The organism is Variovorax sp. OK212 (assembly GCF_900112425.1).
In the GTDB taxonomy this organism is placed as follows: Bacteria; Pseudomonadota; Gammaproteobacteria; order Burkholderiales; family Burkholderiaceae_C; genus Variovorax.
In genome coordinates, this window is record NZ_FOLP01000006.1 from 336,659 (window position 1) to 392,178 (window position 55,520).

51 protein-coding genes and 1 tRNA gene (2 of these 52 running past the window's edge) are annotated in these 55,520 nt (G+C 69.5%); 38 read left to right on the top strand and 14 right to left on the bottom strand.

Annotation, left to right across the window (positions count from 1 at the left end; all coding sequences use genetic code 11):
• The 17 genes in view from BM004_RS20450 to BM004_RS20530 are tightly spaced (at most 53 nt apart) and all read left to right on the top strand, a layout consistent with a single transcriptional unit that may run on beyond the window.
• Window positions 1–1,316, top strand: partial view of a TonB-dependent receptor domain-containing protein gene (locus BM004_RS20450; RefSeq protein WP_093216195.1) — the 3' portion only. 610 nt of this gene lie to the left of the window's left edge; 1,316 of the gene's 1,926 nt are visible here — the last part of the coding sequence; its start codon lies off the left edge, out of view; the stop codon is at window positions 1,314–1,316.
• The gene (locus BM004_RS20455; protein WP_093216198.1) at window positions 1,301–2,734 is read left to right on the top strand and encodes a cobyrinic acid a,c-diamide synthase CobB; all 1,434 of its coding nucleotides are present in this window, start codon (window positions 1,301–1,303) and stop codon (window positions 2,732–2,734) included. The genes BM004_RS20450 and BM004_RS20455 overlap by 16 nt, the downstream gene beginning before the upstream one ends.
• Window positions 2,718–3,332 (top strand): bifunctional adenosylcobinamide kinase/adenosylcobinamide-phosphate guanylyltransferase, encoded by a 615-nt coding sequence (locus tag BM004_RS20460; protein WP_093216200.1) that lies wholly within the window; start codon window positions 2,718–2,720, stop codon window positions 3,330–3,332. Before BM004_RS20455 ends, BM004_RS20460 begins: the two co-directional genes overlap by 17 nt.
• Complete coding sequence (locus tag BM004_RS20465) at window positions 3,329–4,225, top strand: ABC transporter substrate-binding protein (protein ID WP_177206547.1); 897 nt, start codon at window positions 3,329–3,331, stop codon at window positions 4,223–4,225. The genes BM004_RS20460 and BM004_RS20465 overlap by 4 nt, the downstream gene beginning before the upstream one ends.
• Entirely contained in the window at window positions 4,222–5,247 is a 1,026-nt protein-coding gene (locus tag BM004_RS20470; RefSeq protein ID WP_093216203.1) for a FecCD family ABC transporter permease, read from the top strand. The genes BM004_RS20465 and BM004_RS20470 overlap by 4 nt, the downstream gene beginning before the upstream one ends.
• Window positions 5,244–6,050 carry an ABC transporter ATP-binding protein gene (locus tag BM004_RS20475; protein WP_093216205.1) on the top strand — a complete coding sequence of 269 codons (807 nt, stop codon included), beginning with the start codon at window positions 5,244–5,246 and terminating at the stop codon, window positions 6,048–6,050. The genes BM004_RS20470 and BM004_RS20475 overlap by 4 nt, the downstream gene beginning before the upstream one ends.
• 30 nt (window positions 6,051–6,080) lie before the next feature.
• Window positions 6,081–6,650, top strand: coding sequence for a cob(I)yrinic acid a,c-diamide adenosyltransferase (gene cobO, locus BM004_RS20480; protein ID WP_093216208.1), 570 nt, complete (start codon window positions 6,081–6,083; stop codon window positions 6,648–6,650).
• Between the two features lie 5 nt (window positions 6,651–6,655).
• Window positions 6,656–7,339 (top strand): 5,6-dimethylbenzimidazole synthase, encoded by a 684-nt coding sequence (bluB, locus tag BM004_RS20485; protein WP_093216210.1) that lies wholly within the window; start codon window positions 6,656–6,658, stop codon window positions 7,337–7,339.
• On the top strand, window positions 7,339–7,812 hold the full coding sequence (locus tag BM004_RS20490) for a MotA/TolQ/ExbB proton channel family protein (RefSeq protein ID WP_093129846.1): 474 nt from the start codon (window positions 7,339–7,341) through the stop codon (window positions 7,810–7,812). The genes bluB and BM004_RS20490 overlap by 1 nt, the downstream gene beginning before the upstream one ends.
• 22 nt (window positions 7,813–7,834) lie before the next feature.
• The gene (locus BM004_RS20495) at window positions 7,835–8,218 is read left to right on the top strand and encodes a DUF2149 domain-containing protein (RefSeq protein WP_093216213.1); all 384 of its coding nucleotides are present in this window, start codon (window positions 7,835–7,837) and stop codon (window positions 8,216–8,218) included.
• Window positions 8,215–12,258 carry a cobaltochelatase subunit CobN gene (gene cobN / locus BM004_RS20500; RefSeq protein WP_256219965.1) on the top strand — a complete coding sequence of 1,348 codons (4,044 nt, stop codon included), beginning with the start codon at window positions 8,215–8,217 and terminating at the stop codon, window positions 12,256–12,258. The genes BM004_RS20495 and cobN overlap by 4 nt, the downstream gene beginning before the upstream one ends.
• 21 nt (window positions 12,259–12,279) lie before the next feature.
• Complete coding sequence (gene cbiB, locus BM004_RS20505) at window positions 12,280–13,254, top strand: adenosylcobinamide-phosphate synthase CbiB (RefSeq protein ID WP_093216215.1); 975 nt, start codon at window positions 12,280–12,282, stop codon at window positions 13,252–13,254.
• Window positions 13,251–14,252: an aminotransferase class I/II-fold pyridoxal phosphate-dependent enzyme gene (locus BM004_RS20510; protein ID WP_093216372.1), complete on the top strand. Its 1,002-nt coding sequence runs from the start codon at window positions 13,251–13,253 to the stop codon at window positions 14,250–14,252. The genes cbiB and BM004_RS20510 overlap by 4 nt, the downstream gene beginning before the upstream one ends.
• A gap of 19 nt (window positions 14,253–14,271) precedes the next feature.
• The gene (locus BM004_RS20515; protein ID WP_093129851.1) at window positions 14,272–14,625 is read left to right on the top strand and encodes a CidA/LrgA family protein; all 354 of its coding nucleotides are present in this window, start codon (window positions 14,272–14,274) and stop codon (window positions 14,623–14,625) included.
• On the top strand, window positions 14,622–15,350 hold the full coding sequence (locus BM004_RS20520; protein ID WP_093129852.1) for an LrgB family protein: 729 nt from the start codon (window positions 14,622–14,624) through the stop codon (window positions 15,348–15,350). The genes BM004_RS20515 and BM004_RS20520 overlap by 4 nt, the downstream gene beginning before the upstream one ends.
• A gap of 35 nt (window positions 15,351–15,385) precedes the next feature.
• Window positions 15,386–15,937 (top strand): GNAT family N-acetyltransferase, encoded by a 552-nt coding sequence (locus tag BM004_RS20525; RefSeq protein WP_093129853.1) that lies wholly within the window; start codon window positions 15,386–15,388, stop codon window positions 15,935–15,937.
• A 53-nt stretch (window positions 15,938–15,990) separates the two neighbouring features.
• A complete protein-coding gene (locus BM004_RS20530) occupies window positions 15,991–16,461 on the top strand; it encodes an OsmC family protein (RefSeq protein WP_093129854.1) in 471 nt (156 codons plus the stop codon).
• 30 nt (window positions 16,462–16,491) lie between these two features.
• On the opposite strand, the gene BM004_RS20535 is transcribed toward BM004_RS20530, so the two are convergent.
• Both BM004_RS20535 and BM004_RS20540 read right to left on the bottom strand, forming a co-directional pair.
• A complete protein-coding gene (locus BM004_RS20535; protein WP_093129855.1) occupies window positions 16,492–17,265 on the bottom strand; it encodes a flagellar brake protein in 774 nt (257 codons plus the stop codon).
• A gap of 233 nt (window positions 17,266–17,498) precedes the next feature.
• Window positions 17,499–18,413, bottom strand: coding sequence for a LysR family transcriptional regulator (locus BM004_RS20540; RefSeq protein ID WP_093129856.1), 915 nt, complete (start codon window positions 18,411–18,413; stop codon window positions 17,499–17,501).
• Between the two features lie 182 nt (window positions 18,414–18,595).
• On the opposite strand from BM004_RS20540, the gene BM004_RS20545 reads away from it, so the two are divergent.
• The 4 genes from BM004_RS20545 to BM004_RS20560 all read left to right on the top strand — a co-directional run bounded on the left by BM004_RS20545 (window position 18,596) and on the right by BM004_RS20560 (window position 25,708).
• Window positions 18,596–19,480: an alpha/beta hydrolase gene (locus BM004_RS20545; RefSeq protein ID WP_093129857.1), complete on the top strand. Its 885-nt coding sequence runs from the start codon at window positions 18,596–18,598 to the stop codon at window positions 19,478–19,480.
• A gap of 146 nt (window positions 19,481–19,626) precedes the next feature.
• Window positions 19,627–20,877, top strand: a complete 1,251-nt coding sequence (locus BM004_RS20550) for an efflux RND transporter periplasmic adaptor subunit (RefSeq protein ID WP_093216218.1) — start codon at window positions 19,627–19,629, stop codon at window positions 20,875–20,877.
• A gap of 40 nt (window positions 20,878–20,917) precedes the next feature.
• A complete protein-coding gene (locus BM004_RS20555) occupies window positions 20,918–24,190 on the top strand; it encodes an efflux RND transporter permease subunit (protein WP_093216220.1) in 3,273 nt (1,090 codons plus the stop codon).
• 18 nt (window positions 24,191–24,208) lie between these two features.
• Window positions 24,209–25,708 carry an efflux transporter outer membrane subunit gene (locus BM004_RS20560; protein WP_093216223.1) on the top strand — a complete coding sequence of 500 codons (1,500 nt, stop codon included), beginning with the start codon at window positions 24,209–24,211 and terminating at the stop codon, window positions 25,706–25,708.
• 100 nt (window positions 25,709–25,808) lie between these two features.
• Here the strand turns inward: BM004_RS20560 and BM004_RS20565 are convergent, their stop codons facing one another.
• Window positions 25,809–26,036: a hypothetical protein gene (locus tag BM004_RS20565; protein ID WP_093129861.1), complete on the bottom strand. Its 228-nt coding sequence runs from the start codon at window positions 26,034–26,036 to the stop codon at window positions 25,809–25,811.
• Between the two features lie 161 nt (window positions 26,037–26,197).
• Between BM004_RS20565 and BM004_RS20570 the strand changes: the two genes are divergently transcribed.
• The 4 genes from BM004_RS20570 to BM004_RS20585 are packed head-to-tail and all read left to right on the top strand — an operon-like array spanning window position 26,198 to window position 30,099.
• The gene (locus BM004_RS20570) at window positions 26,198–27,658 is read left to right on the top strand and encodes a cobyric acid synthase (protein ID WP_093216225.1); all 1,461 of its coding nucleotides are present in this window, start codon (window positions 26,198–26,200) and stop codon (window positions 27,656–27,658) included.
• A complete protein-coding gene (gene cobT / locus BM004_RS20575) occupies window positions 27,655–28,704 on the top strand; it encodes a nicotinate-nucleotide--dimethylbenzimidazole phosphoribosyltransferase (protein ID WP_093216228.1) in 1,050 nt (349 codons plus the stop codon). The genes BM004_RS20570 and cobT overlap by 4 nt, the downstream gene beginning before the upstream one ends.
• Before the next feature lie 34 nt (window positions 28,705–28,738).
• On the top strand, window positions 28,739–29,533 hold the full coding sequence (gene cobS, locus BM004_RS20580; RefSeq protein ID WP_093216230.1) for an adenosylcobinamide-GDP ribazoletransferase: 795 nt from the start codon (window positions 28,739–28,741) through the stop codon (window positions 29,531–29,533).
• A complete protein-coding gene (locus tag BM004_RS20585) occupies window positions 29,530–30,099 on the top strand; it encodes a histidine phosphatase family protein (protein ID WP_093216233.1) in 570 nt (189 codons plus the stop codon). The genes cobS and BM004_RS20585 overlap by 4 nt, the downstream gene beginning before the upstream one ends.
• Before the next feature lie 53 nt (window positions 30,100–30,152).
• Here the strand turns inward: BM004_RS20585 and BM004_RS20590 are convergent, their stop codons facing one another.
• Window positions 30,153–32,888, bottom strand: coding sequence for a LuxR C-terminal-related transcriptional regulator (locus BM004_RS20590; RefSeq protein ID WP_177206548.1), 2,736 nt, complete (start codon window positions 32,886–32,888; stop codon window positions 30,153–30,155).
• A 132-nt stretch (window positions 32,889–33,020) separates the two neighbouring features.
• Here BM004_RS20590 and BM004_RS20595 point away from each other — a divergent pair, with 132 nt between their 5' ends.
• Window positions 33,021–34,583, top strand: coding sequence for a methyl-accepting chemotaxis protein (locus BM004_RS20595; RefSeq protein WP_093216237.1), 1,563 nt, complete (start codon window positions 33,021–33,023; stop codon window positions 34,581–34,583).
• A gap of 46 nt (window positions 34,584–34,629) precedes the next feature.
• On the opposite strand, the gene BM004_RS20600 is transcribed toward BM004_RS20595, so the two are convergent.
• The 3 genes from BM004_RS20600 to BM004_RS20610 all read right to left on the bottom strand — a co-directional run bounded on the left by BM004_RS20600 (window position 34,630) and on the right by BM004_RS20610 (window position 36,526).
• Entirely contained in the window at window positions 34,630–35,496 is an 867-nt protein-coding gene (locus BM004_RS20600) for an Ivy family c-type lysozyme inhibitor (protein ID WP_093216239.1), read from the bottom strand.
• A gap of 18 nt (window positions 35,497–35,514) precedes the next feature.
• A complete protein-coding gene (nth, locus tag BM004_RS20605; RefSeq protein ID WP_093129869.1) occupies window positions 35,515–36,162 on the bottom strand; it encodes an endonuclease III in 648 nt (215 codons plus the stop codon).
• A 61-nt stretch (window positions 36,163–36,223) separates the two neighbouring features.
• Window positions 36,224–36,526 carry a helix-turn-helix domain-containing protein gene (locus BM004_RS20610; RefSeq protein WP_093129870.1) on the bottom strand — a complete coding sequence of 101 codons (303 nt, stop codon included), beginning with the start codon at window positions 36,524–36,526 and terminating at the stop codon, window positions 36,224–36,226.
• Between the two features lie 139 nt (window positions 36,527–36,665).
• Here BM004_RS20610 and BM004_RS20615 point away from each other — a divergent pair, with 139 nt between their 5' ends.
• Window positions 36,666–37,853, top strand: a complete 1,188-nt coding sequence (locus tag BM004_RS20615) for an aminotransferase-like domain-containing protein (protein WP_093129871.1) — start codon at window positions 36,666–36,668, stop codon at window positions 37,851–37,853.
• Window positions 37,854–37,880: 27 nt separating this feature from the next.
• Here BM004_RS20615 and BM004_RS20620 read toward each other — a convergent pair whose 3' ends face one another.
• On the bottom strand, window positions 37,881–38,108 hold the full coding sequence (locus tag BM004_RS20620; RefSeq protein WP_093129872.1) for a hypothetical protein: 228 nt from the start codon (window positions 38,106–38,108) through the stop codon (window positions 37,881–37,883).
• Between the two features lie 57 nt (window positions 38,109–38,165).
• Between BM004_RS20620 and BM004_RS20625 the strand changes: the two genes are divergently transcribed.
• Window positions 38,166–38,507, top strand: a complete 342-nt coding sequence (locus BM004_RS20625; RefSeq protein ID WP_093216242.1) for a DUF6172 family protein — start codon at window positions 38,166–38,168, stop codon at window positions 38,505–38,507.
• Between the two features lie 7 nt (window positions 38,508–38,514).
• On the opposite strand, the gene BM004_RS20630 is transcribed toward BM004_RS20625, so the two are convergent.
• From BM004_RS20630 to mfd, 3 genes are read right to left on the bottom strand one after another with little or no spacing between them, the layout of a single operon-like run.
• On the bottom strand, window positions 38,515–39,579 hold the full coding sequence (locus BM004_RS20630; protein ID WP_093216244.1) for an Ldh family oxidoreductase: 1,065 nt from the start codon (window positions 39,577–39,579) through the stop codon (window positions 38,515–38,517).
• Window positions 39,576–40,286: a phosphoserine phosphatase SerB gene (gene serB, locus BM004_RS20635; RefSeq protein ID WP_093216246.1), complete on the bottom strand. Its 711-nt coding sequence runs from the start codon at window positions 40,284–40,286 to the stop codon at window positions 39,576–39,578. Before serB ends, BM004_RS20630 begins: the two co-directional genes overlap by 4 nt.
• Window positions 40,283–43,801 (bottom strand): transcription-repair coupling factor, encoded by a 3,519-nt coding sequence (mfd, locus tag BM004_RS20640; protein ID WP_093216249.1) that lies wholly within the window; start codon window positions 43,799–43,801, stop codon window positions 40,283–40,285. Before mfd ends, serB begins: the two co-directional genes overlap by 4 nt.
• Window positions 43,802–43,918: 117 nt before the next feature.
• On the opposite strand from mfd, the gene ispD reads away from it, so the two are divergent.
• Together ispD and ispF are read left to right on the top strand one after the other, a co-directional pair.
• Complete coding sequence (gene ispD, locus BM004_RS20645; protein ID WP_093129964.1) at window positions 43,919–44,641, top strand: 2-C-methyl-D-erythritol 4-phosphate cytidylyltransferase; 723 nt, start codon at window positions 43,919–43,921, stop codon at window positions 44,639–44,641.
• Window positions 44,638–45,126: a 2-C-methyl-D-erythritol 2,4-cyclodiphosphate synthase gene (ispF, locus tag BM004_RS20650; protein WP_093216252.1), complete on the top strand. Its 489-nt coding sequence runs from the start codon at window positions 44,638–44,640 to the stop codon at window positions 45,124–45,126. Before ispD ends, ispF begins: the two co-directional genes overlap by 4 nt.
• Before the next feature lie 33 nt (window positions 45,127–45,159).
• On the opposite strand, the gene BM004_RS20655 is transcribed toward ispF, so the two are convergent.
• Together BM004_RS20655 and ompR are read right to left on the bottom strand one after the other, a co-directional pair.
• Complete coding sequence (locus BM004_RS20655; protein WP_093216375.1) at window positions 45,160–46,575, bottom strand: sensor histidine kinase; 1,416 nt, start codon at window positions 46,573–46,575, stop codon at window positions 45,160–45,162.
• 74 nt (window positions 46,576–46,649) lie between these two features.
• Window positions 46,650–47,381, bottom strand: a complete 732-nt coding sequence (gene ompR, locus BM004_RS20660; protein ID WP_007837017.1) for an osmolarity response regulator transcription factor OmpR — start codon at window positions 47,379–47,381, stop codon at window positions 46,650–46,652.
• 95 nt (window positions 47,382–47,476) lie between these two features.
• Between ompR and BM004_RS20665 the strand changes: the two genes are divergently transcribed.
• Both BM004_RS20665 and BM004_RS20670 read left to right on the top strand, forming a co-directional pair.
• Entirely contained in the window at window positions 47,477–47,911 is a 435-nt protein-coding gene (locus BM004_RS20665; RefSeq protein WP_256219966.1) for a hypothetical protein, read from the top strand.
• Between the two features lie 121 nt (window positions 47,912–48,032).
• Window positions 48,033–48,737: an SIMPL domain-containing protein gene (locus tag BM004_RS20670; protein ID WP_093129879.1), complete on the top strand. Its 705-nt coding sequence runs from the start codon at window positions 48,033–48,035 to the stop codon at window positions 48,735–48,737.
• Between the two features lie 107 nt (window positions 48,738–48,844).
• Here the strand turns inward: BM004_RS20670 and BM004_RS20675 are convergent, their stop codons facing one another.
• Window positions 48,845–49,615, bottom strand: coding sequence for a 3-hydroxybutyrate dehydrogenase (locus BM004_RS20675; protein WP_093129966.1), 771 nt, complete (start codon window positions 49,613–49,615; stop codon window positions 48,845–48,847).
• Between the two features lie 68 nt (window positions 49,616–49,683).
• Here BM004_RS20675 and BM004_RS20680 point away from each other — a divergent pair, with 68 nt between their 5' ends.
• The 6 genes from BM004_RS20680 to rimO all read left to right on the top strand — a co-directional run.
• Complete coding sequence (locus BM004_RS20680; RefSeq protein ID WP_371270077.1) at window positions 49,684–50,634, top strand: alpha/beta fold hydrolase; 951 nt, start codon at window positions 49,684–49,686, stop codon at window positions 50,632–50,634.
• Window positions 50,635–50,700: 66 nt separating this feature from the next.
• Window positions 50,701–52,890: a RelA/SpoT family protein gene (locus BM004_RS20685; protein WP_256219974.1), complete on the top strand. Its 2,190-nt coding sequence runs from the start codon at window positions 50,701–50,703 to the stop codon at window positions 52,888–52,890.
• 48 nt (window positions 52,891–52,938) lie between these two features.
• Window positions 52,939–53,015, top strand: a tRNA-Val gene (locus tag BM004_RS20690).
• Between the two features lie 62 nt (window positions 53,016–53,077).
• Window positions 53,078–53,557 (top strand): hypothetical protein, encoded by a 480-nt coding sequence (locus tag BM004_RS20695; RefSeq protein ID WP_256219967.1) that lies wholly within the window; start codon window positions 53,078–53,080, stop codon window positions 53,555–53,557.
• Window positions 53,558–53,634: 77 nt separating this feature from the next.
• A complete protein-coding gene (phaR, locus tag BM004_RS20700; RefSeq protein ID WP_093129883.1) occupies window positions 53,635–54,195 on the top strand; it encodes a polyhydroxyalkanoate synthesis repressor PhaR in 561 nt (186 codons plus the stop codon).
• 116 nt (window positions 54,196–54,311) lie between these two features.
• On the top strand, window positions 54,312–55,520 hold the 5' portion of the coding sequence (gene rimO, locus BM004_RS20705) for a 30S ribosomal protein S12 methylthiotransferase RimO (RefSeq protein WP_093129884.1). Its footprint extends 198 nt past the window's final position; 1,209 of the gene's 1,407 nt are visible here — the first part of the coding sequence; the start codon lies at window positions 54,312–54,314; its stop codon lies beyond the right edge, outside the window.

The following is a 55,520-nucleotide window of genomic DNA, read 5'->3' on the forward strand; positions in this document are numbered from 1 at the left end:
TCGATTACTCGTTCGGCGTGGCGCACGAGGAAAGCAAGGGCTACAACCTGCAGCCGGTGGAAAAGCGCAACGTGGTGAAAGACGGCTTCACCAACCCCGACCGCGACGGCTACCACAGCACCTCGGGCAACGTGAAGCTGGGCCTGCAGATCACGCCCGACCAGCGCATCGAGGCCACGCTGCTCACCAGCGACACCACGGCCGCCTACGACCCCTCGGTGGCCTACAAGACCAAGCTGCCGATCCTGTTCCGCGAGGACGAGTCGAACAACACGCTGCGCACCGCCGGCCTGACCTGGTCGGCCAGGTGGAACGACATCTACAGCACGCGCGTGCAGGTGACCGATTCGCAGTCGGTCTACAAGACGCAGCCTTCGTTCTACCGCACCGAAACCAACCTGCGCGGCTACCTGTTCCAGAACGAGTTCCGCTTCGGCCCGCACCTGGTCTCGGCCACCTTCGAGCGCCGCGAAGACGCGCTCGAGAACGCGCCCACCACCTCGGCCAAGCTGCTCTCGCGCGACCGTTCGCAGGACGCCATCTCGCTGGGCTACGGCTTCGTGCAGGGCCCGCACTCGCTGCAGCTGCACGTGCGCCACGACAAGGACAGCGAGTTCGGCGGCAAGACCACCGGCAGCGCGGCCTACGGCTACGCCATCACGCCGGCGCTGCGCTTCACGGCGTCGGCCGGCACCGCCTTCCGCGTGCCCACGCTGTACCAGCGCTTCAGCGAGTACGGCCTGCCCACGCTCAAGCCCGAGTCGAGCCGCAACGCCGAGCTGGGCCTGCAATACACCGACGGCGGCACGCAGGCGGGCATCGTGGTCTACAAGAACCGCGTGCGCAACCTGATCGTGTTCGACGGCTCGGCCACCGGCTGCGCCTCGTCGTTCGGCTGCTACTCGAGCACCGCGCGCGCCCGCTACCAGGGCGCGACGCTGTCGGGCAGCCAGCGCCTGGGCGACGTCACGCTGCGCGGCTCGGTCGACTTCCAGGACCCGCGCGACGAGGCCACGCACAACCTGCTGGCGCGCCGCGCGCAGCGCCACGCCACCCTCGGTGCCGACTGGCGCGTGGCCGGCTGGACGCTGGGCGCCGAGGTGCAGACCTCGGGCCGTCGCTACGACGACGCGGCCAACGCGGTCAGGCTCGGCGGCTACACGCTGCTGAACCTGTCGGCCAGCACCAGGATCACGCGCGACCTGAACCTGGTGGCGCGCGTCGACAATGTGGGCAACAAGGACTACCAGTTCGCGCGGCTGTATGCCAATGCAGGCCGCACCGCGTACGTCGGTCTCAAGTGGACGCCTCAATAAACCAACCCTCGCAACGACCCGGTGCCGCCGGGCAGCCCGCGTGCGCCGCGGTGCTGGTGGCTGCCCCGGCCTCGGGCCAGGGCAAGACCACCGTCGCCGCGGCGCTCGCGCGCCTGCACGCACGGCAGGGCCGCCGCGTGCGCGCCTTCAAGTGCGGGCCCGACTTCCTGGACCCGCACTGGCTGGCGCTGGCCACCGGTGCGCCCGTGCACTCGCTCGATTTGTGGATGACCGGCGAGGCCGACTGCCGCGCGCGCCTGCGCGAGGCGGCCGCCGGCTGCGACCTGCTGATCGTCGAGGGCGTGATGGGCCTGTTCGACGGCACGCCGAGCGCGGCCGACCTGGCCGAGCGCTTCGGCCTGCCGGTGCTGGCCGTGATCGACGCGCACGCCATGGCCGGCACCTTCGGTGCGCTGGCCTATGGGCTGCAGAACTTCCGGCCCGGCCTGCCGTGGGCCGGCGTGCTGGCCAACCGCGTCGGCAGCGAGCGGCATGCGGGCATGCTGAAAGACGCGCTGCGCGAACCCTCGCAATGGCTGGGCGCCTTGCCGCGCGACGCCAGCTTCACGCTGCCCGAGCGGCACCTGGGCCTGGTGCTGGCCAACGAACTGGGCGACGCGATGGCGCGGCTCGACGCCGTGGCCGACGTGCTGGCCGCCACGCCGCTGGGCCAGATGGCGCTGGCGCAATTGCCGCAGGTGCGCTTCGAGGCGCGCGAACCCGAGCCCGAACCCGAACCCGCGCCTGAAGCCGCTCAGGCCGTGCCGCCCTTGCTGGCCGGGCGCACCATCGCCATCGCACGCGACGCGGCCTTCTCGTTCATCTACCCCGCCAACCTCGACGTGCTCGCGTCGCTGGGCGCGGCGCTTTCCTTTTTCTCGCCGCTCGCGGGCGACACCTTGCCGGCCTGCGATGCGGTCTGGCTGCCGGGCGGTTACCCCGAGCTGCACGCCGAGGCGCTGTCCGCCTGCACGCCGCTGCGCGACGCGCTGGCCGCGCATGCCGCATCGGGCAAGCCCATCTGGGCCGAGTGCGGCGGCATGATGGCGCTGTTCGACGAGCTCGCCACGCAAGACGCCGCGCAGGTTCACCGCCTCTGGGGCCTGCTGCCCGGCCGCGTGACCATGCAGAAGCGCCTGGCCGGTCTCGGCCCGCAGCAGCTCGTGCTCGGCAACCACGTGCTGCGCGGCCACACCTTCCACTATTCGCTGTGCGACACGCCGCTGCCGCCCGCGGCGCACACGGCGCGGCCCGGCGCGACGCAGCCCGTGGGCGCGCGCGGCGGCGAGGCGCTGTACGTGCACGGCCCGGTGCGCGCGAGCTATTTCCATGCGTGGTTCGCGTCCAGCCCGGAAGCCACCGCGCGTCTTTTCGGCGCCATGCCCATCGAACTGGAGAGCCATGTCACAGCCGAGTAAGCCGGGCAAGCCGAAGACGGCCGCCGACGCCATCCACGAATTCATCCTCGGCGGCCAGAAGAGCGGCAAGTCGCGCCGCGGCGAGCAGCGCGCCATCGACTGGCTCGCCGCCTCACCCCGGCACCGCGCCGTGATGATCGCCACCGCGCAGGCCTACGACGACGAGATGCAGGAGCGCATCGTGCGCCACCAGGCCGACCGCGCCGAGCGCGTGCCCGGCATGCGCACCATCGAGGAGCCGATCGAGCTGGCGCGCGCCATCGTCACGCAGAGCGCGTCCGAGACGCTGGTGGTCGTCGACTGCCTCACGCTGTGGCTCACCAACCTCATGATGCCGATGCCCTGCGAAGACGCACGCCCCGCCACGCGCACGCCCGCCGCGCACGCCGGCCTGCTGATGGCGGCGCTGCGCGACGCGCCCGGCCCGGTGGTGGTGGTGGGCAACGAGATCGGCCTGGGCGTGATTCCGCTCGGCCGCGAGACGCGGGCCTTCGTCGACGCGCTGGGCCGCCTGAACCAGGACGTGGCCGCTGCCTGCGACCGCGTCACGCTGATGGCGGCCGGCCTGCCCTTGACCCTGAAGGCACCTGCCGCATGAAGATGTTCCGTTCGCTGCCCGCCCTGGGCTTGGCCCTGTACCTGAGCCTCTGTGCCTTCGCCGCCCATGCCCTCGACATCGTCGACGAGCGCGGCGTCACCGTCAGCCTGCCGCAGCCGCCGCAACGCATCGTCACGCTGCTGCCCTCACTCACCGAATCGGTCTGCGCGCTGGGCGCGTGCGACCGGCTGATCGGCGTCGACCGCTATTCCAATTCGCCCGCGCAGGTGAAGGCGCTGCCGCAGCTCGGCGGCGGCATCGACCCGAACGTCGAGGCCATCGTCGCGCTCAAGCCCGACGCGGTGCTGCTGGCCAAGTCCTCGCGCGTCACGCAGCGCCTGGAGGCGCTGGGCCTGAAGGTGCTGGTGCTCGAACCCAAGAGCCATGCCGACGTGCGCCGCGTGCTCGACAAGCTCGACCAGGTGCTCGGCACGCACGAGGCGCCCCGGGTCTGGCGCGTGATCGACGCCAGCGTCTCGGCCGCCGCCCAGTCGCTGCCCGCCGGCGCCAAGGGGCTGCGCGTGTACTTCGAGGTGAACAGCGCGCCGTACGCGGCGGGCGAGTCGTCGTTCATCGGCGAGACGCTCGCGCGGCTCGGCGAGAAGAACATCGTGCCGGCCTCGCTCGGCCCGTTTCCCAAGCTCAACCCCGAATACGTGGTGCGCGCCAACCCCGACCTCATCATGGTCAGCGTGCGCAGCGCGCAGGGGCTGGAGCAGCGCCCGGGCTGGGCCGGCATCCGCGCGGTGCGCGAGGGCCGCATCTGCCGCTTCAGCGCCGAAGAGTCCGACGTGCTGGTGCGCCCCGGTCCGCGCATGGACGAGGCGGCGCGGCTGATGGCGAAGTGCATCGCCGACATGAGTGGCAACGGCGGCAAGGGCGGCAAGCCGTGAACGCGGCCGTGAGGCACACGGCCCATCTGCGCCGCGTCCTGCTGCTCGGCGCGGGCCTGCTGGTGCTGGGCGCCGCGCTGATGCTGCTGGGCCTTGGCATCGGCAGCACCGGTTTCGAAAGCCTGCTGTCGGCGCGGCACGACCCGGTGGCGCTGCAGATCGTGTGGGACATCCGGCTGCCGCGCACGCTCGGCGCCTGGCTGGCCGGCGCGCTGCTGGGCTTGGCGGGCGCGGTGGCGCAGGGCCTGTTTCGCAATCCGCTGGCCGATCCGTACCTGCTGGGCAGCGCCTCGGGCGCCTCGCTGGGCGTGGCGGTGGCGCTGCTGATGTTCGGCGGCTCGGCCGCCAGCACGCAGTGGGTGATGCGGCTCGGCCTGACGGGCGCGGCCTTCATCGGCGCGGTGCTGGCGGTGATGCTCACGCTGATGCTCGCGCGCGGCGTGCAGCAGACGCTGCGGCTGCTGCTCGCGGGCGTGATCGTCGGCGTGGTGCTGGGCGCGGCCAAGGACCTGATCACCATCGCCTCGGCCGACATTCTCCAGGCCATCCAGGGCTTCGTGCTCGGCAGCACCGGCCTGGTCGGCTGGAGCGCGTGCGCGGTGATGGCCATGGTCGGCGCCGTGTGCCTGCTGCTCGGCTGGGCGCTGGCGCCGGTGCTCGACGGGTTGGCGCTCGGCGAGGCCACGGCGCGCAGCCTGGGCCTGCCGCTGGGCGCGATGCGCGCGGCGCTGGTGGTGGTGCTCGCGCTGGCCACCGGCGCGGCCGTGGCGCAGACCGGGCTCATTGCCTTCGTCGGCCTGGCGTCGCCGCACCTGGTGCGCTCGATCGTCAAGACCACGCATGCGCGGCTGATCGTGCTGTCGGCGCTCATGGGCGGGCTGCTGCTGATGGGCGCCGACCTGCTGGCGCGCTGGCTGATCGCACCGCAGGAACTGCCGGTGGGCGTGCTCACGGCCGTGCTCGGCGGCAGCTACCTGCTGTGGCTCATGCACCGGCGCAGCGCGCGCGGAGGCCTGGCATGAACGACCGGACGCCCCGGACGCACCGCGCGCCTGCAACCCCGGCGCTCGAGGCGCGCCGCGTCAGCGCCACGCTCGGCGCGACCGAGGTGCTGCACGACATCGACCTGAAGCTCTCGGCCGCGCGCTGGACCAGCATCGTCGGGCCGAACGGCGCGGGCAAGTCGACGCTGCTGAAAGCCATGGCCGGCCTGCTCGCGCACCGCGGCGAGGTGCGGCTGTTCGGCGACGCGCAAGCCAGGGTGCCCGCGCGCACGCGCGCCCAGCGCCTCTCGTGGCTGGGCCAGAGCGGCTCGGGCGAGGGCAGCGCCGACGACCTGATGGTCTACGACGTCGCCATGCTCGGCCGCCTGCCGCACCAGCGCTGGCTGGCCGCACCGAGCGCGGCCGACCGCGAGGCCGTGGAGCGTGCCTTGCGAAGCACCCAGGCTTGGGACTGGCGCGACCGCCCGTTGGGCCAGCTGTCGGGCGGCGAGCGCCAGCGCGTGCTGCTGGCACGCGCGCTCGCGGTCGAGGCCGAGCTGCTGCTGATGGACGAGCCGCTGGCCAACCTCGACCCGCCGCACCAGGCCGACTGGATGCAGACCGCCCGCACGCTCGTGGCCGAGGGCAAGACCGTGGTCAGCGTGCTGCACGAACTGCCGATGGCGCTGGCCGCCGACGAGCTGGTGGTGATGAACCACGGCCGCGTGGTGCACCACGGCGGCTGCAGCGACCCCGCCACCCACGCCGCGCTGGAGCAGGTGTTCGACCACCGCATCCGCGTGCACCGCGTGGCGGACCAGTGGATCGCGCTGCCCAGATAAAGAACATAAAGAACACAGGAACCGCTCCCCATGCAGATCGAAACACCCCCCAGCGAGAAGCCCTACGAAAAGCCCGAGGGCGAACGCCGCGGCATCGTCATCGTCAACACCGGCGACGGCAAGGGCAAGAGCACCGCGGCCTTCGGCCTCGCGCTGCGCGCGCACGGCCGCGGCAAGGCCGTGAAGATCTACCAGTTCATGAAGGTGCCGAGCGCGCGCTTCGGCGAACACCGCATGTTCGAGCAGATCGGCATTCCGATCGAAGGGCTCGGCGACGGCTTCAGCTGGAAGAGCCAGGACCTCGAGCGCTCGGGCCAGCTGGCGCGCGACGGCTGGGAGAAGGCCAAGGCGGCGATCCTGTCGGGCGAGTTCTTCCTGGTGGTGCTCGACGAGATCACCTACCCGCTGATCTACGGCTGGCTGCCGCTCGACGGCGTGCTCGAGACGCTGCGCGCGCGGCCGAAGCACGTGCACGTGGCCCTCACCGGGCGCCGCTGCCCGCCCGAGATCGTCGAGCTGGCCGACACGGTGACCGAGATGACCATGGTCAAGCACGCGTTCAAGGCCGGCATTCCGGCGCAGCGCGGCATCGAGGACTGAACCCGATGGCGCATGCGTTCGAGGCCGGCGAGGCGAAAGGCGTCTACCGCGCCATCCACGAGCGGCGCGACATGCGCCACTTTGCGGGCGGCCAGGTCGCGCCCGAGGTGCTGCGCCGGCTGCTCGACGCCGCGCACCACGCGCCCAGCGTCGGCTTCATGCAGCCGTGGCGCTTCATCCGCATCCGCGGCGAGGCGCTGCGCCAGCAGCTGCACCGCGTGGTCGAGCACGAACGCGTGCTCACCGCCCGCGCGCTGGGCGAGCGCGAGGACGAGTTTATGCGCCTGAAGGTGCAGGGCCTGCTCGACGCGGCCGAACTGCTGGCGGTGACGCTGGCCGACGGCCGCGAGAAGCACGTGTTCGGCCGCCGCACGCTGCCGCAGATGGACCTGGCCTCGGCCTCGTGCGCCATCCAGAACCTGTGGCTCGCGGCGCGCGCCGAGGGGCTGGGCATGGGCTGGGTGTCGCTGTTCGATCCGGCCGAAGTGTCCGTATTGCTCGGCCTGCCCGAAGGCGCCGAGCCCATCGCCTTGCTGTGCCTGGGCCCGGTGCACGGCTTCTACGAGGAGCCGATGCTGCAGCGCGAACGCTGGGCCAAGCGCGAGCCGCTCGCCTCGCTGGTGTTCGACGAAGGCTGGGGCCGGCCTTCGGACCTGTTCGACAACCCGTCTCCCGTGGAGCCCACCTGATGCTGGCTTTCGACACCGTCCTCTTCGAGCTCGCGCGCCTGTTCCTCTGGCCGGTGACGCTGGGCGTGCTGCTGTCCTTCGTGTATGCCGTGTACTGCCTCGGCGCCTTCGGCATCGAGTACCTGCAGCGCCGCCGCGACCCCCTGCGCGCACTGGTGCTGCAACGCCATGCGCAGGCCAGCCAGGAGCAGATGGAGCTGGTGGTGCTCAAGCAGCTCGAAGGCGTGCGGCTGTGCAGCCGCGTGGCGCCGATGCTGGGCCTGATCGCCACCATGATCCCGATGGGGCCGGCGCTGGTGGCCGTGGCCTCGGGCGAGTCGCAGGGCGTGGCGCAGAGCCTGGCGCCCGCGTTCGCCAGCGTGATCGTGGCGCTGGCCTCGGCCTCGATCACCTTCGTGGTCTACACCGTGCGCCGCCGCTGGCTCATGCGCGAGCTGGTGACGGTGCTGGACGCGCGGGACCGGCTGTCATGAGCGCCGCGCCAGGGGTGCGCCGATGAGCCGTCGCCAGTTCTCCATCTTGAGCAGCCTGGACAGCGACGACGACGATCCGGTGCTGTCGACCATCAATCTGATCGACGTGTTCATGGTGGTGATCGGCATGCTGATGATCGCGGTCATCAACAACCCGATGAACCCCTTCGCGCAGGACAAGGTGACGGTCATCCGCAACGAAGGCCAGCCGGACATGGAAATCATCACGCGCGAAGGCCGGAAGATCACGCGCTTCAAGGCCAGCGGCGCGACGGGGCAGGGCGACGGCGAGAAGGCCGGCACGGCCTGGCGGCTGAAGGACGGCACGATGGTCTATGTGCCGGCGGATGCGGTGCGTGCGAGTGCGGCGCCTTCAGGTGCAGCGCCTGCGCAGGGCGGGAAGTGACGCGGGTCTTCTTCTGGTTCCTGCTGGCCGTGCTGGCCGTGCTGGGGGTGGTGGCACCCGCGCAGGCGCAGCAGCTTGCGCCGCGGGTCGTGCTGCTGAGCACGCCGCTGGTGTCGCCGGCGCGCGTGGTGCGGCTGCAGGCCGCGGCGCGGGACGCGGGCGTGCCGCTGCAGGTGGTCTCGGCCTCCACGGATTCGCCTGAAACGCTGGCCGCGGCGCTCGAAGGCGCTGCGCTGCTCGTGATCGACGCGCCGCACATCAGCGTGGCGCAAGCCGCCGCGGCACGCTTCGGCGATGCGATCTCCCGGCGTGCCACGCCCTATGTGCTGATCGGCGAGTTCGCGCTGGTGGCCAAGGGGCAGGCCTCGGCGGCCGCGCCGTTGGTGGCCGAACGCGGTGTCGATGCCGCCTGGGCGCAGCGCCTGCGCGAGTACTGGCGCTTTGCCGGTGCGGCCAACCTCGGCGCGGCCATGAAGGCGCTCGCGCAACCCGGCAACCTCGCCGGCTTGCCGGCCCCCGTGCCGCTGCCGCTGGCCGGCTTCTATCACCCGGGCTGGCCGCGCGTCGAAGCCGACATCGCCGCCATCGACAAGCTGCCCGGCAGCGGCACGGTCGCCATCGCGGTCAACGGCGCCACCGTCAGCGGCGACGACACCGGCTGGCTCGACGCGCTCATTGCCGCGCTCGAGCAGCGCGGCCTGCGCGCCTACGCCTTCTACGGCCCGCGCCAGCAGAAGGACCTGTTCTTTCGCATGACGCATGCCGGCGAGCAGCGCGTGGCCGACGCGATCGTCAACGCCTCGCTGGTGTTCAACCCGAACGAGCGCAAGGCCGAGCTGGAGCGCATCGGCGTGCCGGTGCTGCAGACCTTGCCCTCGCTGGCGATGGACGCCGCCCAATGGGCGCAGAGCAAGGACGGCCTCTCGCAGACCGACATTGCCGCCTACTACAGTCCGAGCGAGCTGGCCGGCATGACCGACCCGATGCTGGTCTCCGCGCGCGACGCCGCGGCCGGCACGCTGCAGCCGCTGCCCGCGCAGATCGACGCCGTGGCCGGCAAGGCCGCGGCCTTGCTGCGGCTGCAGCGCACGCCGCCCGCCGACCGGCGCGTGGCGATGCTGGTCTACAACTACCCGCCGGGCGAGGCCAACTTCGGCGCGTCGTTCCTCAACGTGCCGCGCAGCGTGAACAACATGTTGGCCGCGATGCAGTCGGCCGGCTACCGCACCGCGCTGCCCGGCACCGACGGGCTGATTGCGCAGGTGCAGGCGACGATGAAGGCGTACTACCCGGGCGGGCAGGGCGACGAGCTGCAGCCGCTGCTCGACAGGAACCTTGCCGACGCGATGCCGCTGTCGCGCTATGTCGCGTGGTTTCGCGCGCTGCCGGCCGAGACACAGCAGCGCATCGAAAGCTACTGGGGCCCGCCAGAGAAGTCGACCATGCTGCGCCCGGTGGCGGGCGAGCCGGCCTTCGTGATTCCGAGGGTGCAGTTCGGCCACGTGGTCGTGCTGCGCCAGCCGCCGCGCTTCGAGCCCGGCACGCAGGTGGCGGACAAGGCCGCGCAGGTCTACCACCGCTCGGCCGTTCCGCTGAGCCACGGCTACCTGGCCACCTACCTGTGGCTGCGCACGCAGTTCGGTGCCAGCGCGGTGGTGCACGTGGGCACGCACGGCACGGTGGAGTGGTCGGCGGGCAAGGAGCGCGGGCTGTCGGTGCAGGACGATCCACTGCTCGCGCTGGGCGACCTGCCCAACGTGTACCCGTACATCATGGACAACCTGGGCGAGGCCACCACCGCCAAGCGCCGAGGGCGCGCGACGATGGTGAGCCATTCGACGCCGATGTTCGTGCCCGCGGGTTTTCGCCCCGGCGTGCAGGAAATGCATGAGCGCATGCACGACTGGGAGACGCTGTCGCCCGGCCCGGTGAAGACCGCGCTGGAGCGGCAGCTGACGGCGGAGTTCGTCGCGCAGCACTACGACCACGACCTGAAATGGACGCCCGCGCGCATCCGCGCCGACTTCACGGGCTTCATCGCCGTGCTGCATCCGTACCTCGACGAACTCGCGCAGACCGCGCAACCGCTGGGCCTCGCGACCTTCGGGCAGGCGCCCGATGCGCAGCGCCGGCGCATGACGGTGCTGCAGATCCTCGGCAAGCCGCTGGTCGAGGCGCTGGGCGAAGACATCGACGAGGCCTTCCTGGTCGATGCGAAGAACGTTGCCAGCTCGAAACCCGCACGCTGGGTGGAACTGGCGCTGGCCGATGCGCCGGCCGCCATCGCGATGGGCAGGACCGCGGCCGACAGGCAACGCCTGCAGGACCTGGCCGAGCGCGCGCAGAAGCTCGACACGGTGCTCGCGCACAACGAGGAAATCGACGGCCTGCTGACCGCGCTCGACGGCCGCTACCTCCGCTCCAGCTACGGCGGCGACCCGGTGCGCAACCCCGACAGCCTGCCCACCGGCCGCAACCTCTACGGCTTCGACCCCAGCCGCATACCGACCCGCGCCGCATGGGATGCGGGCGTGGCCGCCATGGACACGTGGATCGCCGACCACGCCAGGGCCCATGCCGGCAAGCCGCCCGAGAAGATCGCCTTCACGCTCTGGGCCGGCGAGGCCTCGCGCCACCAGGGCGTGCTGGAGAGCCAGGCCTTCTACGCCATGGGCGTGAAGCCGCGCTGGGACGAGGGCGGGCGCATTGCGGGCATCGAGGTGATTCCCGCCGCGGTGCTGAAGCGCCCGCGCATCGACGTGCTGCTCAGCGTGACCGGCTCCTACCGCGACCAGTTCCCCAACGCCATGCGCTGGCTCGACGAGGCGGTGCAGCAGGTGGCCGCCTTGCGCGAGCCCGGCAACGCGGTGGCGCGAAACAGCGAGGCCCTGGCCGGCAAGCTGCGCGCGCAAGGCGCGTCGGCGCAGGAAGCGCAGCGCTGGTCCACCGCGCGCGTGTTCTCCAACGAGCAGGGCAGCTACGGGGCGGGGCTCGAAGAAGCGGCGCTCGCCAGCGACGTGTGGAAGAACCAGCAGCGCGGCGGCGGCGACGCGCAGATGGCGCAGCTCTACATGGACCGCATGGGCCACGCCTACGGCAAGGGCCTGGACGGCGCCGCGCGGCCCGGCGCGTACGCGGGCAACCTGGTGCAGGTCGATGCGGCGCTGATGGCGCGCAGCTCCAACCTGTACGGCGTGCTGACCAACGACGACCCGTTCCAGTACCTCGGCGGCATCGCGCAGGCGGTGCGCCAGCTCACGGGCAAGGACCCGGCGCTGTACGTGCAGAACCTGCGCGACGGCGGCGCGGTGCGCACCGACACCGCGGCCGGCGCCATCGCGCGCGAAATGCAGACCCGCTACCTGCACCCGCAGTGGATCGAGGCGCAGAAGGCCGAAGGCTACAGCGGCACGCTGCAGGTGCTGAAGACCGCGCAGTTCCTCTGGGGCTGGCAGGTCACGGCGCCGGCCGCGGTGCGGCAGGACCAGTGGCAGTCGCTGCACGACGTGTACGTGCGCGACCGGTACAAGCTGGGCACGCGCGAATGGCTGGAAGGCGACAACCGCGCCGCCTTCGCGCAGACGCTGGAACGCATGCTCGACGCGGTGCGGCTGAACTACTGGAAGCCCGACGCGGCCACGCGCCGTGAACTGGCGAAGGCCTACTCGGAGGCGGTGAGCGCGACCGGGCTGCGCGAGCGGAATGCGGGCGTGCAGCGCTTCGTGCAGGCGGAGCTGACACCGGCGGCCCCGCACCCGCAAGTCAGGCCGGTTCAGCCGCGTCCGGCCGTTGCGCCGGTGGTGGTGGCCGAGCCTGTGTCTGAACCTGCACAAGCACCCGCCGTGGTGCCGACGCCCGCAGCCGAGCCGGCGCCGGACAGCACCCAGCCCGTCACCGGCCTCAAGCTCGAACCCACACCGGCCGAGGCGCCGCCCAAGGCCGAAAGCGTCGTCCTCAGGCTCGGGGTCGCGCTCGGTGCCGCGCTGCTCGTCGCCGTCGGCGCGCTGGTGCAGTGGCGCCGGGGCCGGGCCGCTGCCTGATTCGCGAGAATGGCGGGTCTCATGCCCCACCTGAATCCTGAATACGGCATCGCTGTCGCCGCCGCGCTGTGGCTCTCGCTGGCCATCGACCGCTGGCTCGGCGAGCCGCCCGCGCCGCTGCACCCCGTCGTGTGGATGGGCAACTACCTCGGCTGGATCGGCGCGCAGGTCGCACCGCAGCCCAGCCACGAGCAACGAACGGATCTTCCGATGTTCTTCATCGGCGCATTGACGTGGTGCGTGGGCGCGGCCTGCGTCTGGGGCGTGGCCATGGCCTTGCAGACGCTGGTCGCGCAATGGCTCCCGCTGTGGGCCATGGCGCTGGGCCTCGGCCTGCTGCTCAAGCCGCTCTTTGCCTGGCGCATGCTGCGCGACGAGGTGCTCGCGGTCGAGGCCGCGCTGGCGGTGTCGCTGGACGACGGGCGCCGGCAGCTCGCGCGGCTGGTGAGCCGCGACGTTTCACGGCTGAGCGAGCGCGAGGTGCGCGAAAGCGCCATCGAGTCGCTCGCAGAGAACCTCAACGATTCGCTGGTGGCGCCGGTGTTCTGGTTCGTGCTGCTCGGCCTGCCGGGCGCGGCGCTCTACCGCTTCGCGAACACCGCCGATGCCATGTGGGGCTACCGCGGCGAGCGCAACGGCCGCGAATGGACCTGGCTCGGCAAATGGGCCGCGCGCGCGGACGACATGCTGTCGTGGGTGCCCGCGCGCCTCACCGTGCTGCTGCTGGCATTGGCGGCATGGCGCTGGCCCGCGGGGCTGTGCGCCGAGGCGCGCCGCACGCCGTCGCCCAACAGCGGCTGGCCGATGGCGACGATGGCGCTGCTGCTGGGCGTGCGCCTGGCCAAGCCGGGCGTGTATGCGCTGAATGCAGAGGGCCGCGCGCCTTCCGCGGCGGACATGCAGCGCACCGCGCAACTGGGCGAGCGGGCCGCGCTGGCGCTGGGCCTCTTCGCGACGCTGGCGATCGTGGCGACCTCGGGCTGGAGATGGGCATGAGCACCGCCGTGCACGGCGGACCGGACGCCTCGGGCGCCGCGCCGCACGATTTCTCGACCAACGGCAATGCCGTGGGTTCCTGCCCGGCCGTGCTGGACGCATTGCGCGCGGCCGATGCCGCGCATTACCCGGACCCGCACTACACGGCGCTGCGCGGCCGGCTCGCCGCCTTCCATGGCGTGGACGCGGCGCGCATCGTGATCGCCGCGAGCGGCAGCGAATTCATCCACCGCATCAGCGCCGCCGTGATGCAGCAGGGCGGGCGCAAGACGTGGCTGCCCGCGCACAGCTATGGCGACTACGAACGCGCGGCACTGGCCTGGGGCTTGCAGGTCGCGCGCGCGCCGCAGCCGCATGCCGATGCCGCCTTGCGCTGGTGCTGCGAGCCGTCGAGCCCGCTGGGCCAGCCGCAGGCCGACCTGGCGCAGCAGGCGGCCTCGGAGGGCGTCTGCGTGCTCGACATGGCCTACGCGCCGCTGCGCCTCGAGGGCAGGGCGTCGCTGGGTGCGGCGCAGCTCGACCGCGTCTGGCAGATGTGGACGCCCAACAAGGCCATGGGCCTGACGGGCATCCGCGCCGCCTACGCCATCGCGCCCGTCGATGCCGGCGCCGGCCTCCTGCAGCGCATCGACCGCTTGGCCCCTTCCTGGCCCGTGGGCACGCACGGCGTTGCGCTGCTGCAGACCTGGGCCGGCGCGGAGGCCCAGCACTGGCTGGCACAGACCCTGGCCACCTTGAGGGCGTGGAAGGCGCAGCAACGCGCGCTCTGCGAATCCCTCGGCTGGCACTGCCTGCCCAGCGACGCCAACTTCTTCTGCGCGCGCACCGACCGGCCGTACCCCGCGCTGGCCGCTGCGTTGCGCGCGCAAGGCATCAAGCTGCGCGACTGTGCCTCCTTCGGCTTGGCGGGCCACGTGCGGCTGGGGGTGCTGCCGCCCGCCAGCCAACATGCCTTGAAAGAGGGATGGACACGCGCGGGCGCTTGCGCCGACCATTGAACCGACCTGCGGACACCCCATGCTCTACGCGATCACCACGCTCTTTCTCTGCCAGCTCGCCGGCGAACTGCTGGTGCAGTGGCTCGGCCTGCCCATTCCCGGCCCGTTGATCGGCATGGTGCTGCTGTTCATCGGCCTGCTCGTGCGCGGCCGCGTGCCGCAGGTGCTGACCGACACCTCGGGCCACCTGCTGCGCAACCTGATGCTGCTGTTCATTCCGGCCGTGACCGGCGTGATGCTGCATTTCGAGCGGGTGGGGCGCGAGTGGCTGCCGTTCCTGGCGGCGGGCATCGTCGGCGCGGCCGTCACCATGACCGTGACCGCGCTCACCTTCCGCTGGATGATCCGCATCACCGGCAAGGACGCCGAATGACCGCGCCCGCCAAGCTCTCCGAGATCTGGGTGTTCCTGGCCCAGTCGCCGCTGCTGTGGCTCTCGCTCACGCTGCTGGCCTACCTGGGCGCGCTGTGGCTGCACACGCGCAGCGGGCGCAACCCGGTGGTCAACCCGGTGCTGGTGTCGGTGATCGTCATCGTCTCGGTGCTGCTGCTCACGCGCACGCCGTACGACACCTACTTCGAAGGCGCGAAGTTCGTGCACTTCCTGATCGGCCCGGCCACGGTGGCACTGGCCGTGCCGCTGTACAGCCAGGTCGGCCGGCTGCGGCGGCTGTGGCTGCCCATCGGCGTGGCGCTGCTCGTGGGCTCGGTCGCGGCGATCGCGTCGGCCATCGCCATCTCATGGGTGCTCGGCGGCTCGCACGAGCTCACGATGTCGCTCGCACCCAAGTCGGCCACCATGCCCATCGCGATGGGCGTGGCCGAGAAGATCGGCGGGCTGCCGTCGCTGGCGGCGGTGGCCGCGGCCATTGCGGGCATCTCGGGCGCGATCATGGCGACCGGCCTCCTGAACCTGCTGCGCATCAAGGAGCCCGCGGTGCGCGGCTTCGCGGTCGGCATGGCGGCGCACGGCATCGGCACGGCGCGCGCCATTCAGGTGAACGAGACGGCGGGCGCGTTCTCGGCGCTGGCCATGGGGCTGAACGGCATCGCCACGGCGCTGCTGGTGCCGCTCATCGTGAAGCTGATGGGGGCCTAGCGCGCATGCCGAAGTCCGTCTCGGAACCCCGTCCGATGGAGCTCGTCTGGCCGGCCCGGCCTTACCTGGCGAGCTACGTGTCGGCGCTGAACCGCGGCTGGGCGCGCGACGAGTCGCGCCCCGAGTCGGGCGCCGAAGACCGCGCCGCCATCGAGGCCGACGCCACGCGCTTCCTCGCGAGTCTGGTGGACCGCGAGGCGAAGGGCGACCCCATCACGCTGCCCGACGGCACGAAGGTGCCGCGCCTGCCGGGCTACAAGTGCTGGCTGTGGGACGGCGAGTTCTGCGGCAGCATCGACCTGCGCTGGCAGCCCGGCACCATCGCGCTGCCGGTGTACTGCCTGGGGCACATCGGCTACAACGTGGTGCCGTGGAAGCGGCGCAAGGGCTACGCCACGCGCGCGCTGCAGGCCATGCTGATGCTGGCGGCCGGCGAGGGCCTGAGCCGCATCGAGATCACGACCGGGCCCGACAACCACGCGTCGCAGAAGGTGATCGTGGCCAACGGCGGCATGCTGGCCGAGAGTTTCCTCACGCTGCCCAGCCAGGGCAGCCTGACCAAGTACCGCTACTACATCTACCTCTGACGCCACTGACGCCGTCGATGCGTCCGGGGCTTCTGAACACAAGGAACAGCACCATGGCCCAGTACAGCGCGGAAATCCTCTGGGAGCGCGGCGAGCAGGACTTTCTCGCCAACACCTACAGCCGCAGGCACACGCTGCGCTTCGACGGCGGCGCGCAGGTGCCGGGCTCGTCGTCGCCGCACGTGGTGCCGCTGCCGATGTCCGATGCGTCGGCGGTCGACCCGGAAGAGATGTTCGTGGCGTCGCTGTCGAACTGCCACATGCTGTGGTTCCTCACGATGGCGGTGAAGCGCAAGTTCGTGGTCGACCGCTACTTCGACGCGGCCGTGGGCGTGATGGAGAAGAACGCCGAGGGAAAGATGGCGATGACGGTGGTCACGCTGCGCCCCGAGGTGAGGTTCTCGGGCGCCAGCCTGCCCACGCGCGAGCAGATCGAGCAGATGCACCACCGCGCGCACGACGAGTGCTTCATCGCGAATTCGGTGAAGACCGAGGTGCGCTGCGAGCCCGTGTTCCCAGGCTGACCGCGGGGCCGCCGCCCCGTTCGAGCGCGCTCAGCGCACCAGAGCGTTGCGCTTCATCTCCAGCTGCGTGATCAGGCGCTGCAGCCGGCCTTCGACGTTGCCCGGCAGCGCCAGGAAACGAAAGCCCAGCTGATGGCGCCGCGTGCCATTCGGCAGCGCGGTGGGGCGGCACGACATGAGTTCCAGGTCGAGCGAGAACCGGCCGAGCGCGCCGAGCGACAGCTCGCAATTCTTCAGCAGCGTGCCCATGGGCAGGTCGGCCACGCGCGCGTCCGAGGTGCGCATGCCGACGCCGCCGAGCGACAGGTCGTGCACGTCGAAGCGGAACGCATCGCCCTTGGGCCAGCGGCCCGTGCAGGTGTAGGCATCGACCACGGGCGTGTCGACGCGGAAGTACTCGCGGCGCTGCAGGTAGAACAGCAGCTCGGGAAAGTCGACCTCGAAGGCGGGCAGCCCTTCGTAGCGGGTCTCGCGCGGCGTGGCGGTGGCGAACTCGACGCGCACGCCGTCCGGCTGGGCGCTGAAGTGGCAGCGCGGCGCGGCCAGCAGGCCCTGGTTCTGCTCGGCCGATGCGCCCCAGTCGAAGATGAAGGTGCGCGCGTGCACGTCCACGTCGAGCAGCTGCGTCACCAGCTGGCCGCCCGCGTACTGGACGGTGAGGAAGTCGCTGCCGTTGGCGAGGTTGCGCAGCCGCGCGCCGATTTCCAGCGGATTGCGGCGGCCGAACTCGCTCGTGCTTTCGTCTGACGGGTCGTGCGATGGGCCGGGCGCGTCCGTCTGGCCGTTCGACTGGTCTGTGTCCATGTGCTTGCGGTATTTCTGTTCTGGCGGACGCGGTCTTCGTCGAAGCCGCGGCACGCGCATGTCGGCCGGAAATTGCAACGCTTTCCGGCAGGGGTCTCACTCAATAGCGGCAGAAGCCGGCGAAAGTTTAGGGGGCGGAGATAAATAATTCGCGACGCCGGCTGAAACAGCCGGTTCCGAATTCCGATCCGCCTTCCCGATCCCGCCTTCCCGATCCCGCGTTCAGCGGGCCGTCAGCGCCGCTGCAGCCTCGGGTTCTTCGCGAACAGCTCGGCGGCCCAGTCCACGAAGGCGCGCACCTTCGCGCTCAGGTGGCGGTTGGGCGGGTACACCACGTGAATGGGCAGGGGCTCGCGCTCCCAGTCGGGCAGCACCTCGACCAGCTCGCCGCTTTCCAGCAGCGGCTCGGCCATGAAGGTGATGCACTGCGAGATGCCGAAGCCGCCCAGCACGGCCGTGATGTGCGCGTTGCTCTCGTTGACCGACACGCGGTAGTGCCCGTTGAGCTCGATGTGCTCGTCGCCCTTCTTGAACTCGTGCGGGTACACGCGCCGCGTGGTGCCCGAGAAGTAGCTCACCACCACGTGGCGCTTCTCGATGTCGTTCGGGTGCTGCGGCATGCCGTAGCGCTTGATGTACGCGGGCGACGCCACGGTCACGAAATGCAGCGTGCCGATGCGCCGCGCCACCAGCGACTGGTCGTTGAGCTCGCCCGCGCGGATCACGCAGTCGACGTTGTCGCTGATCAGGTCGACGGTGCGGTCGCTCACGCCCAGGTCGACCTGGATGTCGGGGTAGCGGTCGCAGAAGCTGGCCAGGTGGGGCAGGATGATGAGCCTGGCCACCGAGGTGCCGATGTCGATGCGCAGCCGCCCCGTGGGGTTGGCCTGCGCATTCGTCATGCTGGCTTCCATGTCGTCGAAGTCGTTGAGCAGGCGCGCCGCGCGCTCGTAGTAGGCCGCGCCGTCGGGCGTGACCGTGACGCGCCGCGTGGTGCGGTTGAGCAGCTTCACGCGCAGGCGCGATTCGAGCGCCTGGATCTGCTTGGTGACCGTGCCCTTGGGCAGGGCGAGCGAGTCCGCTGCCCGCGTGAAGGTGCCGGCTTCCACGACGCGGACAAAGATCCGCATGGCCTGGATTTGATCCATCGAATGCCTGTTCTGGGGTACCCGGCCCACACCGGGGGACGCGGATTCTCACACATGCGGGCAAATCCCCGTTGACCATCCGATTGTTAGCAGTTTGGAAACAGAGTAGGGGCATCAACCCTGTTTAACGTCACATGCGGCGCCTTATATTTCAACCATCGCCCAATACCCCGAGGTCGCCCATGTCCCCCGCTCCATCGTCCCTTTCTGCCGAAGCTGCCATCCGCGCCGCCACGCAAGGCGTGGAAGCCGATCTGTCGATCGAGCTGCCCGGCCGCGCGCCGGTCGGTGCCCGTGTCTACGGGCAGCGGGCCAAGGGCGACGTGGTGCCGCTGGTGCTGCATTTCCACGGCGGCACCTTCGTGTGCGGCGGCCTGGACAACGGCCGCAACGTGGCCCGGCTGCTGGCCGGCGCGGGCGCGGTGGTGGTGTCGGTGGCCTACCCGCTGGCACCCGAATCTCCGTTCCCCGAACCCATCGAGGTCGGCTATGCCGCCCTCGAATGGCTCTACAAGCAACGCACCAAGCTCGGCGGCAAGGGCGCCCAGGTGTACCTGGCCGGCGAGGAAGCCGGCGGCAACCTGGCCGCCGCGGTGGCGCTGATCGCCCGTGACCGGGCGCACCCGCCGATCGCCGGACAGATCCTGCTGTCGCCCATGCTCGACCCGTGCGCCGGTACCGCCTCGCTGCGCAAGGCCACCAACGACGCCAGCGAATGCCGCTGGGCCAGCGGCTGGGAAAAGTACCTGAGCTGCCCGTCGAACGCGACGCACCCCTATGCGGTGCCCAGCGGCTCGCTGCGGCTCGCCGCGCTGGCACCGGCCCTGGTGCTGGTGGGCGCGGACGACGCGATGCACGACGAAGCCATGGCTTTCGCCAACCGCCTGCGCGGCGCCGGCATCGAGGTGACGAGCAGCGTGCTGCCCAGCGCCGCGAACTGGCCCAAGGCGCTGTACGACACCGAGAACACGGCTTGCGTGGCCTGTGAGGCCACGGTGCAGCGGCACTTCCGTGAGTTCTTCAGCGCGACCACGCCGCCGCCCTCGGCGTCCAACCACCCCAGCTAGTCCCCAGCCCACCCCGGCTGCCTGAACGACACGCTGCCAGCGCGGCAGCGTGCGGGGGCCCTTTTTTTCCTGAATTTCGCCTCCTGGTGCCAAAAGCGCCGGGGTGGCCTGTTGCATCCCAAAAGTCATCGAGAAGGACGAACATCATGTCGAACAACGAAAAAAAGCTGTCTTCCACCGCCCCCAAGGCGCTGTGGCCCACCGTGACCGGCCTGACGGCGGTGCTGGCCGTGGCGGCCGCCGTGCTGGGCATGCACAGTTTCAAGGCCGAGGCCAACAACGCCCCGGCCGCGCCCCCGGCCACGCCGGTGTCGGTGGCGACCGTGGCGTCGAGCGAGATCAATGCCTGGGACGAGTTCTCGGGCCGGCTCGAAGCCGTGCAGCGGGTGGACGTGCGCTCCCGCGTGGCGGGCGCCGTGCAGTCGGTGCACTTCCGTGAAGGCGCGCTGGTGAAGCAGGGCGACCTGCTGGTCACCATCGACCCCGCGCCGTACGCGGCCGAAGTCGAGCGCGCCGAAGCGCAGGTGGCTTCCGCCCAGGCCCGCCAGTCCTTCAGCCGCAGCGAGCAGGAGCGCGCCAAGCGCCTGTGGGACGACAAGGCCATTGCCCAGCGCGAGTACGACGAGCGCGTGAACGCCGGCAGCGAAGCCAATGCCAACCTGCGCGCGGCCCAGGCCTCGCTGCAGACCGCGCGCCTGAGCCTGGGCTACACGCAGGTGCGTGCCCCGGTGTCGGGGCGCATCGGCAAGGTCGAGGTGACGGTGGGCAACCTGGTGGCGGCCGGTCCGGGCGCCCCGGTGCTGACCACGCTGGTGTCGGTGAGCCCGATCTACGCGAGCTTCGACGCCGACGAGCAGGTCATCACCCGCGCCCTCAAAGACCTGCCGAGCGGCTCCAGCGCCCGCGGCCAGATCGAGAGCATTCCCGTGCAGATGGGCACCGCCGGCCTGGACGGCACGCCCTTCACCGGCAAGCTGCAGCTGATCGACAACCAGGTCGACGCCCGCAGCGGCACCGTGCGCGTGCGTGCCTCGTTCGACAACAAGGACGGCGCGCTCATTCCCGGCCAGTTCGCCCGCATCCGCATGGGCCAGGCCCGCAGCGACACCGCGCTGCTGGTGAGCGAGCGCGCCATCGGCACCGACCAGAACAAGAAGTTCGTGATGGTCGTGGGTGAAGACAACAAGGCCGTCTACCGCGAAGTGGCCCTGGGCGCTTCCATCAACGGCCTGCGTGTCGTGAGCAAGGGCCTGACGGCGGGCGACCGCGTGGTGGTCAACGGCCTGCAGCACATCCGCCCGGGTGCGCTGGTGGCGCCGCAGCAAGTGACCATGGACGCCAAGGCCGACCCCAAGCAGCAACAACCGGAACGCGTCGCGGAAGCGGCCAAGTCCTGATTTCGGAGGAGGGCGCACCCGCGCCCGCCGGAGAACCAACATGAATCTCTCAAAATTCTTCATCGACCGGCCGATCTTTGCCGGCGTGCTGTCGCTATTGATGCTGATAGCCGGCCTGATCGCGCTGCGCGGGCTGCCGATCTCGGAGTACCCGGAAGTCGCGCCGCCTTCGGTGGTGGTGCGCGCCCAGTACCCGGGTGCCAACCCGAAGGTGATCGCCGAAACGGTGGCCACCCCGCTCGAAGAGCAGATCAACGGCGTCGAGGGCATGCTCTACATGGGCAGCCAGGCCACGACCGACGGCGTGCTCACGCTCACCGTCACGTTCCGCCTCGGCACCGATCCCGACAAGGCACAGCAGCTCGTGCAGAACCGCGTCTCGCAAGCCGAGCCGCGCCTGCCCGAGGAAGTGCGCCGCCTGGGCATCACGACCGTCAAGAGCGCACCCGACCTGACGATGGTGGTCCACCTCGTCTCGCCGAACAACCGCTACGACATCAACTACCTGCGCAACTACGCGGTGCTGAACGTGAAGGACCCGCTGGCGCGCATCGAAGGCGTGGGCCAGGTCCAGATCTTCGGCGGCGGCGACTACTCCATGCGTGTGTGGCTCGACCCGCAGAAGGTCGCGCAGCGCGGCCTCTCGGCGTCCGACGTGGTGGCCGCCATCCGCGGGCAGAACGTGCAGGCCGCGGCCGGCGTGGTCGGCGCATCGCCGGGCCTGTCGGGCGTGGACATGCAGCTGTCGATCAATGCGCAAGGGCGCCTGCAGAGCGAAGAAGAGTTCGGCGACATCATCGTCAAGAGCGGCACCGACGGCGCCGTGACCCGCCTGCGCGACATCGGCCGGCTGGAAATGGGCGCCGCCGACTACTCGCTGCGTTCGCTGCTGAACAACGACCCGGCCGTGGGCATGGGCGTGTTCCAGGCCCCGGGCTCCAACGCGCTCGACATCTCCTCCAACGTGCGCAAGACGATGGAAGAGCTCAACAAGAACATGCCCGAAGGGCTGGAATACCGCATTGCGTACGACCCGACGCAGTTCGTGCGCGCATCGATCGAATCGGTGATCCACACGCTGCTCGAAGCCATCATGCTGGTGGTGCTCGTGGTCATCCTGTTCCTGCAGACGTGGCGTGCTTCCATCATTCCGCTGCTGGCCGTGCCGGTGTCGGTGATCGGTACCTTCGCGGTGCTGCACATCCTCGGTTTCTCGATCAACGCGCTGAGCCTGTTCGGGCTGGTGCTGGCGATCGGCATCGTGGTGGACGACGCCATCGTGGTGGTGGAGAACGTCGAGCGCAACATCGAGGCGGGCCTCACGCCGCGTGAAGCGACCTACCGTGCGATGCGCGAAGTGTCGGGCCCCATCATCGCCATCGCGCTGGTGCTGGTGGCCGTGTTCGTGCCGCTGGCCTTCATCAGCGGCCTCACGGGCCAGTTCTATCGCCAGTTCGCGGTGACCATCGCGATCTCGACGGTGATCTCGGCCATCAACTCGCTCACGCTGTCGCCCGCGCTCGCCGCCTTGCTGCTGCGCGGCCACGACCAGCCCAAGGACGCGCTGACGCGCGGCATGGACAAGGCCTTCGGCTGGCTGTTCCGCGGCTTCAACCGCATGTTCCATCGCGGTTCCGAGGCCTACAGCGGCGGCGTGAAGAGCGTGATCTCGCGCAAGTCGCTGATGCTGGTGATCTACGTGGCGCTGATCGCCGTGACCTTCGGCCTCTTCAAGGCGGTGCCCGGCGGCTTCGTGCCGGCGCAGGACAAGCAGTACCTCATCGGTTTTGCCCAGCTGCCCGACGGCGCCACGCTCGACCGCACGGAAGACGTGATCAAGCGCATGGGTGACCTCATCAAGAACAACCCGAACGTGGAAGACGCCATCTCGTTTCCGGGCCTGTCGATCAACGGCTTCACCAACAGCTCCAACTCGGGCATCGTGTTCGTCACGCTCAAGCCCTTCGACCAGCGCAAGCGCGCCGATCAAAGCGGTGGTGCGGTGGCAGGCCAGTTGAACGGTGCCTTCTCCAGCATCCAGGACGCCTTCATCGTGATGTTCCCGCCGCCGCCGGTGGCGGGCCTGGGCACCACGGGCGGCTTCAAGCTGCAGCTGGAAGACCGTGCCTCGGTCGGCTACGACCAGATGGACGCGGCGGTGAAGGCCTTCATGGCCAAGGCGCAAGCCGCGCCCGAGCTGGCCGGCATGTTCACGAGCTGGCAGGTCAACGTGCCGCAGCTGTATGCCGACATCGACCGCACCAAGGCCCGCCAGCTCGGCGTGCCGGTGACGGACATCTTCGACACCATGCAGATCTACCTGGGCAGCCTGTACGCGAACGACTTCAACAAGTTCGGCCGCACGTACAGCGTGCGGGTGCAGGCCGACGCGCCTTACCGCGCCCGTGCCGAAGACGTGGGCCTGCTGAAGGTGCGCTCGACCTCGGGCGAGATGGTGCCGCTGGCCGCGCTGATGAAGGTCAACTCGACCTTCGGCCCGGAACGCGCCATGCGCTACAACGGCTACCTGGCCGCCGACATCAACGGCGGCCCGGCACCGGGCTACTCGTCGGGCCAGGCGCAGGACGCGATCACCAAGATCGCGGCCGAGACGCTGCCCAAGGGCGTGAGCTTCGAGTGGACCGAGCTGACGTACCAGGAAATCCTGGCCGGCAACTCCGCCTTCCTGGTGTTCCCGCTGGCCATCCTGCTGGTGTTCCTGGTGCTGGCCGCGCAGTACGAAAGCCTGACGCTGCCGATCGCGATCATCTTGATCGTGCCCATGGGCATCCTGGCCGCGATGACGGGCGTATGGATCTCGGGGGGTGACAACAACGTCTTCACGCAGATCGGGTTGATCGTGCTGGTGGGGCTGAGTGCGAAGAACGCGATCCTGATCGTGGAGTTCGCACGGGAGCTCGAGTTTGCCGGCCGCACACCCGTGCAGGCCGCCATCGAAGCCAGCCGCCTGCGCCTGCGCCCGATTCTGATGACCTCGCTGGCCTTCGTGATGGGCGTGCTGCCCCTCGTGCTGTCGACCGGCGCCGGCTCCGAAATGCGCAAGGCGATGGGTGTGGCGGTGTTCTCCGGAATGATCGGCGTGACGGCCTTCGGCCTGTTCCTGACGCCGGTGTTCTATGTGCTGTTGCGCCGCCTGGCGGGCAACAGGCCGCTCAAGCTGCATGGCGAAGTGCCGCACGGCGACGACTTCGTGTCGGCCGAGCATCCTGCCGCGCCGTCGAGTGGCGGTTCGGGCGGTGGCCTGCACCCGGTGCCTGCCTCGCCGCGTCCTTCGCACGGTTCGCATGACTGATCGAGAAGAAAGCTGATCATGAAATTCTCAGTACAACCTCTGGTGAAGCCCCTTCGCGGCGCCTTGCTGCCGCTGATGGCCGCCCTGGTGCTGGCCGGCTGTGCCACCGTGCCCTCGGGCCTGCCCGAGATCACGACCACGGCGCAGTTCAAGGAGCAAGGCAATCAAGCCAATCAAGGTGTCGCGCCGCCGGCCGGCTTCACGCGGGCCGCGCCTTCCGAGGCGCAGGCGCGCGGCGCCTGGTGGCTGGCGTTCAACGACCCGGCGCTCAACGCGCTGGTCGAAAAGGCCGACATCAACAACAACAACATCCAGGCGGCCGCCGCGCGGCTGGCCGAGGCCCGCGCGCTGGCGCGCAGCGCCAACGCCGACCGCCTGCCGCAGATCGGCCTGGGCGCCGGCGCCAACCGTGGCGCGGGCCTGGACAAGGCCTCGGCCAGCGTCCGGCCGGGCACCATGACGAACGTGGGCGCCACGTTCTCCTACGAGGTCGACCTGTTCGGGCGCCTCTCGGGCGCCAGCGACGCGGCCCGGCTCGACGCGGCCGGCCGCGAGGCGCTGCTGCAGAGCACGCGCCTGGCGGTGCAGGCCGAGGTGGCGCAGACCTACCTGCAACTGCGCGCGCTCGACGCCGAGCGCGTGCTGGTGCGCGAGCAGGTCGAGGCCTACCGCGACACGCTGCGCCTGACGCAGCGCCGCGAGCAGGCCGGCGACATCGCCGAGCTCGACGTGGCGCGCGTGCAGACCGAGGTGTCGTCGACCGAGTCGGACGCGCTCGCGCTCGACCGCCAGCGTGCCCAGGTGGAACACGCGCTGGCCGTGCTGGTCGGCGATTCGGCCTCCAGCTTCGCGCTGGGCAGCGCCGACTGGTCGACGGCGCTGCCGTCCATTCCGCCCGGCGTGCCGGCCACGGTGCTGACGCGCCGGCCCGACGTGTCGGCCGCGCAGAGCGCCGTGCTGGCCGCGCAGGCCCGCGTGGGCGTGGCGCAGACCGCCTGGTTCCCGGACATCTCGCTGACCGGCGCCGCTGGCTACGCCTCGCCCGAGATCGGCGACCTCTTCAAGTGGTCGGCCCGCTCGTGGGGCGTGGGTGCGCTGCTGTCGCTGCCGATCTTCGACGGCGGCCGCCGCGAGGCGGGCGTGCAGGGCGCCAATGCGCAGCTCGACGGGGCGCTGGCCAGCTACCGCACGCAGGTGCTGACGGCGTTCCAGGAGGTCGAAGACCAACTGGCCTCCATCCGCATCCTGCAGGAGCAGTCGGTGGTGCAGGCGCAGGCCGTGACCTCGGCCGCGCGCGCCACGAGCCTGTCGGACACGCGCTACCGCAACGGCTACATCAGCCAGCTCGACCTGCTGGACGCGCGCCGCAGCGAGCTGCGCAACCGCCGCCAGGCGCTGCAGGTGAAGTCGGCCCAGTACCAGGCGGCCGTGGGCCTGGTCCGCGCGATCGGCGGGGGCTGGGACGTGCCGGCGCCGGTGGCGGCCGCGGCCGGTCCGCAGACGGTGGCCGCGCGCTGAGCGGCCGGCGAACGGGACACGCGACGGAATTTCGACGGAAAGCCGACGAGAAAGATTGAAACCCTGAAAGCCGCAAGGCGGTCTTTGCGCCGTCGCGGGTTCAGCCTTGAGTGGCCGGGCCTGCGGCGGCGCTTATTTTTTTCAGCTCGGCCACGCCCATGGCCAGGGCGTTGGAGTAGCTGGTCTGCGGCTTGTCCGCGACGCGGTAGACGCGGTAGTCCAGCGTTTCGGACGACTCGCCGCCATGGTGGGCTTCGAGCAAGGTCCAGAAAAACTGGCCGGGTTCGCGTTCTTCGATGGCAAGCGCCAAATCGTTCAAGGCTGGCATGGGTCCCTGGGTGCTATGCGTTGTTCAAGCCATATGTACGCAATAAAGCTACTTTTGGATTCATCGGATGCGTTTGCAAGGCTCCATGTGTGAAAGATGTCGCATTTCGTCGGCCCTGCGCGCCTGAACGGGCTTGGGGGGCGCTCAACGACAATCCGCCGATGAGTTCAACGGTAAAGAGCGGGCCGGCGCAGGCCGTGATGGTGCTGGGCACCACCAGCGGGGCCGGCAAGAGCTGGCTGGCCACGGCACTGTGCCGCTGGTACGCCCGGCGCGGGCTGAAGGTGGCGCCCTTCAAGGCGCAGAACATGAGCAACAACGCCCGCGTGGTCGACGGCGGCGAAATCGGCAGCGCCCAGTACTTCCAGGCGTTGGCCGCCAACGCGGTGCCCGACGTGCGCATGAACCCGCTGCTGCTCAAGCCCGAGCGCGACACCCACAGCCAGGTGGTGCTGATGGGGCAGGTGAGCGAAGAGCTGTCGGCCTTGCCCTGGCGCGGCCGCAGCGAGCGCGTGTGGCCGCAGATCGCGCAGGCGCTGGACGAGCTGCGCGCCGAGAACGACGTGGTCGTCATCGAGGGCGCGGGTTCGCCGGCCGAGATCAACCTGATGGCCAGCGACATCGTCAACATGCGCATCGCCCGCCACGCCCAGGCGCGCTGCCTGCTGGCGACCGACATCGATCGCGGCGGCGCCTTCGCCCACCTGTACGGCACCTGGGCGCTGCTGCCCGAGGTCGACCGGGCGCTGCTGCGCGGCTTCGTGCTCAACAAGTTCCGCGGCGACGCCACCTTGCTGGCCCCCGCGCCGCAGCAGTTGCAGGCGCTGACCGGCGTGCCCACCGTGGCCACGCTGCCGATGTGGTGGCAGCACGGCCTGCCCGAGGAAGACGGCGTGTTCGACGACCGAAGCCGCGCGAGCGGCACGGTCACCCGCACGGTGGCCGTGGTGGCCTACCCGCGCATCAGCAACCTCGACGAATTCCAGGCGCTGAAGAACGTGCCGGGCGTGCGGCTGGTCTGGGCGCGCACGCCGGCCGACGTGGCCGCCGCCGACTGGATCGTGCTGCCCGGCTCCAAGCACACCAGCGGCGACCTGGCCTGGCTGCGCGCGCAGGGCCTGGACCGCGCGGTGGCCGCGCACGCCGAGCGTGGCGGCGCGGTGCTGGGCATCTGCGGCGGGCTGCAGATGCTGGGCGAGGCGCTGGTCGATCCGCACGGCATCGACGGCAACGCGCCGGGCCTGGGCCTGCTGCCGCTGGTGACGGTGTTCGCACGCGAGAAGACCGTGCGCCACCGCGCCGCGAGCTTCGGCGAGCTGGCGGGCGCCTGGGGCGCGCTGTCGGGCGTGCCGGTGGCCGGCTACGAAATCCACCACGGCCAGAGCGCCGCCCACCCGCAGATGGCGCAGGACGGCCAGGCCGTGATGCCCGACGGGCTGGCCTGGCAGAACGCGCGCGGCAACGTGCTCGGCATTTATCTTCATGGCCTGTTCGAGGACCCGGGCGCGCTGCATGCGCTGTTCGGCGCCTCGGCGCCCACGCTCGACGCCACCTTCGACGGCCTGGCCGATTTCATCGACACCCACTTCGACGCCGGCGTGCTCGCCGGACTGATTGCATGACCGATTCCCTCCTAGCCATTCCCGACCTGGCCGACCTGACCGACGCCGTGCTCACCGCCCGGCTGCAGGAAAAGCTGGCCAACAAGACCAAGCCGCTCGGCGCGCTCGGCCGCCTCGAGGCGCTGGCGCTGCGCATCGGCACCGTGCTGGGCACCGAGGACCCGGTGCTCGAGGCGCCACAGATGCTGGTGTGCGCGGGCGACCACGGCCTGGCGGCGCGCGGCGTCTCGGCGTACCCGAGCGACGTGACCTGGCAGATGGTCGAGAACTTCCTGGCCGGCGGCGCGGCCGTGAGCGTGCTCGCGCGCCAGCACGACCTGGCGCTCACGGTGGTCGACTGCGGCGTGCGGCGCGACTTCCAGGCCCGCCCCGGGCTGGTGTCGCGGCGCATCGCCGAAGGCACGGCCGACGCATCGGCCGGCCCCGCGATGACCGCCGCGCAATGCGCGCAGGCCATTGCCAACGGCCGCGAGGTGGTGCGCGCGCTGCCGGGCAACGCGCTGCTGCTGGGCGAGATGGGCATCGGCAACAGCTCGTCGGCGGCGCTGCTGCTGTCGCGGCTGGCGGGCCTGCGCATCGACGACTGCACCGGCGTGGGCACCGGGCTCGACGCGGCGGGGCTGGCGCGCAAGCGCGAGGTGCTGCGCCAGGTGCTGGCGCTGCACGCCTCGGCCACGGCGCCGCTGGACGCGCTGGCGGCCTTCGGTGGGTTCGAGATCGCCACGCTGGTCGGCGCGGTGCTGCAGGCAGCGCAAGAGCGCCGCGTGATCGTGCTCGACGGCTTCATCGCCAGTTCGGCGGTGCTGGTGGCGCAGGCGCTGCAGCCCCATGTCACGCAACGCTGCGTGGCCGCGCATTGCTCGGCCGAGCCGGGCCACCTGCTGCTGCTGGAGCGGCTGGGGCTCGACCCGCTGTTGAACCTCCACTTGCGCCTGGGCGAAGGCTCGGGCGGTGCGCTGGCCTGGCCGCTGCTCGAGTCGGCCTGCCGCATCCTGCGCGAGATGGCGAGCTTCGAGGCGGCGGGCGTGTCGCGCAAGGACGCCTGAAGCGCCGCATTCACAACATTCGCAAGGGACTCGGATGAACGGCGTTCGCCACTTCCTGCTCGCGCTGCAGTTCTTCACGCGGGTGCCGGTGACCGGGCCGCTCGCGGCGTGGGTCGGCTTCAGCCCGCAGATGCTGCGCGCGAGCGCGGCGCACCTGCCGGGCATCGGCTGGCTGGTGGGCGCGGTGGCGGCGCTGGTGTTCATGGGCGTCGGCATGGGCCTGCCCGGCGTGGCGGGCGCCCTGGTCGCCGCGGTGCTCAGCACCGTTGCCACCGTGATGATGACCGGCGCCTTCCATGAAGACGGCCTGGCCGACGTGGCCGACGGCCTGGGCGGCTCGGCCCGGCGCGACCGCGCGCTGGAGATCATGAAGGACTCGCGCATCGGCGCTTTCGGCGCGGTGGCGCTGGTGCTGGCGCTGGGCCTGAAGTTCGCGCTGCTCGCCGCGCTCGCGGCACGCGGGCTGCAGGCGGCGGCCATCGGCATCGTCGGCGCGCATGTGCTGTCGCGGCTGATGCCGCTGTTCCTGATTCGCTGGCTGCCCTATGTGGGCGACAGCGGCGCCAGCAAGGCCAAGCCGCTGGCGGATGCCATCACCGGCGGCGCGCTGGTCATCGCCTTCGTGTGGGCGCTGCCGGCGGTGGCGCTGCTGCTGTGCGCGCACGACCCGGTGCACGTCGGCGCGGCCGTGCTGGCGGCGCTGCTTGCGGCGGGCTGGATGGCGCGGCTCTTCCTGCGGCGCCTGCAGGGCTTCACCGGCGACGGGCTCGGCGCGACGCAGCAGGTCTGCGAACTCGCGATCTACCTCGCGCTGGCGTGGGGCGCATGAGCATGGCGGCGAACCAGCGAACGCTCTGGCTGCAGCGCCATGCCCCGGTGATCGCCGAGCCCGGCCTGTGCTACGGCGCGACGAACCTGGCCGCGCATGCGGACGAGACGCAGGCGGCGGCGCAGCGCATTGCGCACCGGCTGCCCGCCGGCATCGTGCTGCGCAGTTCGCCGCTGCGGCGCTGCGCCGAACTGGCCGACGCCATCGTGGCCTTGCGCCCCGATCTTTCGGTGCAGCACGACGCGCGGCTGGCCGAGATGGATTTCGGCGCCTGGGAAGGGCAGCCCTGGTCGGCCATTGCGCGGGAAGACTTCGAGGCCTGGACCGCCGACTTTGCCGACCGGCGCGCCGGCGGTCGCGGCGAGAGCGTGCGCGGCTTCATGCAGCGCGTGGCGGCCGCGCACGACGAATGGCTGGCGGGCGAGGGCGATGCGCTGTGGGTCACGCACGCGGGCGTGCTGCGTGCCGTGACCCTGCTGCACGGCGGCGTGCGCTGCCCCGCTGCGGCGGCCGACTGGCCGGCCGGCGAGCTGGCGTTCGGCGGCTGGCTGACCTTCGAGCGGTAAGACGTTCGAGCTTGGAGGTTGGCGGCCTGTTGGCAGCCTGTGGTCGGCCCGAGCTACTTCCTGCCGTCGCGCGCGAGCTCGTGCCGCATGCGCTCGGCCACGGCGTCGCGGCCGTGTGCGTCCAGCTTCAGGTAGATGTTCTTCAGGTGCCACTTGACGGTGTCGAGCGAGAGCCCGAGCGTCAGCGCGATCTTCTTGTTCGGCAGCGACTGCAGCAGCAGCTCGGCGATCTCGGCTTCGCGCAGCGTGAGCAGCCGCGTCACGCTGCGGTCTTCCAGGAAGCGCGCCGCGGCCGGCGGGTTGGCCGCTGCGTCGCCTTGCGACCGGGCCAGCGCTTCGATGCGCTCGGCGTAGAACACCAGCACCGGGTCGAGCTGGGGCTCGGCGGCGGCCGTGCGGACCAGCTGCAGCGCGTTGTCGTGGGCGCTCAGCAAGGTCTGCATCAGGCCCAGCCGGTGGCCCAGGCGAAGGGCCGAGCGCACGCGCGCGGCCGACGCCTCGTTGCGCCCGAGCCTGCGTTCCACCTCGGCCGCGTGCAGCAGCAGCGAGACCACGAGGTTGACCTGCCCGCGCTGCTCGTAACGCTCGCGCAGCGCCTCGATCTTTGCCAGCGCGAACTGCAGTTCGCCGTCGTGCACCGCCATCAGGATGCGCGCGCGCGCCAGCACGTCGCACACCTGGCGCAGCGAGCGTGGCTCCTCGTCGGGGTGGCGGTCATGCAGCGCGTCCATCTGCTGGAACGAGGCGCGCGCCGCGTCGATGTCGTGGCTCGCCAGCTCGATGCGCAGGCGCTCGAACAGCACGCAGGCCAGCGCCCGGTCCATCCGGTAGCGCTGCAGGAAGCCCGTGGCCTGGGCGAGGTGGGCGAGCGCCTCGTGCAGCCGGCCGGCGGCCTGCTGCGCGCGGTTCGACACGATGATCATGCGCAGCGTGGTGTCGGGAATCAGCCCGTCGTGCGTGCCCAGCTGCTCCTGGATGAAGCGCGCGGCGACGATCGGGCCGTGCTGCTCGTACAGCACCTCCACCAGCAGCTGGGCCGTCAGGCGCGCGGCCTCGGCGGAGTGCGCGCCGCGTTCCTGCGCCTCGCGCAGCACGTTGCGGTAGATGCGCTCGGCCCGGTGCATGTGGCCCTCGACCGCGTACGACAGGCCCACCAGGCACTGGCCCACCAGCGAGCCGAACAGGGTGCCGACGACGGGCTCGCCGCCGACCGTGGGCGCAGGCTCGTCGCGCTGGATGCGGCGCGCCTCCTCGAACTCGCCGCGGTGCAGGTACAGCCAGCTCAGCACGTTGCGCCGCCCGGCCAGGGCGAAGTCGTCGGCCGCCGCCGGCGCCTCGAGCAGCTCGGGCATCAACCGCGTGACCGCGTCGTTGTCGTCGCTGCGAATGGCCAGCAGGCAGTCCAGCAGCGTGAGCCGGTAGCGCATGGCCGGCTCGATGGCGTCGGCTTCCGCGCGCAGCCGGGCGATGCCGCGCGCGCAGTCGTCGAGCCGGTAGTCGGCCAGCTCGACCCAGGCCATCCAGAGACGGAGGTTGGGGTTGGTGTCGAGCGTGGCGGGGTCGAGCTGGCGCACCAGCCCGATCACCTCGTTCATCCGGCCCTGCAGGAACAGTGCCAGCGCGCCGCGCTCGGCCAGCGTGGCGGCGGCCTCGCCGTTGCCGGCGGCCAGCGCGTGGCGCACGGCCTCGTGATGCATGCCGCGCAGCGCGAGCGATTCCCAGGCCGCCGCGTGGATCTTGCGCCGCTGCGCCTCGGGCAAGGCCGCGAAGTCCCGCAGCAGCACGCTGCGCGCCAGCGGATGCAACTGCCACCAGCGTTCGTCGGCGATGCGGTGCGGCAGGACGGTGAGCAGGCCGTCGCGCACCAGCGGTTCGAGCAGCTCGGCGCACAGCGGCGCGGCGTGGCTCTCGCCCGCCAGGTCGGCGCACAGGGCCGGGCTGAAGCGGGCGGTGGCGGCGCACAGGGTGAGCAGGCGCAGCTGCGTGCCCGACAGCCGCGAAAACACCTGGGCGCGCAGGTAAGCCGCGAACGGCTCGGGGTCGGGCATGCCGTGCAGCAGCGGCGAGGGCGTTGCGCGCCGGCGGCGCACGTCGGCGCTGGCCAGCCGCAGCAGCGCCGGCCAGCCCTCGGTCAGCAGGTGGATGGCCGCGGCGGCGCGCTCGTCGATGTCGGGCAGCCGCATGCGCAGGTACTCGAGCGACTCGGCCAGGCTGAAGCGCAGGTCCTCGTTGCGCAGCTCCAGCACCGTCTTGGACACCGGCGCGTGCGCCATGGTCACCGGCAGGTGGTCGCGGCAGGCGAAGACACAGGTCAGGTTGGCCGGCGCGTACTCGACCAGCAGCTGCAGCGCGTTCAGCACGTTGCCGCTTTCGGCGCGGTGCGCGTCGTCCACGATCAGCACGATCCTGCGCCCGTGCGCCGCAATGCCGCGCACCAGTGCGATGACCAGCCGCTCGACGGCGTCGGCGTCGGGCCGCGCGTGCGCCACCGCGCCCCGGGGAATGGCGGTGTCGATGGCGGCCAGCGCCGACATCAGGGTGGTCATGAACTGCAGGTCACCTTCGGCAAGGGCGGCCAGGCGGACCCAGGCGATGTCGATGTCCGCCGAGACCAGCTGGCGCTGCCAGGTGAGCAGCAGCGAGCTCTTGCCGAAGCCCGGCGGTGCCTGGAGCACCACGCACCGGCGTTCGCCCGGTCCGGCAAGCCGGTCGAGCAAGCCCTGTCGGACCAGGAGGCGGCGGCTGCGGGTGCGCAACGCTGGCGCGGCGGGTAAGAAATCAGGTTGCATCTTTGGTGAATTCTCATTCATACAGATCGCCAGAAATCCAGTTTCTCCGGGTTTGCCTACCCGCCCTTCAAGGGTGGGGTGGCGCATGCCCGCGGTGCCGATGAACGATGAAACCACCATGGAGTCCCCCACATGTTCGATCTATCGAATCTCAAAATCGGCGTCCGCCTGGGAATGGGTTTTGCCTTGATGCTGCTGCTGCAGCTCGTCATCACGAGCATTGGCGTGCATCAGATGACAAATCTGTCGGACCGGATCGCTTTTGCCACGGAAGTTGGTGCGCGAAAGCTCGACCAGCTGAACAACGTGCAGTCGGCCATCGGCAAGCGGGCCATCGCGGCGCGCAACCTGGCGCTGGTGACGGACCCGGTGGCGCAGAAGGGCGACATCGACCTGGTCGTGCGCTCGCAGCGCGAGATCGACGCCGGCATGGCGACCCTGGGCACGATCATGGCCAACCCCGCGTCGGCCAGCGACGAGGAGCGCCGGATGCTGGAGAAGCTGCGCGCGCTGGAGGCGCTGTACCTGCCCATTGCGCAGAAGGTGCTCACGCTGGCCACCGGCAAGCAGACCGAGGCGGCGATCAAGGTGCTGACGCAGGAATGCATGCCCTTGCTCAACCAGGTGCTGGCACACGTCTCGACCTTCCAGGAGCTGCTGAAGAAAAGCGCCGATGAAAGCGCCGCGTCGGCCCAGGCCACCTACCAGAGCGCCCGCTGGCTGATGCTGTCGATCAGCGGCGCCTCGCTGATCGGCGGGCTGCTGCTGGCGTTCCGGATGACGCGCTCCATCACCCGCCCGCTGGGCCAGGCGGTGAACGTGGCGCAGCAGGTGGCCTCCGGCGACCTGACGGCGCGCATCGAGGTGGCCGACAGGTCGGAGTCGGGCATGCTCATGAACGCGCTGCGCTCCATGAACGACGAGCTGGCCAAGGTGGTCGGCCAGGTCCGCGCGGGCACCGATTCCATTGCCACGGCCTCGGGCCAGATCGCCACCGGCAACCGCGACCTGTCCTCGCGCACCGAGGAGCAGGCCAGTTCGCTGGAGCAGACGGCGGCGTCGATGCAGGAGCTGACCTCCACCGTGAAGCAGAACGCCGACAACGCGCGGCTGGCCAATCAGCTGGCCGACTCGGCCTCGCAGGTGGCCTCGCGCGGCGGCTCGGTGGTCGACCAGGTGGTGGAGAAGATGGCGTCGATCAACGCCTCGTCGAAAAAGATCGTCGACATCATCGGCGTGATCGACGGCATCTCGTTCCAGACCAACATCCTCGCGCTGAACGCGGCGGTGGAGGCGGCGCGCGCCGGCGAGCAGGGGCGCGGCTTTGCCGTGGTGGCCTCGGAAGTGCGCAGCCTGGCGCAGCGCTCGGCGGCGGCGGCCAAGGAAATCAAGACGCTGATCGGCGACTCGGTGGGAGAGGTGGACGCGGGCAGCGTGCTGGTCAACGAGGCCGGCAGGACCATGGAGGAGATCATGGGCAGCGTGCGGCGCGTGACGGACATCATGGCGGAGATCACCGCGGCCAGCCAGGAGCAGTCGGCGGGCATCGAGCAGGTGAACGACGCCATCAAGCAGATGGACCGCACCACGCAGCAGAACGCGGCGCTGGTGGAAGAGGCCTCGGCCGCGGCGCAGTCCATGAACGACCAGGCCGCGGGCCTGGTGCACGCGGTCAGCATGTTCAAGCTGCGCTGAGCGGGCGTGGGTCAATCCGGCCCAGTTCGGTTCGAGTCAGTTCAGCTCAGTTCTTCTGGCGCCACTGCTCGCGCCAGAGCTTTTCCAGTTGCGGCGCCATGGCCGGCGGCGGCGCACCGACCAGGCGGTTGCGGCCGTCGCGCTGCACCAGCCCGTAGATGCGGCCGGAGCCCTGGTCGTAGAGCGCGATGGCGTTGTGGTCGTGGCAGTCGTGCGGCTTGCAGAAGGCATGCAGCAGGTAGCGCGTGCCCTCGACCGTGACCCACTGCGGCTCGGGCGCGGGGCCTTCGCGGCGCACCAGCCAGCGGTCGTTCTCGCGCGGGCCCAGCGCGTTGCGCCAGGCTTTCTGCATGGCCGGGCCCTGCGCCAGCGCGGCGGGGCTGCCCGTGGGCGGGGGCGGCAGCTTTGCGGCGGGCGCGGCCTCGGCCGGCGGCGGTGCGGCGCGCGCGGCGCCGTCGCATCGCCAGTAGCGCAGCTTCATCAACTCGGGGCCGAGCTGGCCGGCAACCGGCTTGTCGGCGTCCAGCGTGACCGACTGGCCGCGCGCATCGCGGTAGACCAGGAAGGTCATGGCGCCGGCCTTGTCGACATCGCTCATCAGCGCCACGTCGAAGCCGGCCGGCGGCGGGCTGTTGCCGAAGAAGCTGTAGGCCGTCTGCGGCGTGCGGCCGACCACGCGGCGCTTGCCGCTCTCGGCGATCAGCGCGTCCTGGCGCACCTGCAGCGTGGGGGCGGCGTTGTCGGCGCAGGCGGTCGACCAGCGCCCGCCGTAGAGCGCCATGGCGTCGGGCGCGAGGCCGGCGGGCTGCTGAGACCAGGCCGCGCCGGGCGCGGCGCAAAGCAGGGTGGCGAGCAGGGCCGAAAGCAGGGCGCCTGTCGCGAAGGTCGGGGTGTGTCTTTTCTGGGTCGTCATTCTTGAAGCGTCATGCCGTCATGCTGTTTTGGGCGCGGGGGTCTTGGGTTTGTAGGCGCAGAAGGTGTGCACCGCGCATTCCCAGCAGCGCGGCTTGCGCGCCACGCACACATAGCGCCCGTGCAGGATCAGCCAGTGGTGCGCGTGCAGCCGGTATTCCATCGGAACGCGCTTCTCCAGCTTGAGTTCCACCTCCAGCGGCGTCTTGCCCGGCGCCAGGCCGGTGCGGTTGCCCATGCGGAAGATGTGCGTGTCGACCGCGATGGTGGCCTCGCCGAAGGCCGTGTTCAGCACCACGTTGGCCGTCTTGCGGCCCACGCCGGGCAGCGCCTCCAGCTCGGCGCGCGTGCGCGGCACCTCGCCGCCGTGCAGCTCGACCAGCATGCGGCAGGCTTCGTTGAGGTGCTTGGCCTTGCTGCGGTACAGGCCGATGGTCTTGATGTATTCCTCCAGCCCTTCCACGCCCAGGTCGTAGATGGCCTGCGGCGTGTTCGCCACCGGAAACAGCTTGCGCGTGGCCTTGTTCACGCCCACGTCGGTGGCCTGCGCCGACAGCAGCACGGCCGCCAGCAGCTCGAAGGGCGTGGTGTATTCGAGCTCGGTCTTGGGCTCGGGGTTGGCCGCCTGCAGGGTGGCGAAGAAGAGCGGGATGTTTTCTTTTTTCATGGGGCGGGCCCCGAAAGGCTCCGGATTTCTCGTTTTGTCATTTCTCTTGCCGGCGCCGCTGCTACCAGTCGGCACCGCTCAAGGGCGATGACGGTGACGACGGCGAAGGCGGCGCGCCCGGCAATCGGCGTGCCGACAGGGGCGGCACCGGTGGCGGCACGAGCAGCAGCCGGGCATCGAGCGCGTGCAGCACCTCGAGCAGCTGCGCCACGCTCACCACGCCCGGATTCTTCTCGATGTCGGCCATCCGGGTCTGCTTCACGCCCAGCCGCTGGCCCAGTTGAGCCTGGGTCAGGTTGTGCGTTTTTCGCAGGGCCTTGAGATGGGCCGAGAGTTCTTTTGCCGAATCGATACCGATGTTCATCGCATGAACCTCCTCGCGTCGACCGAAAAAACCGCCTTGCAGCGTTACACGCAATATATCGTCGAAAGGCCATGAGCTCACGCAGCTTTATTGCCCGCCGGTTTCGCGACAATGGCGCCCAGAAAGTGAGAGCCCTACCATGCAATTCGCCTCCCGCCTCGACAACGTCGAAACCTCCGCCATCCGCGAACTCTTCAAGCTGCTGGGCAAGCCCGGCATCATCAGCTTCGCGGGCGGTTTTCCCGACAGCGCCATGTTCGACGTGGAAGGCCTCAAGGAGGCGAGCCAGAAGGCGCTGACCGAAGAAGCCGGCGGCGCGCTGCAGTACGGCGCCACCGAAGGCTACGAGCCGCTGCGCACGCAGCTCGGTGCCTTCATGAAGACCAAGGGCGTCGAGGTCGACCCCAGCGGCCTGATCGTCACCACCGGCAGCCAGCAGGCGCTGGACCTGCTGGGCAAGACCATGATCTCGCCCGGCGACAAGGTGATCGTGGAGGGCCCGACCTTCCTGGCCACCATCCAGTGCTTTCGCCTGTACGGCGCGCAGCTCATCAGCGCGCCCATCGACGCCAACGGCGTGAAGACCGACGAACTCGAGAAGCTCATTGCCGAGCACAAGCCCAAGTTCGTCTACCTGATTCCCACCTTCGGCAACCCCAGCGGTGCCATGCTGAGCCTGGAGCGCCGCAAGAAGGTGCTCGAGCTGGCCGTGAAGTACCAGACGCTGATCGTCGAGGACGACCCCTACGGCGACCTGTACTTCGGCGAGGCGCCGCCGCCGTCGATCCTGTCGCTGAGCAAGGACGTGCCCGGCAGCCGCGAACTCATCGCCCATTGCGGCAGCCTGAGCAAGGTGCTGAGCCCGGGCCTGCGCATCGGCTGGATGATCGCGCCGGCCGAGCTGCTGGCCAAGGCCACCATGTGCAAGCAGTTCAGCGACGCGCACACCAGCACCTTCTCGCAGGCCACGGCCGCGCAGTACCTGAAGAGCGGGCGCATGCCGGCCACGCTGGCGCATGTGCGCGAGGTGTACGGCCAGCGCGCCCAGGCCATGGGGGACGCGCTGAAGCGCGAACTGGGCGATGCCGTGAGCTTCACGCAGCCCAACGGCGGCTTGTTCTTCTGGGCCCGCCTGACGGGCGCCAACGGCAAGCTGGCCGATGCGAACGAACTCGCGAAGCGGGCGATCGAGAAGCTCGTGGCCTTCGTGCCCGGCGCGCCGTTCTTTGCCGAGAACCCCGATGTGGCCACCCTGCGCCTGAGCTTTGCCACGGCCGACGTGGCCAAGATCGAGGAAGGCGTGAAGCGCCTCGGCCAGGCGCTCTAAAGCGCTAGGTACCTGCAGCTGTCGGTATCAGGGGGACCGGTGCAGCCTGGGCGCTGCAAGCAGGTCCAGGTTGTCCGAAATGGCCGCATCCACGTTCGGATAGCGGCCTTTCATCTTGGAGAGCGTCATGATGGTCTGCAGCGCCTTCAGGTCCTTGACCGAGGGCGCGACCTTGATCTGCGCGATGGCGGCAGGGGCGTTGCCTCCGTTCACCAATGCCATCACCTTGCCTGCCCAGTCGTTTGCGCGCGCCATGTCGTCACCTGTTATCCGTTGAATGCGCCGACTGTACACAGCGGGTTAGGATCACCCATGAGAAAAACCTTTCAGCTTCAAGTCGAGGGCAAGCACCCCGACCGTCTCCTCGAAGCCATCAAGCACGAGATCCGCAAGTACATCAAGCGCGAACGCCGCCGCGAATTGCCCGAAGGCGCGGACTTCTGGGACTTCGATTGCAAGTTCGGCGCCGCCGAAGAAACCGCCGAAGCGGTGCACCTCTCGGCCATCACCGGCCTGATCGACGGTGTGGTCAAGGAAGGCGGCAAGCAGTTCTATGTCGAGCTGCTGGCCAAGCCCGGCAAGCGCCAGCCGCGTCCGGAGGGCGAGGCCCCCCGCCACACCGCCGGTGCATCCGGCGAATCCGAAGAAGACTGATCCTTCGTCAGACCAGCGCCTGCGCCAGCCGCAGGCCATGCCGCTGCTCGGCGTCCTGCAGCGAGCGCGCAATCGACGGGTGCAGCCGCACCCCGTTCGCCGATTGCCCTTCCCGACGTTTCAACCCGCTTTCGCCCGGCAGCCGCACAGGCTTCGCCGGGTCGATGGGCACGTTGCCGCGGCACTGCGCCGCCACGTGGTCCATCTGGCGCAAAAAGGCTTCCTTGCCGCCGAAGGCGTTCAGGTCGTGCAGCGTGATGTGCACGGTCGCGCCCCAGCCCTCGGGCGGATCGGCCCGGCCGTGGCCCGCCAGGCCCGCGGTGAGGGTCTCCACCAGCAGCGCCATGCCGTAGCCCTTGTGCCCGTGGCTCAGGCCACCCACCGGCAGCAGCGTGCCGGGCGGCTGGTCGAACAGCACCTGCGGGTTGTTCGAGGGCTTGCCGGCGGCGTCGATGAGCCACTCCTCGGCGAAGGTCTCGCCGGCCGCGCGCTTGCGGTTGCTCATGCCGTTGGTGGTGATGGAGGCCGAGATGTCGACCATCACGCCGCCCTGCGACAGCGGGAAACCCATGGCCAGCGGGTTGGGCGTGAACACCGCCTGCGTGCCGCCGAAGGGCGCGACGCTGGCCGCGTTGGGGTCGGAACAGGCCAGCAGCATCAGCATGTCTTCCTGCAGCGCGCGCAGCATGTAGACCGCGAGGCAGGCGATGTGGTGGCTGCGGCGGATGACCAGCGAGGCCGTGCCCAGTTCGCGCGCGCGCGGCACCAGCAGGTCCATGCCCTGTTCCATGAGCCAGGGGCCGGGCAGGCGCCTGCCGTCCCACAGCACGGCGGCGGGGCGGTCCGACAGCACCTCGGCCGCACCGTCGCGCGCCATGCCGCCCGATTCGAGTTCCTTCACATAGCCCGCCAGCAGCGCGAGGCCGTGCGTGTCGTGGCCCAGCAGGTCGCCCTCGACCAGCGTGCGCGCGACCGCGGCCGCCTTGGGCGCGGCGAGGCCGGCCTTCCGGAGCAGGGCGTCGGCGTAGGCGACGAGCGCGTCGGCGCGGTACAGGGGGGCGGCGTCGGTCATTTCAGGATTTCCAGTACGCGGTCGAGGCCGCCTTCGTCGATGGCCACCATGGCCTGTTCGCGCACCTTCGGCTTGGCGTGATAGGCCACCGAGAGGCCGGCTTCGCCCATCATCGGCAGGTCGTTGGCGCCGTCGCCCACGGCAATGGTTTCCTGCGGCGAGATGCCCATGAGCGAGGCCACCTCGAGCAGCGTGCGGCGCTTTTCGGCGCCGTCGCAGATGTCGCCCCAGCTCTGCGTGACCACCTGGCCGGTGAGCTTGCCGCCGGCCTCGTCGAGCAGGTTGGAGCGCGCGAAATCGATGCCCAGGCGCTCCTTCACGCGGTTCGCGAAGAAGGTGAAGCCGCCCGACACCAGCAGCACCTTGAGGCCGGCCGCCTTGCAGGCCGCGACCAGCTCGGCCGCGCCGGGGTTGAGCTTCAGCCGCTCGTCGTACACCTGCTGCAGGGCCTGCACGGGCACGCCCTGCAGCAGCGCCACGCGGCGGCGCAGGCTTTCCTTGAAGTCCTTGATCTCGCCGCGCATCGTGGCCTCGGTGATGGCGGCCACCTCGGCCTTCTTGCCGACGGCATCGGCGATCTCGTCGATGCATTCGATGTTGATGAGCGTGGAGTCCATGTCGAACGCGATCAGCTTGAAATCGGCGAGCTTCAGCGGCGGCTTCACGCGCTGCAGGACGAGACCGGGCGAAATTTCTGTGACGCTCATGCGGGAGAGGTTTCCTTGACGAGGGGTTGTCCGAGGCTGCGCAAGACATCGCGCACCATCTGGGCACGCTCCTTCGGCTCCTTGAGTTCGCGCTCGATGCGAAGCTTCTCGTTGCCTGCGAGCTTGATGTGCTTGTTCTTCTGCACCAGCTGGATGATGGCCATGCCGTCGACCGGCGCGTCCTTCTTGAAGGTGATGTTGATGATGCCGGGCGCGGCATCGACCTTGACCACGCCGTACGGCCGCGCCAGCACGCGCAGGCGGTGTGTGTCGATCAGCGTCTGCGCCTGCGGCGGCAGCTTGCCGAAGCGGTCGACGATTTCTTCCAGCAGCGTGTCGATCTGATCGGGCGTCTTCGCGGTGGCCAGCTTCTTGTAGAACGACAGGCGCAGGTGCACGTCGCCGCAGTAGTCGTCGGGCAGCAGGGCGGGGGCGTGCAGGTTGATCTCGGTGGTGACCGACAGCGGCGCCAGCAGGTCGGGCTCCTGGCCGGCCTTGAGCGAGCGCACGGCCTCGCTGAGCATCTCGTTGTAGAGCTGGAAGCCGATCTCCATCATGTTGCCGCTCTGGTTCTCGCCCAGCACCTCGCCGGTGCCGCGAATCTCCAGGTCGTGCATGGCCAGGTAGAAGCCGGAGCCCAGCTCTTCCATCTGCTGGATGGCGTCGAGGCGTTGCGCCGCATGCTTGGTCAGGCCCTCGGTGTCGGGCACCATGAGGTAGGCGTAGGCTTGGTGGTGCGAACGCCCGACGCGGCCGCGCAGCTGGTGCAGCTGCGCCAGGCCGAACTTGTCGGCGCGGCTCATGACGATGGTGTTGGCCGTGGGCACGTCGATGCCGGTCTCGATGATGGTCGAGCACAGCAGCATGTTGTAGCGCTGCGCCACGAAGTCGCGCATGACGCGCTCCAGCTCGCGCTCGGGCATCTGGCCGTGGGCCACGGCGATGCGCGCCTCGGGCAATATCTCTTCGAGCTTCTGGCGGCGGTTCTCGATGGTCTCGACCTCGTTGTGCAGGAAGTACACCTGCCCGCCGCGCTTGAGCTCGCGCAGCACGGCCTCGCGGATCACGCCGGTGCCTTCGTTGCGCACGAAGGTCTTGATGGCCAGGCGCCGCTGCGGCGCGGTGGCGATCACGCTCAGGTCGCGCAGGCCTTCCAGGGCCATGCCCAGCGTGCGCGGAATGGGCGTGGCGGTGAGCGTGAGCACGTCGACCTCGGCGCGCATGGCCTTCATCGCTTCCTTGTGGCGCACGCCGAAGCGGTGCTCCTCGTCGATGATGAGCAGGCCCAGGTTCTTGAACTTGACCGACTGCGACAGCAGCTTGTGCGTGCCGACCACGATGTCGACCTGGCCCTCGGCCAGGCCCTTGGCGGCGGCGGTGATTTCCTTGGCGGATCGGAAGCGGCTCATCTCGGCCACTTTCACCGGCCACTTGGCGAAGCGGTCGATCAGCGTCTGGTAGTGCTGCTCGGCCAGCAGCGTGGTGGGCGCGAGGAACGCGACCTGCTTGCCGCCGGTGACGGCGATGAACGCGGCGCGCAGCGCGACCTCGGTCTTGCCGAAGCCCACGTCGCCGCACACGAGGCGGTCCATCGGCTGGGGCGAGATCATGTCCTGCACCACGGCGTGGATCGCGGCCTTCTGGTCGGCGGTTTCCTGGAAGCCGAAGTCGTTGGCGAACACCTCGTAGTCGGCCGGCGAGTAGCGAAAGGCGTGGCCTTCGCGCGCGGCGCGGCGGGCGTAGATGTTGAGCAGCTCGGCGGCCGAGTCGCGCACCTGTTCGGCGGCCTTGCGCTTGGCCTTTTCCCACTGGCCGGAGCCCAGCTTGTGCAGCGGCGCCTCGTCGGCGCTGACGCCGGTGTAGCGGCTGATCTGGTGCAGTTGCGACACCGGCACGTACAGCGTGGCCTTGTCGGCGTATTCCAGGTGCAGCATTTCCTGCAGCAGCGGCTTGCCTTCGGCGTCGGTGCCCTGGCCCAGGTCCATGTGGGTCAGGCCGCGATAGCGGCCGATGCCGTGCGCGGTGTGGACCACCGGGTCGCCCACGTTGAGCTCCGACAGGTCCTTGATGAGCGCCTCGACGTCGCTGACCTGCTCCTGCTTCTTGTTGCGCCGGCGCGTGGTGGGCGCGGTGGCGAACAGCTCGGTCTCGGTGACCAGGTCGATGCCCTGTTCGCGCCAGGCGAAGCCCGAGGCCAGCGCGGCGGTGGCGATGCCGATCTTCTCGTCGGCGGCGGCTTCGAACTCGGCCAGCGAATCGAACGCCGGCGGGCTCACGCCGCTGGCGCGCAGGAAGTCGAGCAGGCTTTCGCGGCGGCCGTCGCTCTCCGCGATCAGCAGCACGCGGTGCGGCGTGGCGCGGATGTGCGCCTTCAGGCCGACCAGCGGGTCTTCGGCGCCGCGCACCACCGCGAAGGGTGGCAGCTTGTCGAACTCGGCGTAGGGCGCCTCGGTGGGCACCTCGCCACCCGCACCGCCGCCCGCACCGCCGCCCGCACCGCCGCGAATGGCGAGCTGCGGGTGCGGCTTGGCGCGCTGGTAGAACTGCTCGGCGTTCAGGAACAGCGCCTCGGGCGGCAGGGCGGGGCGCTCGGGGTCGCCCTGCACCAGGCGGTAGCGCTCGTTGGTGTCCTGCCAGAAATGCTGGAACGCGGGTTCGAGGTCGCCGTGCAGCACCACCGTGGCGTCGGGGCCCAGGTAGTCGAACACCGTGGCCGTCTCGTCGAAGAACAGCGGCAGGTAGTACTCGATGCCGGCGGTGGCCACGCCGTTGCCCATGTCCTTGTAGATGCGGCTCTTGGTCGGGTCGCCTTCGAGCAGTTCGCGCCAGCGGCTGCGAAAACGCCCGCGCGCGTCGTCGTCCATCGGGAATTCGCGGCCCGGCAGCAGGCGCACCTCGGGCACGGGGTACAGGCTGCGCTGGGTGTCGGGGTCGAAGGTGCGGATGGAGTCGATCTCGTCGTCGAACAGGTCGACGCGAAACGGCACCAGCGAGCCCATGGGGAACAGGTCGATCAGGCCGCCGCGCACCGCGTATTCGCCGGGGCTCACCACCTGCGTCACGTGGCTGTAGCCGGCCAGCGTGAGCTGGGCCTTGAGCCGGGATTCCTCCAGCTTCTGCTTGGCCTTGAACTGGAAGGTGTAGCCGGCCAGGAACGCCGGTGGCGCCAGCCGGTAGAGCGCGGTGGTGGCGGGCACCAGCACCACGTCGGCCTCTTTCTGGCTGATGCGCCAGAGCGTGGCCAGGCGCTCGCTGATCAGGTCCTGGTGCGGGGAGAAGCTGTCGTACGGCAGCGTTTCCCAGTCGGGGAACAGGGCGCAGCGCAGCTCGGGCGCGAAGAAGGCAATTTCGTCGATCAGCCGCTGCGCGTCGTTGGCGTCGGCGGTGAACATGGCGGTGGCGCGGCCCGCGGCCTTCTCGCGCATGGCCAGCTGCGCCAGCAGCAGTGCATCGGCCGACAACGGGGGACGCGGCAGCGTGAAACGCTTGCCCGCCGTGAGGTGGGGGAGGTCCATGGAACGCTTACTGGAAATGCACAACACCCCGCGCCGGCTGGCGAGGGGTGTGCGTCGCGGTCGATTCTAGAATGGCGGCCCTTTATTCGCTTGTCGGCCGACGCCGACGCCGGGCCCATGTCCACTTCCCGTCTCTTCGTGCTGATTCCGTGCGCCGGCTCCGGCCATCGCGCGGGCCATGCGCAGTCCACCCTCCCCAAGCAGTACCGGCGCCTGGCCGGCGCGCCGATGGTGGCTCACACGCTGGAGGCCTTCCGCGCGCTGGCGGGCCGGTTTGCCGGGCTGGCGCTGGTGGTGTCGCCCGACGACCGCGACGTGGATGCCGTGCTGCCGCGCTTTCCCGCGCAGGACGAGTACCTGCTGCGCGTGGGCGGCGTGACCCGCGCGGCCACGGTGCGCAACGGGCTTGCCGCGCTGCGCCAGAAGGGCGCCGGCGCGCACGACTGGGTGCTGGTGCACGACGCCGCGCGCTGCCTGGTCACTTCGAGCCAGATCGAGGCGCTGATTTCCGCCTGCGAGCACGACGCCGTGGGCGGGCTGCTGGCGCACCGCCTGGCCGACACGCTCAAGGTGTCGACCGCCGAGAGCCGCGTGGCCCAGACGCTGTCGCGTGCCGACAAGTGGCTGGCCCAGACGCCGCAGATGTTCCGCATCGGCATGCTGCTCGACGCGCTGGAGCGCGCGGGCGACGCCGTGACCGACGAGGCCAGCGCCATCGAGGCCGTCGGCCTGTCGCCGCTGCTGGTGCCGGGCAGCGCGCAGAACTTCAAGGTGACCTTCCCCGAAGACTTCGCGCTGGCCGAGGCACTGCTGCAGGCCCGCAAGAAGGACATGGCATGACGGCGCCTTTCAACATCCGCGTGGGCGAGGGCTGGGACGTTCACCAGCTGGTGGCCGGACGCAAGCTGATCCTGGGTGGCATCGAGGTGCCGCACACCACGGGCCTGCTGGGCCATTCGGACGCCGATGTGCTGCTGCACGCCATCACCGACGCGCTGCTGGGCGGCGCGGGGCTGGGCGACATCGGCCGGCATTTTCCGGACACCGATCCGCAGTTTCGCGGTGCCGATTCGGCGGTGCTGCTGGCCGAGGCGGCGCGCCGTGTGCGCGCGGCGGGCTGGGAAATCGGCAATGTCGACAGCACCGTGATCGCGCAGGCACCGAAGCTGGCGCCGCACATTCCGCTGATGTGCCAGCGCATTGCCGACGCGCTGGGCGTGGCGCTCGAGCAGGTCAACGTGAAGGCCAAGACGGCCGAGAAGCTCGGCCCGGTGGGCGAGGGCCGCGCGATGGAAGCTCGCGCGGCCGTTCTCCTGCACCGCTGATACCGGCCTGAGCCCTCGGCTAAGGGCGAGGGCTCAGGCCGGCTTCCTGCCCGCCGGCAGTTCGCCCGGCTTGGGCGTCGGCATGGCGCGCGGCATGCGGATGTGCGCCGCCAGGCCGCGGCCCGGCGTGCTGGTCAGCGCGAAGGTGCCGCCCATGCGCTCGATGTTCTTCGCCACGATCGACAGGCCCAGCCCGGCGCCGGCCGCCGAGGTGCGCGCCGTATCGCCGCGGAAGAAGGGCTTGGTCAGCTGCGAGAGCAGGCCCGGCTCGACGCCCGCGCCATGGTCGCGCACCTTGATCAGCACCGCGTCGTTGTTGGCCTGCGCCTGGATCGTGACGTCGGCCACGCCGGTGGAAGGCGTCTTGCCGTAGCGCCGCGCGTTCTCGACCAGGTTGGAGATCACGCGCGTGAGCTCGACCTCGTCGCCCAGCACGCGCAGGTCGGGTGGCACCTCGACCTTGATGTTCATCTCCTCGTAGTCCTGCACGGCGTAGGTGCAGGCGTCGACCACGTCGCGCAGCAGCACCGGTCGCGGATCGACATGGTCGGGCCGCGCGTAGTCCAGGAACTTGTCGATGATCGCGTCGAGCTGCGCGATGTCGGCGGCCATGTGGTCGCGCGCGTCTTCGTCGGCCACGCTCATCTCGGTTTCCAGCCGCAGGCGCGCCAGCGGCGTGCGCAGGTCGTGCGAGATGCCGGCCAGCATGATGGCGCGGTCCTGCTCGATCTTGGCGAGCTGGTCGGCCATGCGGTTGAAGCCGATGTTGACCGCGCGGATCTCGTTGGTGCGCGCGCGCTCGTCGAGCCGGTGCGCCTCGTACTCGCCTTCGCGCACCTGCATGGTCGCGCGCGACAGCTGCTTGAGCGGCAGGTTGATGAGCCGCGTGATCAGCGCCGCGCCGGCCAGCGACAGCGCCATGGCCGTGCTGAGCCACACCAGCCAGGTGCGCCCGCCCACGCGGCTGAAGCGCGTGGGGTCGAGCAGCAGCCAGTAGGTGTCGCTCTCGATGGTGAAGCCGATCCACAGGCCCGCCTCGTCGTTCACGCGGCTGGCCACCGTGGTGCCTTCGCCGAGCTGGTCGATGAGCTCCTCGGTGACGCGCTGGTCGAGCGCGCCGCTGGTGTAGGGCTCGAAGCGGTCGTTGGGCTCGCGCGGCAGGATGCGCACGCCTTCCTGGTCGGCCAGCGTCTTGATGAGCGAGACCCGCGTGATGGCGTCCGAATACACCAGCGCCGCGCGCGTGAGGTTCACGAGCGAGGCGATCTGGTGGGCGGTTTGAATGGCGCGCGGCTCGTACTCGAGCGAGCGGAAGGTCTGCAGCCACGCGACCGTGCAGCCGATGAGCAGCAGCGCCAGCAGAAAGAATGTGCGCCAGAAAAGGCTGAAGCCCAGCTTGAGGCCGGGGCGACGGTCACGTTGCGCGCTCGCTTCGAGCGGGCTCGGCATGGTGACCTGCGCACCGTCCTCCTGGGCGGAGCCGGGCCTGGCGTATTGGCCGATGGCCACCTCTCAGCGGCGCGTCAGGCCGTGCCGTCCGGCACGAACACGTAGCCCACGCCCCAGACGGTCTGGATGTAGCGCGGCGCAGCGGCGTCGGACTCGACCAGCTTGCGCAGGCGCGAGATCTGCACGTCCAGGCTGCGGTCGAAGGGCTCGAACTCGCGCCCGCGCGCCAGCTGGGCCAGCTTTTCGCGCGACAGCGGTTGACGCGGATGGCGCACCAGCGCCTTCAGCATCGCGAACTCGCCGGTGGTCAGCGAGAGTTCTTCGCCATCCTTTTTCAAGGTGCGCGAGCCGAGATCGAACGCGAACGGACCGAAGGTGACGGTCTCGTTCTCGGTGGAGGGGGCGCCCGGCGCTTCGAGCGGCGGACGGCGCCGCAGCACCGCGTGCACGCGAGCCAGCAGCTCGCGCGGGTTGAAGGGCTTGCCCAGGTAGTCGTCGGCGCCGACTTCGAGGCCGACGATGCGGTCGACGTCCTCGCCCTTGGCAGTGAGCATGATGATCGGGGTGCGGTCGTTGGCGGCGCGCAGGCGGCGGCAGACCGAGAGGCCGTCTTCGCCGGGCATCATCAGGTCGAGCACGATCAGGTCGACCGTGTCGCGCAACAGGATGCGGTTGAGCGCCTTGCCGTCCTCGGCCACGATCACTTCGAATCCTTCCTGCGTCAGATAGCGGCGCAGCAGGTCGCGGATGCGGGCGTCGTCGTCGACGATCACGATCTTGTCGGTGCGAGCGGGAACTTGAGTCATTTCTACAACGATGAATTTGTAACAGGGCCGATTCTGAAGGCGTTAAGGCTTCGTTGAGCCGGATTTACTTATGGTTTGACACTAAGTTACAAAACTTGCGGACGCTCGCGGTCTGGTCATCCGACGTTAGCCTGGAGGTGGCAAAGTTCCCTCTGCGTTATGACTTCCGCTCAATGAGACTACGTTTTTCAGCCCTCACATGCCTTCTCGTTTTCGCCAGCGGTTCCGCGCTGGCGGTCTCCGGTGATTTCCTCAGGGTGGGCGAAGTGCGCCGCAACGAAGTCCGGGATGCGGTGGCGGCCCACAGGGCCGCGCAGCGCGAGGAAGTGCAGCGCGAAGAGGCCGCCGCCGGCCGCCGGCTCACCGCCGCCGAGCTGTTCGAACTGCGCCAGCAGGTGCGCGGCCAATGGACCCCGCCGGGCGCGGGGCCTCTGATGAATTCGGCAGAATCGCAGCCGGCCGAGCGCATCGTGCCGGCACCGCCGCCCGCGCGCGACCCGCTCACGGCGCCGCGCAGCCAGCGCCGCTGAGGCCTCGCGGGCGCGCAAGCCGGCAGGGCCGCCCGAGTCAGGTCGGCCCGCATGGCCCGCTGTTGCGGACCGCCGGGCGGGCAGGCTCGTCTTTCATACCAAACCTGGGGAGTACATCAACTTGAAAAAAATCAAACTGTTCGCGGCCGTGGCCGCCCTGACCGTGGCCGGCACCGCGCTGGCACAGACCGTCGCCACGCCCGCGCCGCAGAACGTGCTGCAGCTCATGGCCGCCGGCACGGTCGAGGTCCAGCAGGACCTGCTGAGCATGACGCTCTCGACCACGCGGGACGCCACCGACGCGGCCACCGTGCAGACCCAGCTGAAGACCGCGCTCGACGCCGCATTGGCCGAGGCGAAGAAGACCGCCCAGCCGGGCCAGCTCGACGTGCGTACCGGCAATTTCAGCCTGTCGCCGCGCTACACCAAGGACGGCAAGATCAACGGCTGGCAAGGCTCCACCGAGCTGGTGCTCGAAGGGCGCGACTTTCCGCGCATCACCCAGGCGGCCGGCCGCGTCACCACGCTCACCGTGGGCAGCGTCGGCTTCGGCCTGAGCCGCGAACAGCGCGCCAAGACCGAGACCGAGGCGCAGAACATCGCCATCGAGAACTTCAAGCAGAAGGCCACCGAGCTGGCCAAGGGCTTCGGCTTCGGCGGCTACACGCTGCGCGAGGTGTCGGTGAACGCGAACGACTCCGGCCCGATCCGCCCGCGCATGATGGCAGCGCAGGCCAAATCGTTCTCGTCCGATTCGGCCGTGCCGGTCGAAGCCGGCAAGACCAGCGTGGTCGTGAACGTCTCGGGCTCGGTGCAGCTCAAGTAAGAAGGCGCGCCCGATGCGTCCAGGCGCATCGGGCGCGCCGGTCCCTCCCTATATAGAAGGAGGGCCTACCTTCGGGCTACCTCCTAGTGGGCATTCCGATCAGGGTGTCACTGGGCGGTCCAGCCGCCGTCCATGGCCCAGGCCACGCCGCGCACCTGGTCGGCCGCCGGCGAGCACAGGAACACGGCCAGGCCGCCCAGTTGCTCGACGGTGGTGAATTGCAGCGAAGGCTGTTTTTCACCCAGCAGGTCGTTCTGGGCCTGCGCGGCGGTGATGCCTTCGCGCGCCGCCCGGTCGTCGATCTGCTTCTGCACCAGCGGCGTGAGCACCCAGCCGGGGCAGATCGCGTTGGCGGTGACGCCCGAGGTCGCGGTTTCGAGCGCGACCGACTTGGTCAGCCCGACGATGCCGTGCTTGGCCGCCACGTAGGCCGACTTCTGCGCCGACGCCACGAGCCCGTGGGCCGACGCGATGTTGACGATGCGGCCCCAGTTGGCTTCGCGCATCGCCGGGATCGCCAGGCGCGTGGTGTGGAACGCGCTGGTGAGGTTGATCGCGATGATGGCGTCCCAGCGTTCGGTGGGGAAATCCTCGACCTTGGCGACATGCTGGATGCCGGCGTTGTTCACGAGGATGTCGACGCGGCCGAACCTGGACGCGGCGAACTTCATCATGTCCTCGATCTGGTCGGGTTTGCTCATGTCGGCGCCGTGGTACTCGGCGCGCACGCCGAGTGCCTCGATCTGGGCCTTGGGTGTTTCGGAATCGCCGAAACCGTTGAGCACGATGTTTGCGCCCTGTTGGGCGAGAGCCTTGGCGATGGCGAGGCCAATGCCGCTGGTGGACCCCGTGACAAGCGCGGTTTTGCCTTTGAGCATGTAGATCAATCTCCGGATGAATTAGGATGCGACGAGACAATTATCCGCACCAGAACGACTTCGTTTTCATGACCGAACCGACGCTTCATTACGTGGCGTGCGACGACGCCCAGGGTGGCCATCGCATGGCCTATTGGCAATGGGGCGACGCACGCAGCGCGCACGTCGTGGTCTGCGTGCACGGGCTGACCCGGCAGGGACGCGACTTCGACGCGCTGGCCCAGGCCATCGTGGCACGCGCCGGCGGCGCGGTGCGCGTGGTCTGCCCCGACGTGGTGGGCCGCGGGCGCAGCGACTGGCTGCGCGACCCGGCCTTCTATCAGGTGCCCGTGTACGCGGCCGACATGCTGGCGCTGGTGGCGCAGCTGCACCGCGAACAACCCATCGACGCGCTCGACTACGTCGGCACCAGCATGGGCGGGCTGATCGGCTTCGTGCTCGCGGGCCACAAGGAACTGCCGCTGGCACGGCCCATTCGCCGCTTCGTGGCCAACGACGTCGGCCCGACCATCGAGCCGGCCGCGGTGCAGCGCATCGGCGCGTACGTGGGGCAGGCCGGCCAGTTTGCGAGCGTGCAGGCCGCTTCCGATGCGATGTGGGCGCTGTCGACCACCTTCGGTCCGCACACGCCGCAGCAGTGGCTGTCGCTGTCGCAGCACATGGTGGTGCCGGCGTCGCAACGCACGGCCGACGGCTCGGCCAAGGTAGACGCGGACATTGAAAGCGATGGTGCCTGGGTGCTTCATTACGACCCCGCCATCGGCGTGGCGCTGCGCGCCATCACGCCCGAGGCGGCGGCCCAGGGCGGCGCGATCATGTGGAGCCTGTACGACGCCATCGAGGCGCGCACGCTGCTCACGCGCGGTGCGGTCTCCGATCTGCTGTCGCGCGACACCGCGCTGGCCATGACGCAGCGCGGCCCGCGGGCCCAACTGGTCGAGTTCGACGGCGTGGGCCATGCGCCGACTTTCGTCGACCCCGCGCAGATCGCCGCCGTCACCGACTTCCTGTTCGACTGATCGAGAGAGTGCAGCGTGAAGCGCGATTCCTCGAGCCTCCAGACGGCGCCCGTGTCCGACGCGGTCATGGTCGATTACCCGTTGTCCGCCGCCACGGCCGACCGCACGCCGGTGATGGAGAACATGCTGGCGCGCGCGCGCGCGTTCGCCGAGCCGCTGATTGCCGATGAGACGCTCGACACGGGCGAGAACACGCTCGCGCATGCCGACGCGGTGGCCGCCATCGTCGCGAAGATGGGCGGCTCCGAGGCCATGCAGGCTGCGAGCTACCTGGTCTATGCCTGCCAGCACCTGAACCGCCCGCAGGAAGTCATCGCCAAGGTGTTCGGCGACAACTTCGCGGCGCTCGCGGTGGAGACGACCAAGCTGGTGCGCGTGCAGGAGCAGGCGCGCTCCGCGTCGCAGGGGCACCATGCCGAAGGCGCCGGCGCGCAGACCGAGAACGTGCGCAAGATGCTGCTCGCGTTCTCGCGCGACCTGCGCGTGGTGATGCTGCGACTGGCCTCGCGGCTGCAAACCCTGCGCCATGCGGCCGCGAGCAAGCAGCCGACACCGGAGAGCGTGGCGCGCGAATCGCTGCAGGTGTTTGCGCCGCTGGCCAACCGGCTGGGCATCTGGCAGGTGAAGTGGGAGATCGAGGATCTTTCGTTCCGCTTTCTCGAGCCCGAAACCTACAAGCTGATCGCGCGGCTGCTCGACGAGAAGCGCATCGAACGCGAAGGCCACATCGAGCAATTGCGCTCGCAGCTCGAACGCGAACTGCAGGCCGAAGGCGTGAAGGCCACGGTGCAGGGTCGCCCGAAGAACATCTACAGCATCGTGAAGAAGATGCGCGGCAAGTCGCTCGACTTCGCGCAGGTCTTCGACATCCTCGCGCTGCGCGTGGTGGTGCCCGACGTCAAGGATTGCTACGCGGCGCTGGCATGGGTGCACTCGCACTTCCAGCCGATCGACGAGGAGTTCGACGACTACATCGCGCGGCCGAAGCCCAACGGCTACCAGTCGCTGCACACGGTGGTGCGCGAACTGGTCGACGGCAAGCCGGGCAAGCCGATCGAGATCCAGATTCGCACGGAAGAAATGCACGACCACGCCGAGCATGGCGTGGCGGCCCACTGGGCCTACAAGGAAGCGGGCCACAAGGGCTACGCGGGCGTATGGGCGAGCGGCGAATACGACGCGAAGATCGCGGTGCTGCGCCAGCTGCTGGCGTGGGAGCGGGATCTTTCGGGCGGCCTGCAGGGGCAGGGCCTGTTCGACGACCGCATCTATGTGCTCACGCCGGACGCGGCCATCGTCGAACTGCCGCAGGGCGCGACGCCGGTCGACTTCGCGTACACCGTGCACACCACGCTCGGCCATCGCTGCCGCGGTGCGCGTGTCGATGGCGCGATGGTGCCGCTGAACACACCGCTGTCGAACGGGCAGACGGTCGAGATCATTGCGGCCAAGGAAGGCGGACCTTCGCGCGATTGGCTCAATGCGGAGCTGGGCTATCTGGCGAGCCACCGTGCACGTGCGAAGGTGCGTGCGTGGTTCAACGCACAGATCACGCACGAGACCGTGGCGCGTGGACGCGAAGCGGTCGAGAAGCTGCTGCAGCGCGAAGGCAAGACGTCGGTGCGGCTCGAAGATCTCGCGTCGCAGCTGGGCTTCAAGTCGGCGGACAACCTCTTCGAAGTGGTCGGCAAGGACGAGTTCTCGTTGCGCAACATCGAGACGTTGCTGCGTCCGCCGGAACCCGCACCGGGTCCCGACGACGGCGTGCTCATCAAGAAGGCGCGCGGCAGCGAGAAGTCGGGCAAGGGCGGTGTGCTGGTGGTGGGCGTGTCTTCATTGATGACGCAGCTTGCCAAGTGCTGCAAGCCTGCGCCGCCCGACGCCATTCGCGGTTTCGTCACGCGAGGTCATGGTGTCAGCGTGCACCGCAGCGACTGCAGCAACTTCCGCACGATGGCCGCGAAGGATGGCGAGCGCGTCATCGATGTGGAGTGGGGTGCCGCGAAGAAGGGTGCAGAGGCGCCGGTGTATGCGGTGGACGTGTCCGTCGAGGCGGCCGACAGGCAAGGGCTGCTGCGCGATATCTCCGACGTGTTCGCACGCGAGAAGATGAATGTGATCGGCGTGCAGACGCAATCGATCAAGGGCACGGCGTGGATGACGTTCACCGTGGAAATCGCCGATGCCGCGCGGCTCACGCAGGTGCTCGGACTGGTCACTGCAGTTATTGGTGTGCGATCTGCACGTCGTCGCTGAAAAGCATGATTTCTGCTGCTACAATAAGTGCTTCTCGGACACATCCTTAGGCGCGTAGCTCAGCTGGTTAGAGCACCACCTTGACATGGTGGGGGTCGTTGGTTCGAGTCCAATCGCGCCTACCAATTTTTGTTCAATCCCGGCCAACCACCGGATCAGTTGAACAAAGCATGCACCGGGTTCCCCGGTGCATCAATCGTCCATCTGTGGTGATGCAGAAAAAGACCGTGGCCATCTTGTTGTGCTAACTTGGCCGCACTGCAAACCATTTCCCAATTTCTTGATAAGCGATCAGATGAATACGCGATCAACGCTGGTTGATCGGGCTCATGCCGACAAGCGTCAGGCCTTGCTGTTGAAGCAGGCTCCTCTCGAGTTTGCACGTGCCGTCTACGGCATCAACGACCACGCAGGTGGCCGCACGGAAACCATGGCTGCACGCGAAGTGGCGCGCGCGCAGCAACGCCAGGGCATGCCGTTGACCGAAGAGCGTGCCGAACAGCGTGCCCGCGCCTACCTTCCCACGCCGGGTCAGGAGCACTGCCCACGTTGCTGGGTGGTCTACGGACAAAAAAATCCGCTGCGTTTTCGTGATGCTTCCGAAGAGCTTCCAGAGACCGCGTCCTGCCATTCGTGCGGGGCGGAATACGCCACATCGTCGGACTGAACGTGCACGAGCGTCGTGCGGTCAGGGTAAACCTTGTCGCGGCGCAGCAAAACCGCTCCCTAGAATCATCCGATGACATGGGCGTCCATGTGAAGGAGTCCGCAGTGCAGAGCAAGAAGTCCGGGGTCAAACCGGTACAGCGTGTGATCAAGAAGTACCCCAACCGAAGGCTCTACGACACCGAGACATCCACGTACATCACGCTGACCGAGGTGAAGCAGCTGGTCATCCAGAGTGCGCAGTTCGTGGTGCGTGACGCCAAGTCCGGCGACGATCTCACCCGCAGCATTCTGCTGCAGATCATTCTTGAAGAAGAGGCGGGCGGCGCGCCGATGTTCACCGAGCAGGTGTTGTCCAACATCATCCGTTTCTACGGGCAGGCGATGCAGGGCTACATGGGCCCGTATCTCGAGAAGAATATCCAAGCCATGACCGAAGTGCAGGCCCAACTGGCCGACAAGGCCGAAGGCCTGACGCCCGAAATGTGGTCGCGCTTCATGAGCATGCAGTCGCCGATGCTGCAGGGGCTGATGGGCAACTACGTCGAGCAATCGAAGAATGTGTTCCTGCAGATGCAGGAGCAGATGCAGAAAAACACCGAGCAGGTGCTTGGCGCCTTTGGCATCAAGCGTCCCTGAGTTTCGTCCCGGCCGTTTGGCCGCCAGATCGACCGAGTGCGCTTGACCCTCGGCCGAAGGCGAAGGTTCTCCAATGAATGCCCAGCCGTCACCGATAGCTGGGACAATAGAGGCATATGAGCGAAGTTGCCTCCCCCGAACGTACGGCCACGCCGACCGCCCCCAAGGTCGGATTCGTGAGCCTGGGCTGCCCCAAGGCCCTGACAGATTCCGAATTGATCCTGACCCAGCTGAGCGCTGAGGGCTATCAGACCTCCAAGACTTTCGAAGGTGCCGATCTGGTGATCGTCAACACCTGCGGCTTCATCGACGATGCGGTGAAGGAAAGCCTGGACACCATCGGTGAAGCGCTGGCCGAAAACGGCCGCGTGATCGTCACCGGCTGCCTAGGTGCCAAGACCGGCGACCAGGGCGGCAATCTGGTGCGCCAGATGCACCCGAGCGTGCTGGCCGTGACCGGCCCGCACGCCACGCAAGAGGTGATGGATGCGGTGCACGCCAACCTGCCCAAGCCGCACGACCCCTTCATCGACCTGGTGCCGAACACCTTCGGCGTTGCCGGCCTCAAGCTGACGCCGCGCCACTATGCGTACTTGAAGATCAGCGAAGGCTGCAACCACCGCTGCACTTTCTGCATCATTCCGTCGATGCGCGGCGACTTGGTGTCGCGGCCGGTCGGCGACGTGTTGAGCGAGGCGAAGGCCTTGTTCGAAGGCGGCGTGAAGGAGTTGCTGGTGATCAGCCAGGACACCTCGGCCTATGGCGTCGACGTGAAGTACCGCACCGGGTTCTGGGACGGCAAGCCGGTCAAGACCCGCATGCTGGAGCTGGTGCGCACCCTGGGCGAAATCGCCGAGCCTTACGGCGCGTGGGTTCGTTTGCACTACGTGTACCCGTACCCGAGCGTCGACGAAATCATTCCGCTCATGGCCAGCGGCATGGTGCTGCCGTACCTCGACGTGCCGCTGCAGCACAGCCACCCCGACGTGCTCAAGCGCATGAAGCGTCCGGCCAGCGGCGAGAAGAACCTGGAGCGTCTGGCGCGTTGGCGCGAGGTGTGCCCGGAGCTCGTGATCCGCAGCACCTTCATTGCCGGTTTCCCCGGCGAGACGGAGCAGGAATTCGAGCATCTGCTCGACTTCATTCGCGAAGCCGAAATCGACCGTGCCGGTTGCTTTGCCTACAGCCCGGTCGCAGGCGCGACCGCCAACGATATTCCCGGCATGCTGCCCGAGCCGGAGCGTGAGGCGCGACGCGCCCGTTTCATGGAAGTGGCGGAAGCCGTGTCGATCGCCAAGCTGCAAAAGCGCATCGGCTCGACGATG

Excerpts from the sequence above, each read along its gene's own strand:
- BM004_RS20460 (WP_093216200.1), top strand. The coding sequence starts at position 2,718 with ATGTCACAGCCGAGTAAGCCGGGCAAGCCGAAGACGGCCGCCGACGCC.
- BM004_RS20465 (WP_177206547.1), top strand. The coding sequence starts at position 3,329 with ATGAAGATGTTCCGTTCGCTGCCCGCCCTGGGCTTGGCCCTGTACCTG.
- BM004_RS20475 (WP_093216205.1), top strand. The coding sequence starts at position 5,244 with ATGAACGACCGGACGCCCCGGACGCACCGCGCGCCTGCAACCCCGGCG.
- cobO (WP_093216208.1), top strand. The coding sequence starts at position 6,081 with ATGCAGATCGAAACACCCCCCAGCGAGAAGCCCTACGAAAAGCCCGAG.
- bluB (WP_093216210.1), top strand. The coding sequence starts at position 6,656 with ATGGCGCATGCGTTCGAGGCCGGCGAGGCGAAAGGCGTCTACCGCGCC.
- BM004_RS20490 (WP_093129846.1), top strand. The coding sequence starts at position 7,339 with ATGCTGGCTTTCGACACCGTCCTCTTCGAGCTCGCGCGCCTGTTCCTC.
- BM004_RS20495 (WP_093216213.1), top strand. The coding sequence starts at position 7,835 with ATGAGCCGTCGCCAGTTCTCCATCTTGAGCAGCCTGGACAGCGACGAC.
- cbiB (WP_093216215.1), top strand. The coding sequence starts at position 12,280 with ATGCCCCACCTGAATCCTGAATACGGCATCGCTGTCGCCGCCGCGCTG.
- BM004_RS20510 (WP_093216372.1), top strand. The coding sequence starts at position 13,251 with ATGAGCACCGCCGTGCACGGCGGACCGGACGCCTCGGGCGCCGCGCCG.
- BM004_RS20515 (WP_093129851.1), top strand. The coding sequence starts at position 14,272 with ATGCTCTACGCGATCACCACGCTCTTTCTCTGCCAGCTCGCCGGCGAA.
- BM004_RS20520 (WP_093129852.1), top strand. The coding sequence starts at position 14,622 with ATGACCGCGCCCGCCAAGCTCTCCGAGATCTGGGTGTTCCTGGCCCAG.
- BM004_RS20525 (WP_093129853.1), top strand. The coding sequence starts at position 15,386 with ATGGAGCTCGTCTGGCCGGCCCGGCCTTACCTGGCGAGCTACGTGTCG.
- BM004_RS20530 (WP_093129854.1), top strand. The coding sequence starts at position 15,991 with ATGGCCCAGTACAGCGCGGAAATCCTCTGGGAGCGCGGCGAGCAGGAC.
- BM004_RS20535 (WP_093129855.1), bottom strand. The coding sequence starts at position 17,265 with ATGGACACAGACCAGTCGAACGGCCAGACGGACGCGCCCGGCCCATCG.
- BM004_RS20540 (WP_093129856.1), bottom strand. The coding sequence starts at position 18,413 with ATGGATCAAATCCAGGCCATGCGGATCTTTGTCCGCGTCGTGGAAGCC.
- BM004_RS20545 (WP_093129857.1), top strand. The coding sequence starts at position 18,596 with ATGTCCCCCGCTCCATCGTCCCTTTCTGCCGAAGCTGCCATCCGCGCC.
- BM004_RS20550 (WP_093216218.1), top strand. The coding sequence starts at position 19,627 with ATGTCGAACAACGAAAAAAAGCTGTCTTCCACCGCCCCCAAGGCGCTG.
- BM004_RS20555 (WP_093216220.1), top strand. The coding sequence starts at position 20,918 with ATGAATCTCTCAAAATTCTTCATCGACCGGCCGATCTTTGCCGGCGTG.
- BM004_RS20560 (WP_093216223.1), top strand. The coding sequence starts at position 24,209 with ATGAAATTCTCAGTACAACCTCTGGTGAAGCCCCTTCGCGGCGCCTTG.
- BM004_RS20565 (WP_093129861.1), bottom strand. The coding sequence starts at position 26,036 with ATGCCAGCCTTGAACGATTTGGCGCTTGCCATCGAAGAACGCGAACCC.
- BM004_RS20570 (WP_093216225.1), top strand. The coding sequence starts at position 26,198 with ATGAGTTCAACGGTAAAGAGCGGGCCGGCGCAGGCCGTGATGGTGCTG.
- cobT (WP_093216228.1), top strand. The coding sequence starts at position 27,655 with ATGACCGATTCCCTCCTAGCCATTCCCGACCTGGCCGACCTGACCGAC.
- cobS (WP_093216230.1), top strand. The coding sequence starts at position 28,739 with ATGAACGGCGTTCGCCACTTCCTGCTCGCGCTGCAGTTCTTCACGCGG.
- BM004_RS20585 (WP_093216233.1), top strand. The coding sequence starts at position 29,530 with ATGAGCATGGCGGCGAACCAGCGAACGCTCTGGCTGCAGCGCCATGCC.
- BM004_RS20590 (WP_177206548.1), bottom strand. The coding sequence starts at position 32,888 with ATGCAACCTGATTTCTTACCCGCCGCGCCAGCGTTGCGCACCCGCAGC.
- BM004_RS20595 (WP_093216237.1), top strand. The coding sequence starts at position 33,021 with ATGTTCGATCTATCGAATCTCAAAATCGGCGTCCGCCTGGGAATGGGT.
- BM004_RS20600 (WP_093216239.1), bottom strand. The coding sequence starts at position 35,496 with ATGACGACCCAGAAAAGACACACCCCGACCTTCGCGACAGGCGCCCTG.
- nth (WP_093129869.1), bottom strand. The coding sequence starts at position 36,162 with ATGAAAAAAGAAAACATCCCGCTCTTCTTCGCCACCCTGCAGGCGGCC.
- BM004_RS20610 (WP_093129870.1), bottom strand. The coding sequence starts at position 36,526 with ATGAACATCGGTATCGATTCGGCAAAAGAACTCTCGGCCCATCTCAAG.
- BM004_RS20615 (WP_093129871.1), top strand. The coding sequence starts at position 36,666 with ATGCAATTCGCCTCCCGCCTCGACAACGTCGAAACCTCCGCCATCCGC.
- BM004_RS20620 (WP_093129872.1), bottom strand. The coding sequence starts at position 38,108 with ATGGCGCGCGCAAACGACTGGGCAGGCAAGGTGATGGCATTGGTGAAC.
- BM004_RS20625 (WP_093216242.1), top strand. The coding sequence starts at position 38,166 with ATGAGAAAAACCTTTCAGCTTCAAGTCGAGGGCAAGCACCCCGACCGT.
- BM004_RS20630 (WP_093216244.1), bottom strand. The coding sequence starts at position 39,579 with ATGACCGACGCCGCCCCCCTGTACCGCGCCGACGCGCTCGTCGCCTAC.
- serB (WP_093216246.1), bottom strand. The coding sequence starts at position 40,286 with ATGAGCGTCACAGAAATTTCGCCCGGTCTCGTCCTGCAGCGCGTGAAG.
- mfd (WP_093216249.1), bottom strand. The coding sequence starts at position 43,801 with ATGGACCTCCCCCACCTCACGGCGGGCAAGCGTTTCACGCTGCCGCGT.
- ispD (WP_093129964.1), top strand. The coding sequence starts at position 43,919 with ATGTCCACTTCCCGTCTCTTCGTGCTGATTCCGTGCGCCGGCTCCGGC.
- ispF (WP_093216252.1), top strand. The coding sequence starts at position 44,638 with ATGACGGCGCCTTTCAACATCCGCGTGGGCGAGGGCTGGGACGTTCAC.
- BM004_RS20655 (WP_093216375.1), bottom strand. The coding sequence starts at position 46,575 with ATGCCGAGCCCGCTCGAAGCGAGCGCGCAACGTGACCGTCGCCCCGGC.
- ompR (WP_007837017.1), bottom strand. The coding sequence starts at position 47,381 with ATGACTCAAGTTCCCGCTCGCACCGACAAGATCGTGATCGTCGACGAC.
- BM004_RS20675 (WP_093129966.1), bottom strand. The coding sequence starts at position 49,615 with ATGCTCAAAGGCAAAACCGCGCTTGTCACGGGGTCCACCAGCGGCATT.
- BM004_RS20680 (WP_371270077.1), top strand. The coding sequence starts at position 49,684 with ATGACCGAACCGACGCTTCATTACGTGGCGTGCGACGACGCCCAGGGT.
- BM004_RS20685 (WP_256219974.1), top strand. The coding sequence starts at position 50,701 with ATGGTCGATTACCCGTTGTCCGCCGCCACGGCCGACCGCACGCCGGTG.
- phaR (WP_093129883.1), top strand. The coding sequence starts at position 53,635 with ATGGGCGTCCATGTGAAGGAGTCCGCAGTGCAGAGCAAGAAGTCCGGG.